Below are 55049 nucleotides of genomic sequence, written 5' to 3' on the forward strand. Positions count from 1 at the left end.
CCGATCGCCCGGCGCATCGCCTCGACCGTCGGCGCGTCCGTGACGTCGATCTCGCCGCGCGAGTAGTCGTGGTAGGCGACGGCGTGCAGATACGTGAACATCTCCTCCAGATGCGAGGAGTTGGAGCCGTCGTGGGCGGCGGACAGGCTGGATATCCGCCGGGACACGGCCTGGACGTGGGCGTCGGACATGACGGGCGCCAGGCGGGCATCCCAGGTCCAGATGAGGCCGCGCAGACAGCCGTCGGCGAGGACCGCCTGGTCGCCGAGGAAGTCGGCGAACTGCTCCGGGGTGAGGTTCGTGATCCCGTCGAGGGTGCACGGGACGGCGACGGCGAGGCCGCGCGTCGTGGGCGCCGCCTGCGCGGTCGCCCTGCGGCTCTTCTCGGTCCGCTCGCTCGCGGCGGGCGCGGCGGTGGCGGCGCCGGGGACTTGGCCGGAGAGGCCCGTCCCGCCCGGGGCGGGGGCGGGCGCCGGGGTGGTGTCCCGGGCGTTGGCGAAGCGGTCGACCTCGTCGAACGGGTTGACCGCCGGAGCCGCCGGAGCCCCGGAGGAGAAGGTGCCGGGCGCCGCGGTGGCGGGGATCCCCCGGTCGGCGGCCTGGGTCACGGCCTGGCCGGCGGTGGCGAGGAGGGTGACCGCCACGGCGGCGGAGAGGAGGGACGTGCGCACAGCTCTGTGCTGGAACACCAAGAACTCCTGTTGGGAGGGGAGGTGGGGGACGTGGTGCGGTAGTGCGGTGGTGCGTCGCGGATGGCGCGGATGGCGCGGATGGCGCGGATGAACTGCCCTGCGTCACGCAGCGTTTGACGGGGATTAATGTGCCGCGGTGTGAGCTGTAACATAGTAATGTGAAATTGCACTGACAAGCCCTGTGAGCCCACCAGTTCGCATCTTCTTGAGGGAGCCCCCGTGACCGACACCCCCTCCGGCACCCCTTCCGGCACCTCTTCCTCCGGCCCCTCCGGCCCCGCCCCCCGACTCAACACCGGCAGCCACGACCTGCCGGTGTCCCCCGAACTGTCCCGGTTCATGGCGGGGAACTGGGCCGCGTCCCCCCTGCCCGGCTCCGCGCACGTCGCCGCCCGTGCCGTCACCCCGGCCCGCCGCGCCCGGCTGTCGGCACGCTTCCCGGGCGAGCGGCTGATCGTCCGGGCCGGCGACCTCAAGGTCCGCTCCAACGACTGCGACCACCGCTTCCGCCCGCACAGCGCGTACGCCTGGCTGACCGGCCTCACCGGCGAGGACCAGGTGGGACACGTCCTGGTCATGGAACCGTCGGGTCCGCACGCCCACGAGGCCGTGCTGTACCTGCGGCCGCGCTCGCCGCGGGCCGGCGGGAACGAGGAGTTCTACCGCGACCGCCGCTACGGGGAGTTCTGGGTGGGCCGCCGGGCGGACCTCGCGGAGGCGGAGCGCCTGACCGGCATCCGCTGCGCCCACCTGGACACCCTGGGCTCACCGGGTGGCCGCGACGCGGCCTCCGACACGGAACTGGCCGTCGCGCTCTCGGAGTTGCGGTTGGTGAAGGACGCCTGGGAGGTCGAGCAGCTCCAACTGGCGGTCGACCACACGACGGCGGGCTTCGAGGACGTCGTACGGGAACTGCCGCGGGCCCTGGCGCATCCGCGCGGGGAGCGGTGGATCGAGGGGGTCTTCGGCCTGCGCGCCCGGGCGGAGGGCAACGGCACGGGCTACGACACCATCGCGGCCTCCGGCGCCCACGCCTGCGTACTGCACTGGATCCGCAACGACGGCCGGCTCGACCGGGACGAACTGCTGCTCCTGGACGCGGGCGTGGAGACGGACACCCTGTACACGGCCGACATCACCCGCACCCTCCCGCTGTCGGGCCGCTTCTCCTCCGTGCAGCGGCAGGTGTACGAGGTGGTCCTGGCCGCCCAGGAGGCGGGCATGGCGGCGCTGCGGCCGGGCGCGAGCTTCCGCGACTTCCACCGGGCCGGGATGCGGGTCATCGCGGAGGGCCTGGCGCAGTGGGGCGTCCTCAAGCACGCCGAGGGCGACCTGCACCGGCGCTACACCCTGTGCAGCAGCGGCCACATGCTCGGCCTGGACGTGCACGACTGCGCGCAGGCGCGGGCGGACACCTACCTCGACGGCGTGCTGGAGGAGGGCCAGGTCCTGACGGTGGAGCCGGGGCTGTACCTCCAGCCGGACGACGAGACCCTCCCGCCGGAGCTGCGCGGCATCGGCGTCCGCATCGAGGACGACCTCGTCGTCACGTCGGACGGGGCCCGCCTGATGTCGGGCGCGCTGCCGCGCACGGTGGCGGGCGTCGAGGAGTGGATGGGGAACCTGCTGGAGGGCTGGGCCGGGCCCAGGCTAGTAGTGCTTTGTTAGCTGGGTCTTGTCACGGTGGGTGTCTGGTAGTTCGCTGGTTGTATGAGGGCTGGGGAACTTGCTGGGTGTCGGGTCCGGTTGGAGGAGTTCACCTCCGAGGTGTTCGCGCCGTTGGCGCGGCGGGATCAGCGGGTCAAGGGCGGCCTGTATCTGCGGGGCTTGCTGCTGGACGGCCGGCGCAAGTCGATGCAGCCGATGGCCGAACGCCTCGGCGTGGACCATCAGCAGTTGCAGCAGTTCATGACGTCCTCGACCTGGCCGGTCCGGGACGTCCGGGCCCGACTCGCGTGGCGGGCCGTGCGGGCGGTCCGCCCGCAGGTGTGGGTGGTGGACGACACCGGATTTCCCAAAGACGGGAAGGCATCCGCGGGGGTAGCCCGCCAATACCGGGGACTGTGGGGAAGGTCGGAAACTGCCAGATCGGGGTCAGTGTCCATGCGGCCTCGGACGTGGCTTCGTGCCCGCTGGCCTGGCGTTTGTTCCTGCCCGCCTCCTGGGACGGACCGGACGCGGCAGCACGCAGGGAGGCCTGCCGGATCCCCGCTGAGGAACAGCATCAGCCGAAATGGCGGCTTGCGGTCACGTGGTCCGGGTGCCTGAACCCTCGGGTCCGATGGTCACCGACGTCGTGTTCTTCGACGTCACCATCGGTGGCGTCCAGGCGGGCAGGATCACCTTCGGGCTGATGGGCAAGACCGTTCCGAAGACCGTGAGGAACTTTGTGGAGCTGGCGCGGAAGCCGGTCGGGGCGGGCTACAAGGGATCGAAGTTCCACCGAGTGATCAAGGACTTCATGATCCAGGGCGGAGATTTCACCAAGGGCGACGGAACCGGCGGGCAGAGCGTCTACGGTGAACGGTTCGCGGATGATAACTTCAGGCTCAAGCACTACGGTGCGGGATGGCTGTCGATGGCCAACGCGTCTGCGGAATGAGCACGGTCCGCCGAATCGAGAACACCGCCACCGACAGCCGCGACCGGCCACCCGGGACGTCGTCATCGCCGACTCCGGGCCCGTACGCGTGGAGAGCCCCTACCGCGTGGCGGCGGCCGACGCCACTGACGAGCACTGCTGACAGGCCCCGCTCTGCCGGAGCCACGGCGAGGATGGGCCCCGCCCCCATGTCATCGCGTGCCGGTCGTCGCTTTCCCGCAAAAACCCAGACGACCGCCGCGCCTTGGTCCTGCACGCGGCCGTCAGCCTCGCCAGCCTCGCCGTGTTCGTGCCGACCCCGCCGGCCCAGTACCGGCGCGAGAACGTCTCCGCGGTCGTCGGCTTGCCGATGTGCGTAGCCGCGGCAAGCGCGGCCGTCCACGCGTGGACGGACCTCGGCAAACCGGACGGCCCCATCAAGGACGATGCCGTGCAGGTCACCGTTACCTCGGGCCGCGCGTACCGGTAGCGGCCCGGCCCTTGGGAGGCGCCTGCCGCGCCCGGTTCGTCGCCGGTCGGCTCGGCGCTCGGCCAGACACCGGCGTGCACAGGAAGGTGCGGCTGCTGCCCGGCGTCGAGATCGGGTTGAGTGCTGCGGTGGTCACTCGCCGGGCGCGGTCCCGCGACCGCCGAGTTCCACCCCGTCGGCATGTCACCGCTGGTACTGCAGAGCATTGGCCCCTGCGGCGATGACCTCGGCGAGCCGGTGGGCGAAGGCCGCGTTGCATCCTCCGAGCCGGACGAAGCCATGGCCTGCCACCGGCCCGCCATTGCTCAACGAGGGAAGGGTCATGTCTGCGAGCGCGAGCGCCGCCTGGAGGCTGGTGACGGCGTCTTCGCCAGCCTGGTAGGCGGCATCCTGTACCCGCTTGTACTGGACTCGTTCAGCGTGGGTCATCTCGTACACCATGTCGCTGACCTTTCGTGGTAGGCGTGGTAAGCGTGGGGGGTGAGGCGCCGGAGCGCGTTGTGTGTTCGGTTCGCAGACGTGTGGCAGCGGCACACGCCGCAGTTGGCGACGGTGCAGGCCCCCACTGCCGAGCACGACGTTCCCTGGGGCACGCCGCTCGTGGGTGCGCCGGGAACGGACGTCGAGGTCTTGAGCGAGGGGTGGGTCCGAGCCGCATCGCGGAGGACGGGTTCGTGCCCGCCCGGGCGGGGACAAGAGTGGGTAGACCGTCCGACTGAGTCTGCGCACGGCCCGTGACTATCGGATTCGATCTTCGTTTCAAAGGTGCAGGCGAGCACACCTTCGACGTGGGGGAGGGACAGGGTTGGTCAAGGATTTATCCGGCACGGCCGGCGTTGCCCTTCGCGGTAGCCCCCGACCCCGATCCTCGTGCGTCGTCGTCCGACAGTGTCGTCTCCGCCGTGGCCCAGCGATGGTGCCCCGCGTGCGCACCGCGCTCCCGCGATGGGTCGCTGACCCTTGCCCGGCGGGCAGGTGAAGGATCCGGAAGTGGCCCCCGAACCGTCGGTGCGACGTCGATCACTGTTGCGGCGCCGCGGCGCTTCGCCGCCCGTTGCAGAAACCAGAACCCGTTGCCCGAGTCGAGGAGCCCTGCGGGGAGCTGTGCGAGGGCACTGCCTCACCCGTACGATTTTCATGCGCACTACCCGTACGTGTGGCTGTGCGATGGAGGGTGGACACCGTCCTCACCGCGTCTGGCCGCGGCCGTGTGTCTGAGCTGAGCGGGCGCAGAGGGCGCCGGGTTTCGGTGTCGTGGAGCGGCTTGGCGAGGCGGCCGCGTGAGGGTGATCTGGCGGACCAGCTGTTGGAAGCAGGCCAGCGCCGCGACGGCAGGGAGCGCGGACGCCGCCCCGGCGGCGATTGTTCTGGGTGCCTGGGCTACGCACAGGAGCGTAGCCAGGGTGGAGAACAGCAGGACGATGGACCAGGAATGGAGCGCGCGGCGCTGGTGCAGGGCGGATCTGAGGATGGACAGGGAGGCAACCATCCAAGGCCCGTAGATCAGTAGGGGCCACCAGATGACCACTTCACGGGCCGTGTGTGGTGCGGCGCTGTGGCGCAGGGCATCGCAGATGGCCAGCCCGCTGAGGATGCTCACCACAGCTGCAATGGCGGCGACCAGCGCTGCGGTGAACAGGCTGCCCGTCTGGAGGAGGGTGGCTACCGGCGACTTCGACGGGTTGCGGCGGTGTCCGCTGGAGGGTGGAGTGGGCGCACGCTCGGGAGGAGTGTGCTTCGATCCTGCGACGAAGCCGATGGTGCCGGCCGTGTCACCAGCGTTCTCGAAGCCGCCCTGAGTGAAGGGCTGCGGCTGCCCGAGTGCAGCGCTCTCTTGAAGAAGGCTGGCGAGTTCCATCGCCGGGTCCCATGGCGGGTGTGCCTCGCCGGGCCCGCCGAGAGGTTGCCCGGGGGAGGGGTGCTGTACGTACTCCGGCCGGCCCCAGAACGTGGAGGTCTCCGGCTGAGGGTAGAGGCCGTGGCTGTCCGGGTACCCGTATGACTCATACACAGGAGCTGCTGCCCGAGCACTCGCCGACGGCTGTTGGGGAGGGTGCGGCCTTGAGCGACCGCCTGCCGAACTCGCCCTGGAGCGTGCTCATCGTACGGAGAAAGTCCTCCAGGATCGAGGAGGAGTAGCTCAGATCGATCTTCAGGCTGTCGTGTCCCAAAGTTGCGTTCCGGGTTTCGCCACAGTCGGTTGAGCGTGGAGTGAAAGTCCACTTCCCGATCTGTGTGCCCCCGGCGTGAATGTTTCCCCCCGGCCCGTCTTCCTCTGCAGCGCTGCGGAAGGAGGCGGGTGGCTTTGCTGTTGTCATATTCCATAAACGCTTCCGATCGCGCTTTAGGTGTGTGCCATTCGGGTGATGGTGGTCGATGAGCGCGTGTTAACGCTGTCTTTTCGGTTCTGTGAACCGCCCGGATTGCAGCAGTCGTGGTCTTTTGTGCAGTCGCGCTGCCTGAGCCGCTTCCGCTTGTCTTCCCTCCGATGCCTGCCCCCTGGTCGCCCGGCTGATGATCGGTCGATAGAACGAGATGCCAAGGCCGACAGCTTGCTGCGCATGGCTGCAATCGGAGGACAGGGCGCAACTCTGCATATGCCTCTGCGTTATGTCGAGCGATCGCCTGGGCTCCGGCCCCGTGCGCCCCCCTCAACGGCAACCTTCGAAAGGACCACCTGTGGGATGCATTCTCTTGTGGATCGTTCTCATTTCCGCTGCATTGGGCGCAGGTTTCGCTGCACTGACGTCATCGGGGACTGGTCGTCTCTGGGGCGTGGATGCCCTTGAGCTCAGGCGCCAGCAGCGGTTCAAGCGCGTTCTGTCCCTCCATGTGGACGCTGTCCGGCTGTCGCGTGCGTCAGTTGCGACGTCGGTACGATCATGGGAGGAATCTGTCGGCGTCCTTCCTTGTCTGGGTGCGGAGCCGCTCCGGATCGTCCATGAACCGTGTTGGCCGCCGCCCGCACCGGGGCGTTACGGCAGGGCGCCCCGTCAAAGGCCGGCGCCGCTGGCCGAACGACTGCAGCTCTGACGTCTGTCCAGACGCTGGCAGGGCTACGTTTGTGCACGCCGGCAGGGCCGCTGGAAAAGGCCGCTGATAGCGATGAAGAACGCGGGCGATTCGTACATCGTCGCGTGCGCGGAAACCCCGGCAATATGGACATTGGCTGAGGTCTGTAAAAACCCCGGCAATCCGTGCATTGTCGGTTGCCGAATTACGCATCTGAAGTGGCAGCGCTCCGTCTCCGTCCATCTACTGCTCGACGCGTCTCTGGATAAGGCGTTGAGGGAGACGTCGAGACATCTCTCTACCGAAATGATTATCATCTGCCCGCCTCCCTGGGGTGTACCCGGGGGCAGGCCCCTGTCGAGCTGGATCGTTTCGAACACTCGGGCCGGTCCATGAGAAGGGTTGCGTGAAGATGGCCTCCTGTGACGAGTTAGCCGCTCGTGGCCCATGGTCAGCGGCAACACGGCTGGCGCGAACGGTGCGGGCAGCGCTGGCACCGTTCACACGCCGCCTGGCTGAAGCGGGCACCGCTGGCGAAACGTGCCCGCCCGGTATGAAAATGAGCGCGATAGCGGCACTTCAGGATGAGTATCGGGCCGGTTTCTCCCTGCCCCTGCCCCTGCCGACGAGCACCGTGAACGACAGTGGCGAGTGTCCGTGGTGTCGATCCCTTCGAAATCCCGAAACTGGCAGCAGGCCCCCGGCCGGCTCTGCCGGGCCCGCGGAGGGCCATCGGTCATGAGCGAAGGGTCCTGCCCATCCAGCACTATGACCGCCCTGGCTTCGTCTCCGGTGAGCAGCTTGAGCCGGGTCTCGGTCGCGGCGCCCAGCAGTACGTTTCAGGCGGACGCCGATACCCCGTGTGCCGCTCTGGATCGCCGTAGTCCTGGGCTCTCTCCGGTCGGTGGATGTTGTCGGCCCGTGGTCCCGCACTGTCCAGGGTGATGTTGAAGAGGACCTTATCGCCCTGGCGCAGAGGGTGGGCCTTGCCGTGAACTGCTGAGGCTTCTGCCCGAACGTCAGGTCCGGCGCCCTCCTGGCTGATGAGACCGACACCCCGGTCAGGGTCGAACCACTTCACGACACCACAGGGCGACACGCTTCCCGCCTCCTGCCCTCCGCTCCGGTGAAATCCGGAAGCCGACACTGTCCGCCCGCTCCACACCGGTGAGGAAGGCGTGAGCAGGGGTGTGCAGCAGCGGATCCCAGCGCGACTGCATCCGGCAGGCGCCTCTCGGGAACAACGCGCCCAGGCGGCGCGCGCCCTCCGGATGAGGTTCCTCGCGAGCCGTAGGTCTTCGGCAAGGTGAAGCGCCCAGAACATCGACACTTCCGGGTGTCGAGAATGTGGCACCGGCTCCGTCCCACGGGTACCAGTAGCCCAGAACGGACTGCGCGACGAAGAAGGGGCACCCGGTGACGCTTCAGCGGATGGACAACGTAGGCATCGTCGTCGACGACCTGGAGGCTGCCATCGCCTTCTTCACCGAGCTCGGCATGGAGCTGGAAGGCGAAGCGCAGATCGAGGGGATCTGGGCAGAGCAGACGGTCGGCCTCGACGGGGTGCGCAGCGCCATCGCGATGATGCGCACCCCGGACGGCCACATCAAGCTGGAGCTGACGAAGTTCCACACCCCCGCGGCTATCACCACCGGACCGCTCGACCCGCCACCCAACACTCTGGGCCTGCACCGTGTCATGTTCGCCGTCGACGACATCGACGACACGGTCACCCGCCTGCGCCGCCATGGCGCTATCCGGCCTCCCAGCCACGTTCAACCGACTGGCGGCATCGGGCGGGGTCGTCTCCTGCACTGGTGAACAGCGCGTTCAGCATGGGCACGCCGTGAGCGAGTGCCTGGTGCGGCAGGGGGCCCGTGGCGACAAGTGAGGCGAGTCCGTGTCCGATGATCCAGCTCTGTGTTGCCAGTTCAAGCGGGTCGATCTCGTTGCGGAAGCGTCCGTTCGCCTTGGCCCGGTCGATGGCGCGGACGAGGCGGTGCAGGGTTTCGTCCGCGGCACCGGTGTCTTCGAGGTCGAAGCCCGCGTCGAACATCACGCGGTAGAGATCGGGGTTCTCCATGTCCATAACGCTGGTCAATCCTGAGGGGTTGCCGAAGCCCGAGGTCTACCGGCAGCTGTCGGTCGCCACCGGATCGAAGCTGGTGTTCCTGGCGGGGCAGGTCGCCCGCGATGTCGACGGTCTGCCCGTGGGCGAGGGAGACTTCGCCGCTCAGGTCGAGCAGTGCTATCTCAATATCGGCACCGCTCTGGCCGGGATCGGCGGCTCATTCGATGACGTGGCGAAGCTGACCATCTATGTCGTCGACTGGAGTTCCGAGAAGATGCCGCTGCTGGGTGAGGGCGTGGCCCGGGCGGCAGCGAAGCTGGGCATTGACCCCGTCAAGCCGATCACCCTTCTGGGCGTTGCGGCGCTGGGGGAACCGGACCTCCTGGTCGAAGTCGAAGCCACCGCGGTCATCGAATAGCCGTCGCTACGAGCAGGGAGACCGTGGGGCTAGCCATGTTGAGTCGGGGGGACTTGACGGACGGCGAGTGGGTGGTGCTGGAGCCGTTGCTGCCGGTGAGTAACAACCGGTGCGGCCGGTGGCGCGATCACCGGCAGGTGATCAACGGGATCATCCACCGGATGGGCACCGGGGTGCAGTGGCGGGAGCTGCCCGACCGCTTCGGCCCGTGGAAGAGGCCCTCGGCCGGTCCCGCGGCGGACTGACCACCAAGATTCACGTTGCCGCGGAGGGCCGCTGCCGTCCGCTGTCTTTGCTGATCACGCCAGGACAACGGGCGGACTGCACGCAGTTCGAGCCGGTCATGGACAAGATCCATGTCCCACGCGCGGGACGCGGCCGTCCCCGCCGCACGCCGGACAGCGTGAGCGCCGACAAGGCGTACAGCAATCGCAAGATCCGCGCCTACCTTCGCGGACGCGGTATCAGGCACGTGATTCCGGAGAAGAAGGACCACAAGGCCGCCCGCCTGCACCGGGGTTCGCGCGGCGGAAGGCCCCCGGGATTCGACAAAGGCCGGTACAAAGATCGCAACACAGTGGAGCGGGCCATCGGCAAGCTCAAGCCATTCAGAGCTGTGGCCACTCGATATGACAAGCGCGGATACGTCTACCTCGGCACCGTCACCGCCGCCGCACTACTCATCTGGCTCCGATCATGATCGGAGAGACAGGCCCTAGGCGCTGACCGGGGCTGTGAGGCGGGTGGTGAGTTCCTCGACGAAGGCGTCCAGGTGGGGCGGGCGCGGGCCGGTGCGGGTGGCGCAGAACCAGGTGCGGGTCAGCGGCCGCGCGCCGATGCGGACCAGGGCGAGGCCGTGCGAGGCCGCGTACGGGGCGGCCACCCAGTTGGGCAGCACGGTCACGCCCTGGCCGCCCGCCACCATCTCGATCACCAGGTCGGTCACCACCGGCATGGTGGTGATCCTGGCGGGCCGGGCGCCGGCGGGGATCGGCAGCGGCATCGACGGGATGCGCTTCTGGTCGTAGAAGTCGTAGAGGACCAGCCGGGCGCCGTCGAAGTCGCGGGCGGTCAGGTGCGCGCGGGCGGCCCACGGGTGACCGGCGGGCGCCACGGCCACCATCTCGTCCTCGAACAGCCTGGTCAGCGAGACCCGTTCCATCTGCAGGTCCGGCTTGGTGACCAGCGCGACGTCGACCAGGTCGGCGAGGAGCGCAGGAATCGGCGCGTCGTCGGCGACGGTCTCGATGCGCACGTCGATGTCCGGCTCGCGCTCGCGGAAGGCGCGGAGCACGGGCGGCAGCCACGGGAAGGTGGTGCTGCACTGGGCGGTGAAGCGGACCCGCCGGTCGCGGCCGTCGCGGAGCTCGCCCAAGTCGCGCGTGGCCGAATTCAGTTCGCCGAGGACGTAGCGGGCCGCGACCAGCAGCCGGCTGCCCGCCGCGTTGGGCACCAGGCGGCGGCCCCTGCGGTCGAAGAGGGGCATGCCGAGGCGGGCCTCCAGCCGGGTCAGCCGCTGGCTGAGGGCCGGCTGGCTGACGTACAGCCGCTCGGCGGCGGCGGTCAGCGAGCCGGCCTCGGCGGTGGCTTCCAGAAGCTCCAGGTCCCGCAGATCCACATCCATAACTTGGGATTATCACATGCTTCAATTTTGGTCGTGGTGTTATGAGTGGGGAGTTCGTACGTTTCTGGTGTCACCGGACGAACCCACCGCCGCGAAAGGCATCAGCACCATGAGCGACACCGCCACCCGCACGACCGCCCTGATCACCGGCTCCTCCAGCGGCATCGGGCTGGATATCGCCCGCGCCTTCCTGGCCAGCGGCGCCAACGTCGTCCTGAACGGCCGGGACCCGGAGCGCCTCGCGAAGGCCGCCGCCGGCCTCGGCCGCCCCGAGCGCACCGCCTGGGTCGCCGGCAGCATCGCCGAGGCTCGGACCGGCGAAGACCTCGTCCACACCGCCCTCGACCGCTTCGACAGCCTCGACGTCCTGGTCAACAACGCCGGCACCTTCTCCTCCAGCCCCTTCACCGAGGTCACCGAGGCCGAGCTCGACGGCTTCCTGACCGGCAATCTGAAGGGCACCTACCTCACCACCCAGGCCTTCGTACGGGCGCTGCGCGCACAGGGCCGGGGCGGCAGCGTCGTCAACATCGGCACCGTCCTGGTGGACCACGCGGTGGCGGGTTTCCCGGCCTCCGCGCCCGTGGTCAGCAAGGCCGGTGTGCACGCGCTGACGACGGCCCTGTCCGCCGAGCTCGCGGCCGACGGCATCCGCGTCAACCTGGTGGCGCCCGGCATCGTCCGCACCCCGCTGCACTCGGGCTCCGACGTGGACTCCTTCGGCGGGATCGCCCTGCTCGGCCGGGTCGCGGAGGTGTCGGAGATCTCCGAGGCGGTGCTCTACCTCGCGGGCGCCGAGTTCGTCACCGGCCACGCCCTGCGCGTGGACGGCGGCTACGTCACCGGCCGTTCCTGACCACACTGCCCGCCACCGCCCGCTCCCCGACACCCCGGAAGGACCTGCCGCCATGCCGTACGTCAATGTCAAGATCACCCGTGAGGGCGCCACGGCCGCACAGAAGGCCGAGATCATCGCCGGTGTCACCGAGCTGCTGGTCCGGGTCCTCGACAAGGACCCGGCCACCACGTTCGTCCTCATCGACGAGGTCGCCCTGGAAGACTGGGGCGTCGGCGGCCTCCCGACCGAGGAGTACCGCCGACGCGCCCGCGGCTAGGCCGTCTCTTTCGGATCTTGGCGGGCCCGGCCGATCGGCAAGACGCCCTCTACGGAAGGACCGCGACCCCGTCGAGTTCGACCAGCGCCTCTTCGTCCCAGAGGCGGACCACGCCGACGAGGGCCATCGCCGGATAGTCGCGGCCCGCCAACCGGCGCCAGACCCGGCCCAGTTCGGCCGCGTGGGTGCGGTACGCCGCCACGTCCGTCGCGTACACCGTCACCCGGGCCAGGTCCGCCGGGGCGCCGCCGGCCGCGGCGAGGGCGGCGAGGAGGTTGGCCAGGGCGCACTCGAACTGCTCCGGCAGGCTCTCGCCCACGACCTTGCCGGAGGTGTCGAGCGCGGTCTGGCCGGCCAGGAACACCAGCCGGGAGCCGGTCGCCGCCACCGCGTGCGAGAAGCCCGTCGGCGGCGACAGCTCGGCCGGGTTGATCCGCTCCAGGCTCATCGTGCGACCGCCGCCCCGAACGGGCCGCCCGACGGGTCCCGCGCCGGGTCCTCGGACGGGCTGCCGGACGGGGCGGCGGGCTCGGCGCCCCGCGGCGCCGCCGGGAGGTTCCGGTACAGCTCCTTCGCGATGATCGTGCGCTGCACCTCGCTGGCCCCCTCGTAGATCCGCGGCGCCCGCACCTCCCGGTAGAGGTGTTCCAGCAGGTGGCCCCGGCGCAGGGCGACCGCCCCGTGCAGCTGCACGGCGTGGTCGACCACGTACTGGGCCGTCTCGGTGGCCAGCAGTTTCGCCATCGCGGCCCGGCGCGGCACGTCCGGGGAGCCCCGGTCGTGGGCGGCGGCCGCCGCGTACACCAGCAGCCGGGCCGCCTCCGTGCGGGTGGCCATCTCCGCCACCCGGTGCGCCACCGCCTGGAGGTCGCCCAGCACCCCGCCGAAGGCGGTCCGGGCCGCCGTGTGCGCGAGCGTCGCGTCGAGGGCGGCCCGGGCCATGCCCACCGCGAACGCCCCGACGCTCGGCCGGAACAGGTTGAGGGTGTCCATCGCGACCCGGAACCCCTGCCCCGGCAGGCCGAGCAGATCCTCGGGTCCGACCGGGACACCGTCGAAGGCGAGGGAACCGATGGGGTGCGGGGACAGCATGTCCAGGGCTTCGCCGCCGAGGCCGGGGCGGTCCGCCGGGACCAGGAACGCCGACACCCCCTTCGCGCCCGGCGCCTCACCCGTCCGGGCGAACACGGTGTAGAAATCCGCCTCCGGGGCGTTCGAGATCCAGCACTTCTCGCCGCGCAGCCGCCAGCCCACCCCGTCGGGCACCGCCGCCAGCGCCAGCGCCGCCGCGTCCGAGCCGGCCCCGGGCTCGCTCAGCGCGAAGGCGGCCACCGCCCGGCCGGCCCGCACCTCCGGCAGCCAGCGGTCCCGCTGCGCGTCGCTGCCGGCCCGCAGTACCGGGTGAGCGCCGAGCCCCTGCAGGGCCAGCGCCGTCTCGGCCTCCGTGCAGCCGTAGGCGAGGGATTCGCGCAGCAGGCACAGGTCCAGCGCGCCCGAGGTGAACACCCGCTCCAGCAGGCCCAGCTCCCCCAGCGCCGCCAGCAGCGGGCGGTTGACCCGTCCCGGCTCCCCCTTCCCGGCGAGCGGCCCGAGCCGCTCGGCCGCCAGGGTGCGCAACCGCGCGCACCACTCCTCCTGCTCCACCCCGAGCGCGAATCCGGTCATTCGAACATCCCCGCATCTATCGCGTCCTGTTGACTGTCGTCACCATCACGATACGCTCCTGGAGCACCTTCCAGCAGTGGCCGGGAGGGCGATCGCACGGCCGGCTCCACCTCACCCCGGACCGTCGCAAGGGGGCGAACCCGCCTTGGACCTCAACCCATCCGCGCACGCCGACACCTTCGCCCGTGACCACCTGCCACCCGCGGGCAGCTGGCCGCACCTCGTCTTCGAGCTGCCCGAACTGGCCTATCCGGACCGCCTGAACTGCGCGGCCGAGCTGCTGGACACCACCATCGCCCGGTTCGGCCCCGACCGCCCGGCCTTCCGCAGCGGCTCCGGGGAGGTGTGGACGTACGGCGGGCTGCGTGAGCGCGTGGACCGGCTCGCCCACGTGCTCACGGCCGACCTCGGGGTCGTCCCCGGCAACCGGGTGCTCCTGCGCGGCCCCACCGGCCCCTGGCTCGCCGCCTGCTGGCTCGCGGTGGTCAAGGCGGGCGCGGTGGCGGTCACCGTGCTGCCCCAGCAGCGGGCGCAGGAGCTGGCCACGGTCTGCGCGCTGGCCCGGGTGGGGCACGCCCTGTGCCACGCCGACGTCACGGAGGACCTGGCCAGGGCCGAGGTGCCGGGGCTGCGCATCACCCCGTACGGGGGCGGGGCCCCGGACGACCTGCTGCGCCTCGCCGAGCGGTACGGGGGGACGCCCTTCGCCGCCGTGGAGACCTCCGCCGACGACGTGGCCCTGATCGCGTTCACCTCCGGCACCACCGGGCGCCCCAAGGGCTGCATGCACTTCCACCGCGACGTGCTGTCGGTGGCCGACACCTTCTCCCGCAGCGTGCTGCGACCCCGGCCGGACGACGTGTTCGCGGGCAGTCCGCCGCTCGGGTTCACCTTCGGCCTCGGCGGGCTGGTCGTCTTCCCGCTGCGCGCGGGGGCGTGCGCGCTGCTGCTGGAGGAGGCGGGTCCGCGGCACCTTCTGCCCGCGCTCGCCGAGCACCGGGTGACGGTCCTGTTCACCGCGCCGACCGCGTACCGGGCGATGCTGGACGCGCTGGGCCCGTACGACGTGGGCGCGTACGACCTGTCGGCGCTGCGCCGCTGCGTGTCGGCCGGGGAGAACCTGCCCGCGGCGACCTGGCAAGCGTGGCTGGAGCGGACCGGGCTGCGGATCATCAACGGCATCGGGGCGACCGAGCTGCTGCACATCTTCATCTCGGCCGCCGACGAGGACATCCGCCCCGGTACGACCGGCCGGGTGGTACCGGGCTGGCAGGCCCGGGTGGTGGACCGCTCCGGGCGGCCGGTCGCCGACAACGAGCCCGGGCTGCTGGCCGTACGGGGCCCGGTGGGCTGCCGCTACCTCGCCGATCCGCGGCAGGCGGACTACGTGCAGGGGGGCTGGAACCTGACCGGTGACACCTACGTGCGCGACCCGGAGGGCTACTTCCGGTACGTCGCCCGCGCCGACGACATGATCATCTCGTCGGGTTACAACATCGCCGGACCGGAGGTCGAGGAGGCCCTGCTGCGTCACCCGGACGTGGTGGAGGCGGCGGTGGTCGGCCGCCCCGACGAGCGGCGCGGCCAGATCGTGGTGGCGTACGCCGTCGCCCGCCCGGGCGCGGCGCTGTCCGAGGAGGCGCTGCGGACCTTCATGCGGGCCGAGCTGGCCCCGCACAAGTGCCCGCGGGTCTTCGTCTTCATGCCCGCGCTGCCCCGGACGGCGACGGGCAAGCTGCAACGCTTCCGGCTGCGCGATCTAGAGTGAACCCGTGGTCGAGCTGCACACCCCGCGATCCCTGATCGTCACGTTCTACGGTGCCTACGGGCGGGCCTTCGAGGGCCCGGTCCCGGTGTCCGCGCTGATCCGCCTGCTGGGCGCGGCCGGCGTGGACGCCCCGTCGGTCCGCTCGTCGGTGTCCCGGCTGAAGCGGCGGGGCCTCCTGCTGCCCGCGCGCGCGGCGGACGGCTCGGCGGCGTACGAGCTGTCCGCGGAGGCGCGGCAGCTCCTGGACGACGGCGACCGGCGGATCTACGGCAGCCCGCCGCCCTGCGACGAGTGGCTGGTGGCGGTCTTCTCCGTGCCGGAACAGGAGCGGCACAAGCGGCACCTGCTCCGCTCGCGGCTGGCCCGGCTCGGCTTCGGGACGGTGGCGCCGGGGGTGTGGATCGCCCCCGCCGGGCTCGCGGTGGAGACGGGTCACACCCTGGACCGGCTGGGCCTGACCCCGTACGTGGAGCTGTTCCGCGGCGCGCACCTCGGCTTCGCGCCGACCGCCGAGGCGGTGGCCCGCTGGTGGGACCTGGCGGGCCTGGCCAAACAGCACGAGGAGTTCCTCGACCTGCACGAGCCGGCCCTCCGGGCCCTCCAGTCGGGCCCGGAGCCGACCCCGGAGGAGGCCTACCGCGGCTACCTCCTGGCCCTGGACACCTGGCGCCACCTTCCGTACGCCGACCCCGGGCTCCCCCGCGCGCTGCTCCCGGCGGACTGGCCGGGCGACCGGGCGGCGGCCGTTTTCGCGGAGCTGCACGCGCGGCTGCGGGACTCCGGCGGGCGGTTCGCCGGACCGTGAGGGGCGGGCCCGGCGGCGAAGACAGCGGGAACGGCGGGGACAGCGGGGACAGCGGCGGAAAACTCCGGTGCGCTCACCGTGCCGATCGGGTGACGATGGTTCATGACCTGGACCTTCACCTCTGACCTGACGGCCTATCTGACCGCGGCGGGCCCCGCCCTGACCGCGCGTCCCGTGCCGAACTCCCTGCTGCTGACGACCGCCGACGCGCTGGAGCGGCGCGGGCCGCACGCCTACGGCCGCGCCGACCCGCTCTTCGGCTGGTGGACCGGCGCCGACGGAACGGTCGCCGCGGGCCTGCTGTGCACCCCGCCGTACCCGCTGCTGCTCGGGGCGCTGCCGGCCGAGGCGGTGCGGGCGCTGGCGGAGGCCCTCGCCACCGAGCCGCTGCTCGCGGGGATCAGCGGGTTCAACGCCCGCCGGCCCGACGCGGACGCGCTCGCCGACGCCTGGGGGCGGGCCGCCCGCGTCGCCGAGGAGAACCGCCTGTACCGGCTGGCCGGGCTGGTCGCCCCCGATCCCGCCCCGACCGGACGGGCCCGGACCGCCGAGGAGGCCGATCTGCAGCTGCTGCTGGAGTGGACCGCCGCGTTCGACCGGGAGGTGGGGTCCCCAGGCACCACGTCCGAGGCCGGCCTGCGCGACCGGATCGCGTACGGCGGCATCCTGCTCTGGGAGCGCGCGGGAGCCCCGGTCGCGCTGGCCTCGTTCTCCCGCCCGATCGGCGGGAGCTCGCGGGTCGGGCCGGTCTACACGCTGCCGGAGGCCCGCGGCCGGGGCTACGCGGCCGGGGTCACCCACGCGGCGAGCGAGGCGGCGTACGCGGCCGGCGCCTCGGAGGTCCTGCTCTTCACCGACCTGGCCAACCCCACCAGCAACGGCGTGTACCTGCGGCTGGGCTACGCCCCGGTCGAGGACCGCGCGGTGGTCGTGGCGGTGTGACGGGCCCGCCCGTCCCACCGCGGCCCGCGCCGCCCGCACCGGGTCAGCCGCGCCCCGTGGGCGGGGGCCGGCTGCCCGCGCGGTAGGGGGCGGCCCAGGGGGCGGCCGGGCCGTCGTAGCCCTGCTCGGCGGCGGCGTGCAGGGTCCAGTGCGGGTCGTACAGGTGGGGGCGGCCCAGCGCGCAGAGGTCGGCCCGGCCGGCCAGCAGCAGGGAGTTCACGTCGTCCCAGGAGGAGATGGCGCCGACGGCGATGACGGGGACGCCGAGCGCGTTGCGGATCCGGTCGGCGTACGGGGTCTGGTACGAGCGCCCGTACTCGGGGCTCTCGTCCGCGACCACCTGGCCGGTGGACACGTCGACGGCGTCCGCGCCGTGCGCCGCGAAGGCGGCCGCGATCCGCACCGCGTCCTCGTCGGTGGTGCCGCCCGGGGCCCAGTCGGTGGCCGAGAGGCGGACCGTCATCGGGCGGTCCGCGGGCCAGACGGCGCGGACCGCGTCGAAGACCTCCAAGGGGAAGCGCAGCCGGTTCTCCAGGGGGCCGCCGTAGGCGTCCGTGCGGTGGTTGGTCAGCGGCGAGAGGAACCCGGAGAGCAGGTAGCCGTGGGCGCAGTGCAGTTCCAGCAGGTCGAAGCCGCAGTCCGCGGCGCGGACGGCCGCGGCCTCGAACTCGTCGCGGATCGTGCCGAGTTCGGTGGCGCTCAGGGCGCGGGGTACGGCCGATACCCCCGGCCGGTAGGGCAGTGCGGAGGCGGCGGCGAGGGGCCAGTTGCCCTCCGGGAGGGGGTCGTCCATGCCCTCCCACATCACCCGGGTCGAGCCTTTGCGCCCGGAGTGGCCGAGCTGGACGCCGAGCGCGGTGCCGGGAGCGGAGGCGTGGACGAAGCCGGCGATCCGCTGCCAGGCGTCGGCCTGTTCGCGCGTGTACAGCCCGGCGCAGCCGGGGGTGATCCGCCCTTCGGCGCTGACGCAGACCATCTCGGTCATCACCAGTCCGGCGCCGCCGAGCGCCCGCGCGCCCAGGTGGACGAGGTGGAAGTCGCCGGGCACGCCGTCCGTGGAGGCGTACACGTCCATCGGGGAGACGACGACCCGGTTGCGCAGGGTCAGACCGCGCAGGGCGAACGGGGTGAACATCGGCGGTGTCCGGCGGTGCCCGGCCTCTTCGTCGGGGCAGCCGAAGTCGCGTTCCACGGAGCGGGTGAAGCGCTCGTCGCGCAGCCGCAGGTTGTCGTGGGTGACCCGGCGGCTGCGGGTGAGGAGGTTGAAGGCGAACTGGCGGGCGGGCTGGCCGGTGTACCCGGCGACTTCCTCGAACCAGCGCGAGCTGGCGGCCGCGGCGCGCTGGGTGCTGGCCACCGCCGGCCGCCGGGCCGCCTCGTACGCCGCGAGCGCGGCGGGTACGTCCACCACGGCGCCGTCGTCGTCCCCGGCGGCGGCGACCGCTTCGGCGACGGCTCCGGCGAGGGCGACGGCGTCCTCCACCGCGAGCTTGGTGCCGGAGCCGATGGAGAAGTGCGCGGTGTGCGCCGCGTCGCCGAGCAGGGCCGTGTTGCCGTACGACCAGCGGGCGTTGACGACCGTACGGAACCGGGTCCAGGCCGACCGGTTGCCGTACAGCGGCCGTCCCCGCAGGGCCTCGCTGAAGATCTTGGCGCAGCGGGCGACCGACTCGTCCTCGTCGCACAGGTCGAAGCCCGCCGCGCGCCACACCTCCTCGCGCATCTCGACGATCACGGTGGAGGCGCCGAGCGGGCCCTGCGGCCCGGCGGGCCGGGCCGGGGCACCGTCGTCGTCGGCCGACGGGCGGGCGTACGGGTAGGCGTGCAGCTGCATGACGCCGTGTTCGGTCTCCGCGATCTCGAAGCGGAAGGCGTCGAGGGCGAAGTCGGCGGCGAGCCAGATGTACCGGCAGCGCCCGGCGGTCACGGTCGGCCCGAAGTGCGCGGCCCCGTGCTCGCGGATCGCGCTGTGCACCCCGTCCGCCGCGACCACCAGGTCGTACGCGGCGGACAGCGCCGTCGGGTCCGGGGCCCGCGTGCGGAAGCGGAGCCGGACGCCGAGACTGGCGCAGCGCTCGTGCAGGATCTCCAGGAGCCTGCGGCGTCCGAGGGCGGCGAAGCCGTGGCCGCCGGAGGTCAGGATCCGCCCCCGGTGCACGACGTCCACGTCGTCCCAGCGCACGAACTCGGCGCTCAGGGCCGCGTAGACCACCGTGTCGGCCTGCTCGATGCCGCCGAGGGTCTCGTCGGAGAGCACCACGCCGAAGCCGAAGGCGTCCTCGGGCGCTCCCCGTTCCCAGACCTCCACGGTGTGGCCCTGCCGGGCCAGCAGCGCGGCGGCGTAGAGCCCTCCCGGTCCCCCGCCGACGACGGCCACCCGCAGGGCGTGCGCGGACATCCGGCTACCTGCCCTTCCAGTGCGGCGGCCGCTTCCCGGTGAAGGCCGCATGGAACTCCGCGTAGTCCTGTCCGTGCATGAGCAGGGCCTGGGTGTTGGCGTCCAGTTCCACGGACGCGGCGAGCGGCATGTCGAGTTCGGCGGTGAGCAGCGCCTTGGTCTGCGCGTAGGCGAGGGCGGGTCCGGCGGCCAGGTGGGCGGCCAGTTCGGCGGCCCGTACGTGGGCCTTCCCCTCCTCGGTGAGCTCGCTCAGCAGGCCGATCCGCTCGGCCTCGGCAGCGCGTACGGGCTCTCCGAGCATCAGCAGCCGGGTGGCGTGGCCAAGGCCGACGACGCGGGGGAGCAGGTAGGCGGCGCCCATGTCGCCGCCGGAGAGGCCGACGCGGGTGAAGAGGAACGCGAAGCGGGCGGTGGGGTCGGCGACGCGGAAGTCGGCGGCGAGCGCGAGGACGGCTCCGGCCCCGGCGGCGACGCCGTGGACGGCGGCGATCACCGGGAAGGGGCATTCGCGGATGGCGCGGACCACCTGGCCGGTCATCCGGTTGAAGTCGAGGAGCTGGGCGGTGTCCATGGCGAGGGTGGCGCCGATGATCTCGTCCACGTCCCCGCCGGAGCAGAATCCGCGGCCCTCGCCGCCGAGCACCAGCGCGCGGACGGAGCGCTCGCGGGAGAGTTCGGCGAGCAGGTCGCGGAGGTCGGCGTAGGCGCCGAAGGTGAGGGCGTTGAGCTTTTCGGGGCGGTCGAAGGTGACGGTGGCCACGCCGTCCTGCCGGGTCACCCGGAGGTGGCGCCACCGTTCGGTCGCTGTCGTGGAACCGGTGAAGGGGCTCACACGGCCGACGGTATCACTGGATCGTGACCGCCGTCACGGAAGCGCGATATGGGGGGCGGCGCGGGAGCGGGCGCCCGCCGCGCGCCGCACGCCGCGCGCCGCCGGAAGTCCCGTCCGGCGTGACCGTGGTCCCCGGCTGTTCGGACGGGGTGCCCTACGCTCCGTCGTTTCGACTTCGTATGGTTGAAAGCGGGCCCATCTCTTCGCGGGGAGCGGGCCCCCTCCCCCACCTGCCCCGCCCCCACCTGCCCCCACCTGCCCCCCAACGGAACGGACGGACCCCCGTGCCCGACCCCTCCGCCTGGCGGATCGCCCTGCCGCACACGGCGGCCGCCGTCCCCCTGGCCCGCGCCCTCGTCCGCACCGCGCTGGCGGACATCGAGGCGCCCTCCGCCGACAGCGAGACGGCGGAGCTGCTGACCGCGGAGCTGGTCGCCAACGCAGTCGAGCACACCGCGGCCGGGGCCCCGATCGAGCTGGTCGTGGAGCTGCTGGCGAGCGGCTGCCAGGTCGAGGTCCACGACGGCGATCCGCGGTCGCCCGGCGACCTGGCGGCCCGTGCGGACGACGTCCACCCCGACCCCTGGCAGGAGCATGGCCGCGGCCTGCTGCTGATCCGGACCCTGAGCTCGGCCTGCGGCCACCGCCGCACCGAGCACGGCAAGGCCGTGTGGTTCACCCTGGCGGCCCGCCCCGCCCCGGTATGACCCGGAGGTGGCGGGCCGGGCGCGGACGCGGCCCCGCCGGCCCCGCCGGCGCGGGGCCGGCCACGACCGGTCCGGGTATGACTATGCGGGCCCTGCGGAGGGTGCGGCGGAGGGCCCTGCCGAAGCCGTGACGGGCTTGGCGAGCGTGGCGACGAGCACGGCCTTGATCGTGTGCAGCCGGTTCTCCGCCTCGTCGAAGACGACGGAGTGCACCGACTCGAACACCTCGTCCGTGACCTCCAGGGAGTCGCGCCCGTGCCGCTCCAGGACGCCCCGGCCGACCTCGGTGCCCAGGTCGTGGAAGGCGGGCAGGCAGTGCAGGAACCTCACGTCCGGGTTCCCGGTGGCGCGCAGCACGTCCATGGTGACGGCGTACGGGGAGAGGTCGGCGATCCGCTCGTCCCAGACCTCCTTGGGCTCCCCCATGGAGACCCACACGTCGGTGGCGACGAAGTCGGCCTGGGCGACCCCCTCGGCGACGTCCTCGGTCAGGGCGATCCGCGCCCCGCTGGCGGCGGCGAGCTCCCGCGCGCGGGCGACCACGGACGCGGCGGGCCAGTAGGCCTCGGGGGCGACGATGCGGACGTCCATGCCGAGCAGGGCGCCGGTGACGAGGTAGGAGTTGCCCATGTTGAAGCGGGCGTCGCCGAGGTAGGCGAAGGCGATGCGCTCCAGCGGCTTGCCGCTGTGCTCGGTCATGGTCAGGACGTCGGCCAGCATCTGGGTGGGGTGCCAGTCGTCGGTGAGGCCGTTGAACACGGGCACGCCGGAGTGGGCGGCCAGCTCCTCGACGGCCTGCTGGCTGTCGCCCCGGTACTCGATCCCGTCGAACATCCGGCCCAGCACGCGGGCCGTGTCCTTGACCGACTCCTTGTGTCCCATCTGGGAGCCGGAGGGATCCAGGTAGGTGGTGTGGGCACCCTGGTCGGCCGCGGCGACCTCGAAGGCGCAGCGGGTGCGCGTGGAGGTCTTCTCGAAGATCAGGGCGATGTTCCTGCCCTGGAGCAGGCGCTCCTCACGGCCGGCCCTCTTCGCCGCCTTCAGTGCGGCGGCGAGCTCGATCAGGCCGCGGAACTCGGCGGCGGTGAAGTCGAGCTCCTTGAGGAAACTGCGGCCGACGAGGTCGGTGGCCATGGGGTCGCTCCAGCGTCACGGTGACAGGAATGTTGGAAGTCTATACGATCCTCCGTATTGATATACAGCCCTGGGGTGACTCAGACCGCGTCCCGCTCGACCGGACAGCTCATGCAGCGCGGACCGCCCCGGCCCCGCCCCAGCTCGCTGCCCGGGATCTCGATCACCTCGATGCCCTGCTTGCGCAGATGGGTGTTGGTGGTCACGTTCCGCTCGTACGCGACCACCACCCCCGGCTCCACGGCCAGCACGTTGCACCCGTCGTCCCACTGCTCCCGCTGCGCGGAGTGCACGTCCTGCGTGGCGGTCAGCACCCGGATGGAGTCCAGGCCGAGCGCCGCCGCGATGGCCCGGTGCATGTGCTCCGGCGGGTGGTCGGTCACCTTCAGCTCGTGCGCCTCCGCGCCCGGCTCGATCGTGTAGGAGCGCAGCATGCCCAGCCCGCCGTACTGAGTGAACGTATCTCCGTCGACCATGGTCATCACCGTGTCCAGGTGCATGAAGGCCCGCCGCTTGGGCATGTCGAGGGCCACGATGGTGGTCGCCGAGCCCGCGGCGAACAGGCCGCGCGCCAGCATCTCCACGGCCTGCGGGGTGGTCCGCTCGCTCATCCCGATCAGCACCGCGCCGTTGCCGATGACGAGCACGTCCCCGCCCTCGATGGTCGAGGGGTAGTCGGTCTGCCCCTGCGACCAGTAGTGGAAGGCCCCGGAGGAGGTGAAGAGGGGGTGGTGCCGGTAGATCGCCTCGAAGTGCACCGTCTCGCGCTGCCGGGCCGGCCAGCGCATCGCGTTGATCGACACCCCGTCGTAGATCCAGGCCGAGGTGTCACGGGTGAAGAGGTGGTTGGGCAACGGCCCCAGCAGGAAGTCGTCCGGCTCCATGGCGTGGAAGCGCACCGACACCGGCTCGGCGTGCCGCTCCAGGAACTCCCGCTTGGTCATCCCGCCGACGAGTGCCTCCGTCAGCTCGGTCGAGCCCAGCCCGTCGAAGGCGGCGCGCAGGTGGCCGGTGGCGAGCGGCCCGTACTCCTTCTCGTCGAAGACCCGGTCGAGGACGAGGTGCCTCGCCTCCGGGATCTCCAGCGCCTCCGCCAGCAGGTCGCCGAAGAGGTGCACCTCGACGCCCCGGTCGCGCAGCACGTCGGCGAACCCGTCGTGCTCCTGGCGGGCCCGGCGCACCCACAGCACGTCGTCGAAGAGGAGCGCGTCCTTGTTGCCCGGCGTGAGCCGCTTCAGCTCCAGGTCCGGCCGGTGGAGGATGACGCGGCGCAGCCGCCCGGTCTCGGAGTCGACATGGAATCCCATGCGGTACACGTTCCCAGACCGGGCGGCGTTCTCACGTGGCGTCGGCCACGGCGTCTCAGCGCAGGCCGAGAAGCGCGGCCGGTGCGCCGGTCAACTCCGGCGAGACGATGCCCAGTTCGGGGGTCGTCAGGTTCGGCAGCCCGAAGTTGGACCCGTCCGGCATCGTCAGCGGGGAGCCGACGACCGCGCCCGGGGTACGGGCGCGCAGGGTGGTGGCCGCCGCGCCGACGGATCCCTCGCCGTCCGTCTCCGGCTTGCCCAGCAGGTTCGGCAGCGGCGAGGCGACGAGGGTGTCGCCCAGCTCGGCGCCGATCGGGACGGTCGGGAGCAGTGGGGTCGGGAGCATGTCCCCCGTGTGGTGGCGGGGGACGTCGGGCGCTCCGACGACCGGGACCGGAACCCCGGTCGCCACGCGCGGGGCGTCCACGCCGAGGGACGTCTCGACTGCTTCCAACGGGACACCGACCGGGACCGAGTCGGCCACGGCCGGGGTGGCCGCGCCGGCCGCGGCCAGACAGGTCATGAGCGCCGCAATGCTTCCGCGCGCGGTCATTTTCATAAGTGACGTTCCGTCCTTCCAGGTTCGCGGACATTCCGCTGCCCTGGATGAACGATCCCGCCGGTGGCATTCCCGGAGTTCTCCGCGAAAGTTCCCCCATACGACCTAATTCGCGGCCGTACGGGGGTCCTTGCTTTACGGCACGTGCCTCACGGCGCGGCGCCCCCTCGGCGGTGGTCCCGGGCGGAGCCGTCAGAGCCGGGGGTCGACCGGCTCCGACTCCAGCGCGAGCACCGCGAAGACCGCCTCGTGGACCCGCCACAGCGGCTCCTGCGCGGCCAGCCGATCCAGCGCCTCCAGCCCCAGCGCGTACTCCCGCAGGGCGAGCGAGCGCTTGTGGCCGAGGGACCGGTCGCGCAGCCGCTCCAGGTGGTCGGGGCGGGTGTACTCCGGGCCGTAGATGATCCGCAGGTACTCGCGGCCGCGCACCTTGACGCCGGGCTGCACCAGCCGGCCCCGGCCGTCCCGGGCGTACGCCTGGAGCGGCTTGACCACCATGCCCTCGCCGCCGGCGGCCGTCAGCTCCAGCCACCAGTCGGTGCCGGCCCGTACCGAGTCCTCGTCGCCGGTGTCCACCAGGATGCGGGCGGTGCGGCGCAGCAGCCCGGTGCCGGCCGCCTCGTCCGCGGCGACGAGCCGGTCCAGCCAGAACAGCTGCTCGTCGTGGGGCACGGCCGCCAGCGACCGCCCGGCGGCCGCCAGCAGCTGGAACGGCGCGAACCGTACGCCGTCCAGCCCGTCGGTGGGCCAGCAGTAGCGGCGGTAGGCCTCGGTGAAGGCGGCCGCGTCGGCCGCCCGGTCCCGCTGGCGCTCCAGCAGCGCCCCGGTGTCGACGCCCCGGGCGGCCGCGGCCTCCAGTGCGCCGATCGCTCCCGGGAAGACCGAGCGCGAGGCCGCGCCCACGGCGGCGTACTGGTGGCGCAGCAGGCCGGCGGACTTCAGGGACCAGGGCAGGAGCTCCCCGTCGAGGAGCAGCCAGTCGGTGGCCAGTTCCTCCCAGAGGCCCGCGTCGGTGACCGCCGAGCGGAGCCGGCCGAGGACCTCCTCGGTGACCTCGGGGTCGTTGAAGAAGGCCCGCCCGGTACGGGTGTAGACGGATCCGGTCGGCCCGTCCACGCCGAAGCGCTGGCGGGCCGCGGCGGCGTCCCGGCAGAGGAGGACGGTGGCCCGGGAGCCCATGTGCTTCTCCTCGCACACCACCTGGACGATGCCGTCCTTGCGGTACTGCGCGAAGGCCTCGGCGGGGTGCTCCAGGTGGCCGTCCTCGCGGGAGGTCGCCGTCGGCGCCATGGTCGGCGGCAGGTACGGCACCAGCCGGGGGTCCACCGCGAAGCGGCTCATGACCTCCAGCGCGGCGGCCGCGTTCTCCTCGCGGACGTTGACGTTGCCCAGGTGCCGGGTCTCCACGATCCGGCGCCCGTGGACGTCGGCCAGGTCCAGCGGCCGCCCGTCGTGCCCGCCCGGAGTCTCGGCGGCCAGAGGCCTGACCGGCGCGTACCAGACCTTCTCGGCCGGTACGTCGACCAGTTCGCGCTCGGGCCAGCGCAGGGCGGTCATCCGCCCGCCGAACACGGCGCCGGTGTCGAGGCAGATGGTGTTGTTGATCCAGGTGGTGTCCGGGACCGGGGTGTGGCCGTAGACGACGGCGGCCTTGCCGCGGTAGTCCTCGGCCCACGGGTAGCGCACGGGCAGGCCGAACTCGTCGGTCTCCCCGGTGGTCTCCCCGTACAGGGCGTGCGAGCGGACCCGGCCGGAGGTGCGGCCGTGGTACTTCTCGGGCAGGCCGGCGTGGCAGACGACCAGCCTGCCGCCGTCGAGCACGTAGTGGCTGACGAGGCCGCGGATGAACTCCCGCACCTGCGCGACGAACTCCTCGGACTCGCCTTCCAGCTGCTCGATCGTCTCGGCCAGTCCGTGGGTCCGCTGGACCTTGGACCCCTTGAGGTATCGGCCGAGCTTGTTCTCGTGGTTCCCCGGCACGCACAGGGCGTTGCCGGACGCGACCATGCCCATGACGCGGCGCAGGACGCCCGGGCTGTCGGGTCCGCGGTCGACGAGGTCGCCGACGAAGACGGCCGTGCGGCCCCCGGGGTGGACTCCGTCTTCGTAGCCGAGCTTGGCGAGCAGGGTCTCCAGCTCGGAGGAGCAGCCGTGGATGTCGCCGACGATGTCAAAGGGGCCGCTGAGGTGGGTGAGGTCGTTGAACCGCTTCTCCAGGACGACCTCGGCGCTCTCGGCCTCCTCGACGGTGCGCAGCACGTGCACCTTGCGGAAGCCCTCGCGCTCCAGGCCGCGCAGCGAGCGGCGCAGGTCGCGGCGGTGGCGCTGGATGACGGCGCGGGGCAGGCCGGCCCGGTCGGGGCGGGCCGCGTTGCGCTCGGCGCAGACCTGCTCGGGCAGGTCGAGGACGATGGCGATGGGCAGCACGTCGTGCTCGCGAGCGAGCTGGACCAGCTGTCGGCGGGCATCGGCCTGGACACTGGTGGCGTCCACGACGGTGAGGCGGCCGGCGGCGAGGCGCTTGCCGGCGATGTAGTGCAGGACCTCGAAGGCGTCCTTGCTGGCGCTCTGGTCGTTCTCGTCGTCCGCGACGAGGCCCCGGCAATAGTCGGAGGAGATGACCTCGGTGGCCTTGAAGTGCTCGCGGGCGAAGGTGGACTTGCCCGATCCGGTTGCCCCGATCAGGACGACGAGGGACAGGTCGGTGACGGGGAGCACGCGGCGGCGGCCGGTGTCCGCGGCGGCCGGGGTGGGGGTGGGGGTGGTCATGCTGCCTCGCCCTCCTTCGGGGTGTCGGCGCGGGTGGCGGTGGTGTCGGCACCGGCAGTGGTCTTCTCGGTGGCGGCGGTGTCGGTGGCGGCGGTGTCGGTGTCGGCCCGGGTGAAGACGCCCATCTGGGTCGGCGGCCCCACCTCGGGGTCGTCGTCCCCCACGGGGACGAACTCGACCCCGTACCCGTGCCGGGCCGCGACGTCGTGCGCCCAGGCCCGGAACTCCTCCCGGGTCCACTCGAAGCGGTGGTCGCCGTGCCGGACGTGCCCGGCGGGCAGGGTCTCCCAGCGGACGTTGTACTCGACGTTCGGGGTGGTCACCAGGACCGTGCGCGGGCGGGCCGAGCCGAAGACGGCGTACTCCAGGGCGGGCAGCCGGGGCAGGTCCAGGTGCTCGATGACCTCGCTGAGCACGGCCGCGTCGTAGCCGGCCAGCCGCTTGTCGGTGTACGCGAGCGAGCCCTGGACCAGCCGGACCCGGGAGCTCTGCCGCTCCCCCATCCGCTCCAGCCGCAGCCGCTTGGCGGCGAGGTGCAGCGCCCGCATGGACACGTCGACGCCGACGATCTCGGTGTACGCCGGTTCCTTGAGCAGGGCCTGGACCAGCTGCCCCTGCCCGCAGCCGAGGTCCAGCACCCGCCGGGCGCCGGCACCGCGCAGCGCGGCGAGGATCGCCTCGCGCCGCAGCACGGCAAGCGGTACGGGCCGCTCCTCGGTGTCCCGGTCCTCGTCGACGGCATTGTCGAGCTCCTCGACCTCGCTGCCGTCGGACTCGGCGAGCCGGACCAGCTCCAGGCGGTCGAGGGCGTCACGGGTCAGGCCCTTGTGGCGGGCCAGGTAGCGCGAACTGATCAGGCCGTTCTCGGGGTGGGCCGCGAGCCAGCCCTCCCCGGCGCGCAGCAGCTTGTCGACCTCGTCCGGGGAGATCCAGTAGTGCTTGGAGTCGTCCAGTACGGGCAGCAGGACGTAGAGCTGCCGCAGGGCGTCCGCGAGCTTCATCTCTCCCTCCAGCACGAGCCGTACGTACCGGGAGTCCCCCCACTCGGGGAACCGCTCGTCGAGCGCAAGGGGCTCCGCCCGTACGAGGTCCCAGCCGAGCGGCCCGAACAGCCGGTGCACGAGCTCCGTTCCGCCGCGCGCGGGCAGCACCGGGATCTCGACGCGCAGCGGCCGCGCCTGCTCCGGCAGCTCCGGGCGGGCGGTGCACTGGCCGGCCAGCGCGCTGCGGAACACCCCGCTGAGCGCGACGGCGAGCAGCGAGGACGCGGCGTACGGGCGGTCGTTGACGTACTGCGCCAGGGCGGCGTCGGGCGCCCCGCCCCGGCCCTTGCCCTGGCCCTGGCCGCGCCGCACGAGTGCGACGGGGTCCACCTCCAGCAGCAGGGCCGCCGTGCACCGATCGGCCGTGGCCTCGGGGTAGAACACGTGGGCGGTGCCGTGGGAGGTGGAGAACGACTGCGCCTTACCGGGATGCTTGTGCAGCAGGTAGCCCAGGTCAGTGGCGGGGCGTTCGGGGGAGCCGGTGGTGGAGATCGTCAGGAACACACGACCGAGTATCGACCGCCCCCCCGCCCGCTGACCAGGGATTTATCCGTCCTGCGCAACTCCCCACCGCCTCCGGCGACCCTCCGGTATCCCGTCAGGCGCCGCGCGGGCCGCGGGTCAGCTCCGTGATCCCGGCCGGGCCGACGCGGCAGCAGCCGCCGACGAGGCGGGCCCCCGCGCGGTACCAGGCGGCGGTGGGCCAGGGGGTGTGGGCGGCCGGCGGGTGCCAGGTGCCGGTGGCCGCGTCCCAGACGGAGCCGTCGTTGGGGTAGGCCAGCAGCGGCTTGGCGGTGGCGGCCGACGCCGTTTCGAGCGCGGGCAGGACGTCCGCCGGGTCGCAGCAGTTGACGCCGAGCGCGATGACCTGCGGCGCCGACACGGCGAGCGCGAAGGCCTCGGACAGGGGTGCGCCGGAGCGGGTGCGGCCGCCGGCGACCGTGTAGCTCAGCCAGGCCGGCGCCCGGGTCTCGGCGAGGACCGTGAGCAGGGCCTCGGCCTCGTCGGGGTCGGGCACGGTCTCCAGGGCCAGGACGTCGGGGCCCGCGGCGAGCAGGGCCTCGACGCGGGGCCGGTGGAAGGCGGCGAGCTGCCGCACGGTCAGGCCGTACCGCCCGCGGTACTCGGAGCCGTCCGCGAGCACCGCCCCGTACGGCCCGACCGAGGCGGCCACCCACACCTCGTGGCCGGCGGCTTCGGCGGCGCGGGCGGCGAGGGCGACGCTGCGGTGCAGCAGCGCGGTGGTCGCCCGCCGGTCGTGGCCGCGGGCGGCGAAGGCCTCGTAGCCGACCTGGTAGCTCGCGGTGGTCAGCACCTGCGCGCCGGCCCGCGCGTACGCGGTGTGGGCGGCCGCGACCTGCTCCGGCCGCTCGGTGAGGACCCGGGCCGTCCACAGGCCGCCGGACAGGTCGCAGCCCTGGTCGGCGAGCTGGTTGCTCAGTCCGCCGTCCAGGACCACCGTCCCGCGGGCCAGTGCTCCGGCGAGCGAACCGGACGCGCGCGTCATCGGTGCGGACCCCCGGGGCGGCCTACGGGTGAACCCGGCTTCGTCTTCGAAGCAGATGTAGCCCCCGCAGGCCGCCCTCGCCCTTTCACCTCCGTCCAGGTCGCCTCCCGCCACATGCTCAGGGCCTGCTCGTCATGTTCGGCGACCCGCCGGGCGGGGACCTGGGGGCTGAAGCCGAACCGGTGCATCAACCGGGTGGCACCCGAGACGCTGTAGGAGACGTGGAACTTCCTGCCGATCGGCGTGGCCACCCTCGAGGCGGTCCACACCTGGTCCTCCACCCAGCCATGCGCCGCCGGACCCTGCTCCAGATACGCGGCCAGCTTCTCCAGACACCGCGGGGACAGACGGCACCGTGACCCGCTCGGACCGCGGAAGGCCAGAGCCTGAACACCACCGTCCCGCCACAACTGACGCCACTGATATGCCCACTTCAAACTCACCCGAAGCCGCCGCGCGACTTCCGACGGCTTGACCATCTGCTCGAACAGCTCAGCCGCCTGCATTCGAACCGTCTCCCGGCGCCGACGTCCCGCAGGAGTCAGGCCGCCCCCATCCGCATATTTCACACACCACGGATACAGCCACCCACCCACACCCATCAGGGACTTCGCAAAGATTCACCCCAAAGAGCTGAAGTCAGTAACGCGTCTAGAGAAAAATGAAAGTGGGGGTCAGATTTGACCAGCGGGACCGCTTCCCGGCGGCTTCACGCCGGTGCGTCCACCGCCCCCTTCCGCCGCCAGGGCCGAGGAGGCCGCCATGTCCCACGAGGCCGTGCCGGAGAACCCCCGACACACAGGACAGGCCGGACAGGCCGGACCGGCCGCGCACGACCAGGCGGGAGGCCAGGAGTACGCGGCACCCGCCCAGGGCGGGGCACCGAAGGGCCTGCTCCAGCAGATGGAAGAGCTGATGGCGGCGCTGAACGCCGATCTCACACGGCTCGACGCCGACCTCCAGTCCTCCGCGGACCGCGTCCCGGAAAGCCAGAGCACCTCCCACCGGTCGTACTGACCATGCGGGTCCCGTCGCACGCGACGGGACCCGGCCCGTGACACCGCCACTGACACCGCCACTGACACCGCCACCGCCACCGGCACCGGCACCGGCACCGGCACCGGCACAGCCTGCGACAACGCCGCCAGCGCCTCCGGCAACGCCACCGTTCCGGCCGCCGGCGGCCTCAGACCACTCCGGAGGCGGAGCCCCGCTCCCGGACCGTCATCCGGCGCAGGATCGCCCGGACCCGGTCGCTCGACTCGTCGGCCGCGTCGATCGACTCGATGCACTGCCAGTACAGGGTTTCGTCGTCCGTCCCGCAGGCCACCCCGACCAGGGCTATGCCCACTTCACCCAGCAGCGCCTGGAGCCCCAGCAGCGCCTGCCGGACATCCGCCACCCCGGCCAGCTGCGCCGCCCGCGGCGGAGGCTCCGGAGCGCTGCCCTCACCGCGCAGGGCGGCCCGGTCGAGCACCCCGCAGCCTCTGCTTCCCGCCTCACCCAGTCCCCGTGCCTCCGCTCTCATCTCCGGCGGTCCGGTGACCGCCAGATAGCCTCCTATGCCCTGCGCGAGCGCCTGTGCCTGCCAGGCCTCGCCCACGATGTCCCACGCAGCCCCGCTCTGTGCCAGCGCGTGCCGGCCGGCCGCGATGAGCCGTACCGCATCCATATGCCGTCCCCCGTCCGCACGACATCCCGCCGTTCTCATCACTACCCAGAGTGAGGGCAATGGGCCAGTAAAGCTAGGGGTATTCGGAAAATGTGGACACAACCGTGATTGTGAACGAGGCCATCACTCCGAAGAGTGACTATTTGGGGCCTGCGGACCCGTCACCGGGAAGCGGAGCTCGTTCCTCTCGATCTTCGCGGCGAGCGCATCGAGCACATCCACCCCGAGGACCTCACAGAACTGCAGCAGGTACGCGAGGACGTCGGCCACCTCATCGGCCACCCGGTGCGCGCTCTCCGGCTTCTCCATGACCTTCTCCGACTGTTCCGGCGTCAGCCACTGGAAGATCTCGACGAGTTCGGCCGCCTCCACGCTCAGCGCCACGGCCAGGTTCTTGGGCGTGTGGTAGGGAGTCCAGTCCCGGGCGTCCGCGAACGCGGCGAGCCGCCGCTGGAGCCGGTACAGCCGTTCGTCCCCGCGCGGCTCGGGCGCGTCCGTGTCGTTCATGCGGTCAGGTCTACCACCACGACGTCCGCGAGCCCACGGGCGGCGGCCGCGGTCCTCTCCCCCACCACTGCGGTCAGCCGGATGTGGCCACGGCCGCAGGACAGCAGGGCCAGGCGCAGCAGTTCGTCGCCCTGGCGCCGGTCCAAGCCGCGGTCGAGGCCGTCGGCCAGCACCGTCAGGACCTGCCGCGCGGCCGGCAGTTCGGCGGCGGGGTCCACCGCCAGCACTCCCGGTCCGGTCAGCAGGACGAGCGCCAGGGCCAGGAACCGGAGCTCGCCCGAGCCGAGCCGGGAGAGCTCGGTCGCGGGCCGGCCCGGACCTCGGTCGAGTACGGCGGCGAGCAGGCCGTCCGCCCGGTCCCGTACGTCAAGGCCGGTGACGGGTCCCGCGCAGCCGGTGCGGGCCGCCGCCGTCAGCAGCGCGTGGCGGGTGCCGCACTCGTGGCGGGTCCGGCGCAGTACGTCGGCCAGGTTGGCGCAGTCCTCCGACAGCCGCCCCTCCCCCGGCGCGACGGGGGCGCGCATCCGGTCCGGCCGGGGGTCGCACCGGAACACCGAGCGCAGGGCCACCACCACCTGTTCGGCGGCGGCGAGCACCTGCCGCTGGCCGGCCGTGGCACCGGCGACGCGGAGGGGGAGCAGGGCGGTGCCGAGCCGGTCGTCGGGGAGCGGGGCCCGGGTGACGCCGATGGCGCCGCCGGTGAACCAGGCCGCCTGCACGGAGCGGCGGCCGGGGTCGCGCAGGGCGGTGCCGAGCAGGATCTGCCCGTTCTGCGAGAGCCGTTCACCGACGATCCGCAGCGCCGGCTCGGCCTGGACGGCGAGGTCGAGCCGGACCGGTCCGGCGGGGCCGTCCACCGTGCAGCCGATGCGGAACCCGCGGCGGCGCCCGGCGTCGGGGACGGCCCGGTCGGGGACGCGGGCGGCCGGGTCCGGGAAGGCCTCCTCCAGGGTGGCGCCGGAGCCCAGGGCAGCCAGGGCCGTGTAGGCCGCCAGGACCTGGGACTTGCCGCTGCCGCTCGGCCCGGCGAAGAGGGTGACCGGCCCGAGCGGGAAGGCGGCCGCCCGGTGCGAGCCGAAGGCGGAGAGCCGCAACTCGGTGAGCACGGGCCGGTGCCGGACGCCCGCGGCCCGCCCGGCGCCCCCCGCCCCGGCCTGGGCGGGTACGACCGGATCGGCGCCGGGGTCCCGCCCCGCGCGGGCTCGCCCGGCGGGCACGGCGGCCGGGGGCGGCGCAACGGGCCCGAGCGCCGGGGCAGATGCGGCAGGCGGGGCAGCCAGGGCGGACGGGGCAGGCGGGGCAGGCGCGTCGAGCACGGAAGCGGCGGAGGAAGAAGCAGCGGCAGCAGCGGAGGCGGCAGCGGCAGCGGCGGGCACGGAAGGCCCGGCGGCTGCCACGACAGCGGCACCCGCGGGCACGGCGGGCGCGTCGGCTAACGCGACGGCGAGCGCGGCGGCGACTGCGGCGGGGGCGAGGCCCGGTTCCCCGTACGGGGTGGCGGTGGCGGTGTCGGTGGCGTCCATGCGCCGGACGGTACGGGCCGCCGGACCCCCCGAGGGCCCGGCGAACCGTTCCGTCGCGGCGGTCTTCCTACGATCGGGGGACGGCGGCGGCCGCGATCCCCTCGACCTCGGTCCCGACCGGAGCCAGCAGGAAGACGTTCCGGTCGACCCGGTGCATCCCGCTGCCCAGTCCGAAGACCACGCCACTGCTGAAGTCCAGGATCCGCTTGGCCACTTCGCTGTCGGCGCCGGTGAGGTCGAGCAGCACCGGGATCTGCGCGATCAGGTACTCGGCCACCTCGCGCGCGTCCGCGAAGATCTGGACCCGGATCACCACGAAGCGGCGCTGCTCGGCCGCGGAGGCCCCGGGCGCCGTGGGGATCGTGCGGTGGTCCACCCGCGAGGGCCATTCGTTGCGACTGCGCAGGGGGACCACCTGCGCGAGCCCCTCCCACTGTTCGTCGGTGACGTCGTACCTGCTCACCGGACCGCCTCGGCCCTGCGCTTCATGTGCATCCCCCCATCCTCTCGCGTTTCACTCGTTCAGCCCAACAGCGACACGAACCGGGCGGGTACCCCACCCTCGCGCAGCGTAGGTTAGGTTAGGCATACCTAACCCGTTCGGGACGATGGAGAAGATCCGCATGCGCATGTCCGGTGCCCCTGCCAACCCGGCCGCCCAGCCCGCGCCCGCCGCCCGGCCCACCGACGCCGAGCGGGTCCGGTCGATCCTGGCCGCCGCCCACTCCATGACCGTGGTCGCCGACGGCCTCCAGACCGAGGTCCGCCACCTCGACGGCACGGACGTCCTGGGCCGGCTGCACCTGCACCCCGCGGCGCCCGCGGCGGGCAACCCGCCTGCCGTCCCGCACGACGAGCGGCCCTCGATCCGGCTGGAGTTCACCGACATCGCGCCCACCCCCGTACGCGACCGGGTGCGCGCCCGGGTCACCGTCCTCGGCCGGCTGCTCACCCCGTACGCGCAGGCGAGCACCGGGGACAGCACCTGCATGGAGTACGGCCAGGCCATCCTGGAGACCGCTGACGGCTTCTCCTACATCAACCTCGAAGAACTCGACGAGGCCTGCCCCGACCCCCTCGCCCCGTACGAGGCCGGCATGCTCACGCACCTCCTCGACGACCACCCCGACCTCGTCACCCTGCTCCTGCGCCTGGTCGAGCCGCTGCCCACCGCCGCCGTCCTGCGCGCGCTGCCGGTGGCCATGGACCGGTACGGGATCACGCTGCGGCTGGAGGAGCGGCGCCGCCACCACGACGTACGGCTGGCCTTCCCCTCCCCGCTGGACCACGTCGAGCAGTCGGGCGCGCAGATCCAGGCCCTCTTCAGCGCGGCCCGGCGACGCTCGCACCGCAACACCCTGCCCGCCTGAACCGCCGCGGGGCCTGAGCCCCGGCGGGGAATATCCCCCCGGCGGCGCCCTGTTGTCGGTGATCATGAAGGCCATCGCGTACAGCTCATACGGAACTCCCGCTGAACTGGAGCTCGTTGAGGTAACCGAGCCCAAGGTCGGACCGGGCGAGGTCCTCGTCCGCGTCAAAGCCGCCGGGGTCAACCCGGTCGACTGGAAGCTCGCCGCCGGATACCTCGACCCCATCCTCGAAGTCCGCCACCCCGTCATACCGGGCTGGGACGTCGCCGGGACCGTAGAGGCCGTCGGCGCCGACACCTTCGACTACGCGGTGGGCGACGAGGTCTACGGCTACGTCCGCAAGGAGTGGGTCGAACTCGGCACCTACGCCGAACTGGTCTCCGCCCCCGTCCGCACGCTCGCCCACAAGCCCCGCGAACTGAGCTTCGAGCAGGCCGCCGGCATCCCGCTGGCCGGGCTCACCGCCTACCAGTCACTGACCCGCGCGGGCCTCAAGGCCGGCGAGACCGTACTCATCCACTCCGCGGCCGGCGGCACCGGCTCCTTCGGCGTACAGATCGCCGTCGCCCTCGGCCTGCGCGTCATCGGCACGGCCGGCGCGCACAACCACGACTACCTGCGCTCGCTCGGCGCCGAGCCCGTCCTGTACGGGGAGGGCCTGGCCGATCGCGTCCGCGCGCTGGCCCCCGAGGGCGTCGACGCGGGCCTCGACTTCTACGGGGACGGCGTGATCGAGGTGCTCCAGTCGCTGGTCAAGGAGCGCCACCGGGTGGTGTCCATCGCCGACTACGAGGCCGCGGCCAAGGGCGCGCACCAGCTGTGGGTACGCCCGGACCACGCCGACCTCACCTTCCTCGCCGGGCTCGCCGACGCGGGCCGGCTCACGGTCAACGTCGAGCACGCCCTGCCGCTCGCGGAGGCGGCGCGGGCCTGGGAGCTGAGCGCCGCGGGCCGCACCCGCGGCAAGATCGTCCTCACGGTCTGACCGGCCACCGTGGCGGGGCGGGACCGCACCCGCCCCGCCACGGCTCAGCGGGCCCGGTCCGTCAAGCGCCCGCCCGCGCGTGGCGGTTGGCCGGGCGCGGCAGACCGTAGTTCTCGCGCAGGGTGCGGCCGGTGTACTCGGCGCGGAAGAGCCCGCGGCGCTGGAGGATCGGCACGACCTGGTCGACGAAGTCGGTGAGACCGGTGGGCAGCACGGGGGCCATGATGTTGAAGCCGTCGGCGGCTCCCTGGGTGAACCACTGCTCCAGCTGGTCGGCGATCTGCTCGGGGGTACCGGCGAAGACGCGGTGGCCGCGGCCCGCGCCGAGGCGGGCGATCAGCTCGCGCAGGGTGAGGCCGTCGCGGCGGGCCAGTTCGGCGACCAGGGTGAAACGGCTCTTGTTGCCGTTGATGTCCCGCTCCTCGGGCAGCTCGGGCAGCGGGCCGTCGAGGGGGTGGCCCGACAGGTCGGTGCCGAGCATGCCGGAGAGCTGGGCGAGGCCGTACTCGGGCACCTGGAGCTCGGTGAGCTGCTGCTCGAGGGTCTTCGCCTCGGCCTCGGTGGACCCGATGACGGGGGCGATGCCGGGCAGGACGAGCAGGTCGCCCTCGGCACGGCCGCCGTACCGGGCGAGGCGAGGCGAGGCGAGCTGTCGAGCGTGCTGCACGGCGGCTATCTCGACGAGATCCGCGAGGCGGCCGCTGCCCTCGCCCGCGCCCCCGGCGACCCCGGGCGGATCGTCCCGCCGCACGCCGGACCCGCCGTACTGCCGGGGGCGGCGGCGACCGTCCTGCTCGGTCCGCTCTTCCGTGACCCCTCCCACCTCACATGAGAGGGGGAGATCACATCGGGTGGTCCTGGTTGTTCCCTGGGCGCCCCCCTAGCATTCGAGCCATGACGGTCCTGCCTGATGACGGGCTCTCCTTGGCCGCCGAATTCCCTGACGCGACGCATGAGCAGTGGCAGCGCCTGGTAGAAGGCGTGCTGCGCAAGTCGGGCAAGGAAGTTTCCGGCGAGGCAGCGGAAGACGCGTTGTCCACCACGCTCCAGGACGGGCTCACCACCCGCCCGCTGTACACCGCGCCCGAAACGGCTCCCGACACCGGCTTCCCCGGCTTCGCCCCCTTCGTACGGGGAGGCAGGGCCGAGGGGAATGCCGCGAACGGCTGGGACGTGCGCCAGCGGCACCAGGGCGCCGACCCCGTACGGGTGAACGAGGCGGTCCTCGCCGACCTGGAGAACGGGGTCACCTCCCTCTGGCTGACCCTCGGCGACGGCGGCCTCCCCGCCGAGGCGCTCCCCCGCGCCCTGGAGGGGGTCTACCTCGACCTCGCGCCCGTCTCCCTCGACGCCGGCGCCGACTACGCCCGGGCCGCCCGCGCGCTGCTGGACCTGTACGCCGAGCGCGGGGTGGCCCCGGAGGCCGCCCGTGCGAGCCTGGGCGCCGACCCGCTGGGCCACGAGGCCCGTACGGGTGAGGCCTTGGACCTCGCCGGCGCCGTCGAGCTGGCCCGGGAGGCCGCCGCCCACCCCGACGTGCGCGCCCTGACCGTGGACGCGCTGCCGTACCACGAGGCCGGCGGCTCGGCCGCCGAGGAGCTGGGCCTGTCCCTGGCCACCGGGGTCGCGTACCTGCGCGCCCTCAGCGACGGCGGACTGGACACCGAAGCGGCCCTCGGCCAGCTCGAGTTCCGCTACGCGGCGACCGCGGACCAGTTCCTCACCATCGCGAAGCTGCGTGCCGCCCGCCGTCTGTGGGCCCGGGTCGCCGAGGCCTGCGGGGCTCCGGGGGCCGGCGCCCAGCGCCAGCACGCCGTGACCTCGCCGGTGATGATGACCCGCCGCGACCCCTGGGTGAACATGCTGCGCACCACCGTCGCCTGCATGGCGGCGGGTGTCGGCGGCGCGGACTCCGTCACCGTGCTCCCCTTCGACCACGAGCTGGGCCTGCCGGACGCCTTCGCGCGCCGCATCGCCCGCAACACCTCCACGATCCTGCTGGAGGAGTCGCACCTGGCCCGCGTGATCGACCCGGCCGGCGGCTCCTACTACGTGGAGCGCCTCACCGACGAACTGGCCCACGCCGCCTGGGAGTTCTTCCAGACCGTGGAGAAGGCGGGCGGCCAGGCCGCCGCCCTGCGCTCCGGCCTGGTCGCCGACCGGATCGCCGCCACCTGGGCCGAGCGGTCCGAGAAGCTGGCCAAGCGCCGCGAGCCGATCACCGGCGTCAGCGAGTTCCCGCTGCTGTCGGAGAAGCCGGTCGTACGCGAGCCCGCACCCCCGGGACCCGCCGGCGGCCTGCCCCGGGTCCGCCGCGACGAGGCGTACGAGGTGCTGCGCGCCCGCAGCGACGCCCACCTGGCCGCGACCGGCGCCCGGCCGCGGATCTTCCTCGCCGCGCTCGGCCCGGCCGCCGCGCACACCGCGCGGGCCACCTTCGCCTCGAACCTGTTCCAGGCGGGCGGCATCGAGCCGGTGCACGACCCCGTGTCGGTGACGCCCGCAACGGCCGCCGCGGCGTACGCGGCGAGCGGCGCGGACGGCACCGCCGTGATCTGCTCCAGCGACGTACTCTACGAAGAGCAGGCCGAGGCGGTGGCCGCCGCCCTGCGCGCGGCGGGCGCCACGACCGTGTTCCTCGCCGGGAAGCCCGGCACCGCCGCGGAAGCGGTGGACGCGTACGTCTTCGCCGGTTGCGACGCGGTCTCCGTACTGTCCTCCGTACTCGACCGGATGGGAGTCACGTCGTGAGCGGCATCCCCGATTTCTCCGAGCTGGCGCTGGACGGCGCCGGCCCCTCCGCCGGCTCCGAGGACCAGTGGCGCGCCTCCGTGAAGGAGTCCACCGGGACCGCCCCCGGCGACCTGCTGTGGGAGACGCCCGAGGGCATCGGCGTACAGCCGCTGTACACCGGGCGCGACCTGGAGGGCCTGGACTTCCTGCGGACCTACCCGGGCGTGGCCCCGTACCTGCGCGGCCCGTACCCGACGATGTACGTGAACCAGCCCTGGACGATCCGGCAGTACGCCGGCTTCTCCACGGCCGAGGAGTCGAACGCCTTCTACCGGCGCAACCTGGCCTCCGGCCAGAAGGGCCTGTCGGTCGCGTTCGACCTGCCGACGCACCGCGGCTACGACAGCGACCACCCGCGCGTGACCGGCGACGTCGGCATGGCGGGCGTGGCGATCGACTCGATCTACGACATGCGGCAGCTGTTCGACGGGATCCCGCTGGACAAGATGTCGGTGTCGATGACGATGAACGGCGCGGTGCTGCCCGTCCTCGCGCTGTACATCGTGGCGGCGGAGGAGCAGGGCGTCTCCCCCGACAAGCTCGCCGGGACCATCCAGAACGACATCCTCAAGGAGTTCATGGTCCGCAACACCTACATCTACCCGCCCAAGCCCTCGATGCGGATCATCTCCGACATCTTCGCGTTCACCTCGCAGAAGATGCCCCGGTACAACTCGATCTCCATCTCCGGCTACCACATCCAGGAGGCCGGGGCCACGGCCGACCTGGAGCTGGCGTACACCCTCGCCGACGGCGTGGAGTACCTGCGGGCCGGGCAGGCGGTCGGGCTGGACGTGGACGCGTTCGCGCCGCGCCTGTCGTTCTTCTGGGCGATCGGCATGAACTTCTTCATGGAGGTCGCGAAGCTGCGCGCCGCCCGCCTGCTGTGGGCGCGCCTGGTCAAGCAGTTCGACCCGAAGAACGCCAAATCCCTCTCCCTGCGCACCCATTCGCAGACCTCGGGCTGGTCCCTCACTGCGCAGGACGTCTTCAACAACGTGACGCGCACCTGTATCGAGGCGATGGCCGCGACGCAGGGGCACACCCAGTCGCTGCACACCAACGCCCTCGACGAGGCGCTCGCGCTGCCGACGGACTTCTCGGCGCGCATCGCCCGCAACACGCAGCTGCTGCTCCAGCAGGAGTCGGGGACCTGCCGGTCCATCGACCCCTGGGGCGGCAGCGCGTACGTCGAGAAGCTGACGTACGACCTGGCGCGGCGGGCCTGGCAGCACATCCAGGAGGTCGAGGCCGCCGGCGGCATGGCGCAGGCCATCGACGCCGGCATCCCGAAGCTGCGCGTGGAGGAGGCCGCGGCCCGCACGCAGGCCCGGATCGACTCCGGCCGGCAGCCGGTGATCGGCGTCAACAAGTACCGGGTGGAGACCGACGAGCAGATCGATGTCCTCAAGGTCGACAACTCCTCCGTGCGCTCCCAGCAGATCGCCAAGCTGCGGCGGCTGCGCGAGGAGCGCGACGAGGCGGTCACCCAGGACACCCTGCGGGCGCTGACGAACGCGGCGGGCAGCGGCGAGGGCAACCTGCTGGCGCTCGCGGTGGACGCGGCGCGCGCCAAGGCGACCGTGGGCGAGATCTCGGACGCCTTGGAGAAGGTGTACGGGCGCCACGCCGGCCAGATCCGTACGATCTCGGGTGTGTACCGCATGGAAGCAGGCGAGTCCCCGGCCGTGGAGCGCACGCGCGCCCTCGTCGGCCGGTTCGAGGAGGCGGAGGGAAGGCGTCCGCGCATCCTGGTCGCCAAGATGGGCCAGGACGGCCACGACCGCGGCCAGAAGGTGATCGCCACGGCCTTCGCCGACCTGGGCTTCGACGTGGACGTCGGCCCGCTGTTCCAGACCCCGGGGGAGGTGGCCCGCCAGGCCGTCGAGGCGGACGTCCACGTGGTGGGCGTCTCGTCGCTGGCGGCCGGCCACCTGACCCTCGTACCGGCGCTGCGCGAGCAGCTGGCGGAGGAGGGCCGCGAGGACATCATGATCGTCGTCGGCGGGGTCATCCCGCCCGCGGACGTGCCCACCCTCCTGGAGATGGGCGCGACGGCGGTCTTCCCGCCCGGCACGGTCATCCCGGACGCGGCCCACGACCTGGTGACGCGGCTCGCCGCGGACCTCGGGCACGAGCTGTAGGCGGGCGTCGATGCCGAAGATCGACATCGAGGCCTACGCGAAGGGGGTCCTCGACGGGAAGCGTGCGTACGTGGCGCGCGCGATCACGCTCGTCGAGTCCACCCTGCCCGCCCACCGGGCGCCGGCGCAGAAGCTCCTGACGGAGCTGCTGCCGCACTCGGGGCGCGCCCGCCGGATCGGCATCAGCGGGGTGCCGGGGGTGGGCAAGTCCACGTTCATCGACGCGTTCGGCACGATGCTCACGGCGCTGGGCCACCGGGTGGCGGTCCTGGCCGTGGACCCCTCCTCCACCCGTACGGGCGGCTCCATCCTCGGCGACAAGACCCGGATGGAACGGCTCGCCGTGGACCCGGCCGCCTTCGTGCGGCCCTCCCCGTCCGCGGGGACGCTGGGCGGGGTCGCCAAGGCCACCCGTGAGTCGATGATCGTGATGGAGGCGGCGGGCTACGACGTGGTCCTCGTCGAGACGGTCGGCGTGGGCCAGTCGGAGACCACGGTCGCGGGCATGGTGGACTCCTTCCTCCTCCTCACCCTGGCCCGTACGGGGGACCAGCTCCAGGGCATCAAGAAGGGCGTCCTGGAACTCGCCGACGTCCTGGCCGTCAACAAGGCGGACGGCCCGCACGAACGCGAGGCCAAGACGGCGGCACGCGAACTGGCGGGCGCCCTGCGCCTGATGCACCCGTCCGACGCCGCGTGGACACCGCCGGTCCTGACGTGCAGCGCCCGGGAGTCGGCGGGCCTGGACGAGGTGTGGAACCGCCTCGAACAGCACCGCACGCTGCTGGAGGCGGGGGGCCGGCTGGCGGCGAAGCGGGCGGCCCAGCAGGTGGAGTGGACCTGGTCGATGGTCCGCGACGAACTGCTGGCGCGGCTGCGCGCGGACCCGTCCGTCCGGGAACTGGCGCCGGCCCTGGAAGCGGCGGTCCGCGAGGGCACGGTAACGGCCACCTCGGCGGCGGACCGCATCCTCGCGGCCTTCACGGGCACCTGACCCGCCCCGGCGGCGCCAAGCAGGGCGATCCGGCCGCACGGGGCACTTTCAGCCTCGCCGGCGTTTGAGGCGCGGGGTCCGGGGCCGCGGCATCACGCAAGGGGGCCACACCCAGCCCCGCCGGCGATTGAGGCGCGGGGCCCGGGGCGGAGCCCCGAAGGCCCGGCCCCGGCCCCGGCAAGGGCAAGGGCAAGGGCAAGGGCTACGCCCCGACCAGCACCGACCCGGCGGAGCCCAGCGCCTGCCGCAGCAGCCCGGTCCGCTCCACGGGATCCTCACTGCCCAGCAGCGCGGCCAGCACCGCGATCCGCGCCTGCCCGGCCCGCAGCGTCCCGGTCGGTACGGCGCCCGCGGCGACCAGGTCCACGGCCCCGCCGTGCGTGTAGATCTCGGTGACCGGCCCGGCGGCGACCCGCGTGGTCAGCGCGACCAGCACCCCGCGCCCGATGGCGGCCTTCACCGCGTCCACGATCTCCGGCGTCGCGTTGCCCGCGCCGGTCCCGATCAGGACGATGCCCTGCGCCCCGGCGTCGACGGCCGCGTTCAGCAGCACCGGGTCGCCGTCGGCGTGGTGCATGACCATGTCGACCCGCGGCGGCACCTCCGGCATCGCGGGCAGCCGCAGCGGGGCGGACCGCTGCGGCGGGCGCAGCGTGGTGACCTTGCCGAAGCCGACCTTCCCGAACAGCTCGGCCGAGGGGTCGGCGAACGCGTCCAGGGCCACGGCCTGCGTCTTCACCGTGCCGCGGGCCGCGTGCAGCCGGCCCGCGAAGGCGATCAGGACGCCGAGCCCGCGCGTGGTCGCGGCGGTCAGGAGCGCGTCGTACAGGTTCCCGGGGCCGTCCCCGTCGGCCGTGCCCATGGGACGCTGCGAGCCGGTGAACACCACGGACCGCTCGTCGTGGTGGTGGAGGTCGACGAGGAACGCCGACTCCTCCAGGGTGTCGGTGCCGTGCGTGACGACGATCCCGTCGACCCCGGGGTCGGCGAGCACCTCGTGGACGGTGCGCAGCAGGGTGAGCTGGTGGGCGGTGGTGAGCCGGGGACTGTTCACGCTGAACAGGTCCACGAGCTCGACGGTGACGCCCTCGGGGAGCGGCGCGGTGGCGACGACCTCGCTCCCGTCGGCGTCCGCGGCGAAACCGGAGCCCTGCCACCGGCTGGCTATCGTCCCGCCGGTGCTGATGACGACGATCCGTCCCATGGCCGTGGCCGTCCTTCCCTCACGCGTGCATGGCTCGTACAGGTGTACTGCAACCAGCAATGATAGAGAGATCTACGCGCAAGGCGATTGCTTCTTTGACCCCTCCCGTCACACTCGATACGGGATAATTGCGCAATGGACGCCATTGACCGAGATATCTTGCGCGAGCTCCAGGCCGACGGCCGCCTCAGCAACCAGGAACTCGCCCAACGGGTGGGCCTGACCCCCTCCCCCTGCATGCGCCGCGTACGCCAGCTCGAACAGGACGGCGTGATCCAGGGCTACCGCGCGGTGATCTCCCCCGAGGCGGTCGGGCGCGGCTTCGAGGTGCTCGTCTCGGTGGAGGTGCGCCGCGACCGCGAGGCGGTCGAGGCCTTCGAGGCCGCCCTCCAGCACATCCCGGACGTGATCGAGGCGTACCGCCTGTTCGGCAGCCCCGGCTGCCTGCTGCGGATCGCGGTGGCGGACCTGCGCGCGTACGAACGCCTGTGGATCGAGCAGCTGACGGCCCTCTCGGGGGTCACCGAGGTCAACTCCCAGATCATCATGAAGCGCATCAAGGACCACACGGGCCTACCGGTGAACCTCTGACGCCGCCCCGCGCCCCGCGCCCTCGCCGGCAGCCTGGCCTGGGTGCCGACCGGCACGCCGCCGCAGGACGGGCCCCACACCGGGGGCAGCACACCGGCCGTCGGCACCGAACCGCCGAGCGCCGGCACCAGGGCGACCGTTGCCGCCATGACCGCACTGATCACGGGCAGGGTGGCCCGCGGGGAGCGGCCGGCCCCGGCGCCCGAGCCGGAGTTGCCGCTGACTCCTGCGGCCAAGAGCACAGGCATCGGTCGTGGCCGCAGGTCCGTATCGTCGTCACGCGAGGTCGGACAGCAGCACGTCGAGGACCGTCTCCTCCTCGACCCGGACGGCGAGCTGCAAGAGGGCCTGCCGTAGATCCGGGTCCCACGGAGCCTCGGCCGGATGCCCTGCGAGCGCCGGGCCGTCAGGCCTTGCGAGCGCCGCGGCGCGGTAGTCGGCTGCCGTGTAGCGCCAGGGCCGCCAGGGGACGCAACGCAGCAGTACGGAAGCGATGCGGAGCCCGCCCCAGTCGAAGTCTCCGTGGTAAAGCAGTGTTGCCCCACCCTCGTGCAGGTGCCGCAGGGGACGAGGGTGTTGGTGTCGCCTCCGGAGAAGGCGAGCAGAGCGGCGGAGATTAGGCCCAGCCAGACCACCCCGTGGCGGTGCACCTGGCGGTCCGCCTTGAGGGCGAAGACGTGCGGCAGGTAGTTGTCTCGGGCGAGCAGGCTCATGAGCACCGGGAGCCCGCCGAAGGAGGTGTTCGCGGCCAGCGCCAGCAGCACCATGGTCGCGAACTGGACCACGTAGAAGGCGGCGTTGTGCCCGAACGAGGCGTCCGCCAGCTGGGCGAGAACGGTCACGCCCTCGACCGGCTGGAGGTGGAAGCGGCCGATCAGCACCGACAGCCCGATCAGCATCACGCCGAGCAGGGCGCCGAGGGCGACCTCGGTGCGCTGGGCGCGCCGGGCGGCCGGGGCCCGGAAGGACGGCACCGTGTTGGCGACCGCCTCGACGCCCGTCAGGGCGGAGCAGCCGGCCGCGAAGGCCTTCAGCAGCAGGAGCGCGCCGACCGCGGTGGCCCCCTCCCCCAGGGCGGAGGCGTGCCCCGCGGCCGAGGCGGTGCTCACCGGACCGTCGCGGAAGAGGCCGACCGCGACCATGGTCAGGATCGCCCCGACGAACACGGCGGTCGGTACGAGGAAGGCCTTGGCGGAGTCGACGACCCCGCGCAGGTTCACCGCCGTGACCAGGACCAGGACCCCGAGGCAGAGCCACACCCGCTCCCCGTAGAGCTCGGGGAACGCCGAGGTCAGCGCGGCGACGCCGGCGGTGACGGAGACGGCCACGTTCAGCACGTAGTCGAGGATCAGCGAGGCCGCGGCCACCAGACTCGTACGCCGGCCCAGGTGCTTCTTGGCGACGGCGTACGAGCCGCCGCCGTCCGGGAACGCTGCGATCACCTGCCGGTACGAGGCCACCAGCACGGCGAGCAGGGCGGCGATCGCGAGGGTGACGGGGAGGGTGAACCCGAGGCCGTAGGCCCCGGCTGCCGCCAGGACCAGCACGATCGACTCGGGGCCGTAGACGACATACGCCCGCCGCCCCACTCTTCACGCGCTCCTGACGCCGGGGCCGGAATGTCGTATGAGGTGCGTCAAGAGCCCGCCAGGGCGCGTGGCTGCCCCCGCGTCCGAGGGCACGCTGGATGTGGGCGACGCAGCCCGAGCGCACACATCGAAGGAGAAGCAGCGGATGGACGCGGAAAACGTGGTCGGGCTCATCGTCGCCCTTGCCCTGCTCGGCTACCTCGTGGCCGCTTTGATCAGGCCCGAGAAGTTCTGATCCGAGGCGCCGCCGCCCTCCGGACAGCAGGCATTCCCTGTCCGGCTACCGACTCCACGACCCTGCCGCCCTGCTCGCGGGGCGCGGGGCCCCGTTCCTCGTGGCGCTCGCGCTAGCTCTCGCGCTCGTGCCGCGCCGTGCCGTGCCGCGCCGTGCCGTGCCGCGCCGTGCCGCGCCGTGCCGTGCCGTGCCGCGCCGTGCCGTGCCGTGCCGTGCCGTACGGAGTCTCCGTGGCCACTTCTACGGCAGCTTCCTCCTCGACCCGCTCCCCGGACACCCCTGCCGCCCGGAGGGGCCCGCATCGTGGCTGTCGCCCTGTCCGCGCGGCCGGGCCCGGCCCTGGACACGACAGGCCCCTCCCACCCGGGCTGAGCGGCGGTGCACGGCCTCGCGCGTAAGGACGCCATCAAGAGTTCCCCCGTGTCCGTATGGAGCCCGTCAAGGTGGCTTAACGCCGGGGTGAAGACACGGTTATGTCGTCATCAGCCAACTGGCTGATTCATTTCTTCCCACTTCACTCAGGAGCTCGCGATGGCCGATCTGGCCTTCGTCGTCACCACGGTCGCGGTGTTCGCGCTGGTGGCTGTCATCGCCCGGGGGGTGACCAAGCTGTGACTGTCGAGAACGTCGTCGGCCTCGTCGTAGCCGTCTCCCTCCTCGGTTACCTCATCCTCGCCCTCGTGTACCCGGAGAGGTTCTGAGAACTGATATGAGCCCCGTAACCGCTGGTGTGCTCCAGCTGCTCGCGCTGATAGCCGCGCTCGCGCTCGCCTACCGCCCGCTGGGCGACTACATGGCCCGCGTCTACTCCTCCAAAAAGCACTACAAGCCAGAGAAGTGGATATACAAGGCCATCGGCGCCAACCCGGACGCCGAAATGCGCTGGCCCGCCTACCTGCGCGGCATTCTCGCCTTCTCCGCCGTGAGCGTCCTCTTCCTCTACGGACTCCAGCGCGCGCAGGGTGTGCTGCCCGGCTCGCTCGGCTTCGTCGCGATCGACCCGGACCAGGCCTTCAACACCGCCGCGTCGTTCGTGGCGAACACCAACTGGCAGTCGTACTACGGCGAACAGGCCATGGGCCACGTCGTACAGACCGGCGGCCTGGCGGTGCAGAACTTCCTCTCCGCCGCCGTCGGCATGGCCGTCGCGGTCGCCCTCGTACGGGGCTTCGCCCGCTCCCGCACCGGTGAGCTCGGCAACTTCTGGTCCGACCTGGTCCGCGGCACCGTCCGCATCCTGCTCCCGATCTCGGTGATCGGCGCGGTGGTCCTCGTCGCGTGCGGCGTCATCCAGAACTTCTCCGGCATCCACGAGGTCGGCCAGTTCACGGGCGGCTCGCAGCAGTGGAACGGCGGCGCCGTCGCCTCGCAGGAAGTCATCAAGGAACTCGGCACGAACGGCGGCGGCTACTTCAACGCCAACTCCGCCCACCCCTTCGAGAACCCGACGCCCTTCTCGAACCTCTTCGAGATCTTCCTGATCCTCCTCATCCCCTTCACCATGACCCGCACCTTCGGCCGCATGGTCGGCAACCTGCGCCAGGGCTACGCGATCCTCGCCACCATGGGCATCATCTGGATCGCCTTCACAGGCCTGATGATGTGGACCGAGTTTGCCCACCACGGACCGGCACTCGACGCCGCCGGCGGCGCCATGGAGGGCAAGGAGACCCGCTTCGGCATCGCCGGATCGTCGGTCTTCGCCGTGGCCACCACCCTCACGTCCACGGGCGCGGTCAACTCCTTCCACTCCTCCTACACCGGCTTCGGCGGCGGCATCACCATGCTGGGCATGCAGCTCGGCGAGATCGCCCCCGGCGGTGTCGGCTCCGGCCTCTACGGCATGCTGATCATGGCCATCATCGCCGTGTTCATCGCCGGCCTGATGGTCGGCCGGACCCCCGAGTACCTCGGCAAGAAGATCGGCACCCGCGAGATCAAACTCGCCGCCTGCTACATCCTCATCACTCCCGCCCTCGTCCTGTGCTTCACCGCCGCCGCGATGGCCCTGCCCACCCCGGGCAACTCGATGACCAACAGCGGCGCGCACGGCTTCTCCGAGATCCTCTACGCCTACACCTCGGGCGCCAACAACAACGGCTCCGCGTTCGCGGGTCTCAACGCCGACACCCAGTGGTTCAACAGCACCATCGGCATCGCCATGCTGCTGGGCCGCTTCCTGCCCATGGTGTTCGTCCTCGCGCTGGCCGGCTCGCTCGCCGAGCAGAAGCCCGTCCCCGAGACAGCGGGCACGCTCCGTACCGACAAGCCGCTCTACGCGGGCCTGCTCGTCGGCACGATCCTCATCATCACCGGCCTCACCTACTTCCCGGCCCTCGCGCTGGGTCCGCTCGCCGAAGGGCTCGCATCATGAGCACCGCCACGCCCACCCGGGCTCCGCACCAGGACGTGCCCACCGGCCACAAGCCGGACGGCGGACGCGTGGGCGGCGGCCTCTTCGACCCCAAGCAGCTGGTGAAGTCGTTCCCGGACGCGGTCCGCAAGCTCGACCCCCGGATCATGATCAAGTCGCCGGTCATGTTCGTCGTCCTGATCGGCTCGGTCGTCACGACCGTCCTCGCGGTCAAGGACCCGACCGACTGGTTCGGCTGGGCCATCACCGCCTGGCTGTGGCTGACCACGATCTTCGCCAACCTCGCCGAGGCCGTCGCCGAGGGCCGCGGCAAGGCCCAGGCCGAAACCCTGCGCAAGGCCAAGACCGACTCCGTCGCGCGCCGTCTGAGCCAGGACGGCCGGGGCGAGGAGCAGGTCCCGGGTGCGGAGCTGCGTATCGGTGACCTGGTGGTCTGCGAGGCCGGTGACGTCATCCCGGGTGACGGTGACGTCGTCGAGGGCGTCGCCTCGGTGGACGAATCCGCGATCACCGGCGAGTCGGCCCCGGTCATCCGCGAGTCGGGTGGTGACCGCAGTGCGGTCACCGGCGGCACGAAGGTGCTCTCCGACCGGATCGTCATCAAGATCACGACGAAGCCCGGCGAGACCTTCATCGACCGCATGATCGCCCTCGTCGAAGGCGCGGCACGCCAGAAGACCCCCAACGAGATCGCGCTGAACATCCTCCTCGCGTCCCTCACCATCGTCTTCCTGCTCGCCGTCGTCACGCTGCAGCCGTTCGCCATCTACGCGGGCGCCGAGCAGTCCATGATCGTGCTGACCGCCCTGCTGGTCTGCCTGATCCCCACCACCATCGGCGCGCTGCTCTCCGCGATCGGCATCGCGGGTATGGACCGGCTGGTCCAGCGCAACGTCCTCGCGATGAGCGGTCGTGCGGTGGAAGCCGCCGGTGACGTCTCCACGCTGCTGCTCGACAAGACGGGCACCATCACCCTCGGCAACCGCCAGGCCTCCGAGTTCGTGCCCGTCAAGGGCACCGCCGAGGCCGAACTGGCCGACGCCGCCCAGCTGTCCTCCCTCGCGGACGAAACCCCCGAGGGCCGCTCGATCGTGGTCCTGGCGAAGGAGAAGTACGGGCTGCGCGAACGCCACCAGGGCGAGCTGTCGCAGGCCGAGTGGATCCCCTTCACCGCGCAGACCCGCATGTCGGGTGTCGACGTGGACGGCAAGCAGACCCGCAAGGGCGCCGCCGGTTCGGTCATCACCTGGGTCAAGGAGCAGGGCGGCCAGGTCTCCGACGACGCCGACACCCTCGCCAACAAGATCTCGGAAGCCGGCGGCACCCCGCTCCTCGTCGCCGTCAAGGACGACAAGGGCGCCCGTGTCCTCGGTGTCATCCACCTGAAGGACGTCGTCAAGGAAGGCATGCGCGAGCGGTTCGACGAACTGCGCCGCATGGGCATCAAGACGATCATGATCACGGGTGACAACCCGCTGACCGCGAAGGCCATCGCCCAAGAAGCCGGCGTCGACGACTTCCTCGCGGAGGCCACTCCCGAGGACAAGATGGCCCTCATCAAGCGGGAGCAGGCCGGCGGCAAGCTGGTCGCGATGACGGGCGACGGTACGAACGACGCCCCGGCACTCGCCCAGGCCGACGTGGGCGTGGCCATGAACACCGGAACCTCGGCCGCCAAGGAGGCCGGGAACATGGTGGACCTGGATTCCAACCCCACCAAGCTCATCGAGATCGTGGAGATCGGCAAGCAGCTGCTGATCACGCGGGGCGCGCTGACCACGTTCTCCATCGCCAACGACGTAGCCAAGTATTTCGCGATCATCCCGGCCATGTTCGCCGTGGTCTACCCCGGCCTGGACAAGCTCAACATCATGAGCCTGACCTCCCCCGAGTCGGCGATCCTCTCCGCCGTCATCTTCAACGCGCTGATCATCATCGCGCTGGTTCCGCTCGCCCTCAAGGGCGTCCGGTACCGGCCCACCAGCGCCGACAAGATGCTCCGCCGCAACCTCGGCCTCTACGGCATAGGCGGCCTGATCGCCCCGTTCATCGGCATCAAGATCATCGACATGTCCATCTCCCTCATCCCCGGAATCGGCTGACCCCATGAACAACTCTGTAGGCAACACAGCACGGTTGATCGGGGCGGGTCTGCGCGCCCTGCTGGTTCTCACGGTCGTCTGCGGGATCCTCTACCCCCTCGCCGTCACCGGCATCGCCCAGGCCCTCTTCAACGACAAGGCCAACGGCTCCGAGATCAAGGACACGAACGGCCAGGTCGTCGGCTCCTCCCTCATCGGGCAGACCTACCACCTGCCCAAGCAGAACCCCGACGACCCTGAAGAGGCCGCCAAGCCGGACCTCAAATGGTTCCAGCCCCGTCCCTCCAACGGCCTCGGCTCCAACAGCGTCAACACCCAGTACGCGCTGATCCTCTCCGGCGCCACCAACCGGTCGGCCGACAACGGCGCCGTCAACGGGCTCTGCTTCAAGGACGCCGAGGAGGGCACCCTCTGCGCCCAGGTCATCAACGCCAGGGAAACCGTCATCGCGGACAACTCCACGGCCTCCCACACGGTCTGGCCCGAGGACGTCCCCGCCGACGCCGTCACCTCCTCCGGCTCCGGCCTCGACCCGAACATCTCCCCCGAGTACGCGAAACTCCAGGTCCACCGGGTCGCCGAGCGGAACAAGCTCGACATCGAGCAGGTCGAAAAGCTCGTCGCCGACCACAGCACCGGCCGCACCCTCGGCTTCATGGGCGAACCGCGCGTCAACGTCCTCGAGCTCAACATCGCTCTGAAGGCGCTCTCCAAGAGCTGATGTTTCACAACGCACGGCCCGGGAGCCGGCGGAGCGCGCCGCTCCCCAGCCACGGCGGGGGGAGCCAGTAGCGCCCCGCCGGCTCCCCCCGTGCCCGTACCGAAGGAAAGGCTGCACACCGATGACCCGGGTGCTGGTGGTGGAGGATGACCCTCAGCTCGTCCGCGCGCTGAGGATCAATCTCCAGGCGCGCAAGTTCGAGGTCGAGGAGGCGGGCGACGGCGGCGCGGCCCTGCGGCTCGCGGCCGCGCGCAAGCCGGACGTCATAGTGCTGGACCTCGGCCTGCCCGACATGGACGGCATCGAAGTCATCAAGGGCGTCCGCGGTTGGAGCAGGGTTCCCATCCTGGTCCTCTCCGCACGCCACACCTCCGAGGACAAGATCCGTGCGCTGGACGCCGGCGCCGACGACTACGTGACGAAACCGTTCAGCATGGACGAGCTCCTGGCCCGCCTGCGGGCAGCCACCCGCAGACAGGAAGCCCCGGCGGCCTCGCAGGCCACCGAGGTCTCCGTCGTCACGACCGACGAGTGCACCATCGACCTGGCCGCGAAGAAGGTACGGAGGGGCGAGCGCACCGTACGGCTCACCCCGACCGAATGGCACCTGCTGGAGATCCTCATCACCCACCCCGGCCGGCTGATCACCCAGAGCAGGCTCCTGCTGGAGGTGTGGGGGCCGACGTACGGCGAGAACACCAACTACCTGCGCGTCTACATGGCCCAGCTCCGGCGCAAACTGGAAGCGGACCCCTCCCACCCCCGTTATCTGATCACCGAACCGGGCATGGGATACCGCTTCGAACCCTGATCCCCACCCCACTCCCCAGCACAGACGAAGAGACGGAACATGGGACGCGGCAAGCTCCGCATTTACCTCGGCGCGGCGCCGGGCGTCGGCAAGACGTACGCCATGCTCTCCGAGGCACACCGCCGGGTCGAGCGGGGCACCGACTGCGTCGTCGGCTTCGTCGAGCACCACTCCAGGCCCCGCACCGAGGTGATGCTGCACGGCCTGGAAATGGCCGAACGGCGCGAGATCGAGTACCGGGGCTCCACTTTCACCGAGATGGACGTGGGCGCGATCCTGTCTCGGAGCCCCGCCGTGGCCCTGGTGGACGAGCTGGCGCACACCAACGTCCCCGGCTCCCGCAACGCCAAGCGGTGGCAGGACGTCGAGGAACTCCTCCAGGCCGGCATCGACGTCGTCTCCACCGTCAACATCCAGCACCTGGAGTCGCCGGGCGACGTGGTCGAGACGATCACCGGTGTCCGTCAGCGCGAGACCGTCCCGGACGAGGTGGCCCGGCGGGCCGACCAGATCGAGCTGGTCGACATGTCTCCGCAGGCCCTGCGTCGCCGCATGGCCCACGGCAACGTCTACAAGCCGGACAAGGTCGACGCGGCGCTCTCGAACTACTTCCGGCCCGGGAACCTGACCGCCCTGCGCGAGCTGGCGCTGCTGTGGGTCGCGGACCGGGTGGACGAGTACCTCCAGGAGTACCGGGGCGAGCACAACATCCGCTCGACCTGGCAGGCCCGCGAGCGCATCGTCGTCGGGCTGACCGGCGGACCTGAGGGCCGTACGCTCATCCGCCGTGCGGCCCGCCTCGCGGAGAAGGGCGCGGGCGGCGAGGTGCTCGCCGTCTACATCGCCGCCCGCGACGGCCTCACCTCCGCCTCCCCCAAGGAACTGGCCGTCCAGCGGACGCTGGTCGAGGACCTCGGCGGCACCTTCCACCACGTCATAGGCAACAGCGTCCCCGACGCGCTGCTGGAGTTCGCCCGCGGCTGCAACGCCACCCAGATCGTGCTCGGCGTCAGCCGCCGACGGTCGTGGCAGTCCGTCTTCAGCCCCGGTGTCAGCGCCACGGTCGCCCGTGAATCCGGCCCGGACCTCGACGTCCACATCGTCACCCACGACGAGGCCGCCAAGGGCCGCCGCAGCCTGCCCGTCGCACGGAGCGCGCGCCTCGGCCGGTCCCGCATCATCTGGGGCTGGCTCACCGGCATCGCCGGACCGGCGCTGCTCGCCGTACTGCTCAACCTGGCCGTGCCGGACCTGGGCCTCGCCAACGACATGCTGCTCTTCCTGACCTTCACGGTGGCGGCGGCCCTGCTCGGCGGGCTGCTCCCCGCACTGGCCTCGGCCGCGTTCGGCTCCCTGTTGCTGAACTACTTCTTCACCCCACCGCTGCACGAGTTCACCATCTCCGACCCCAAGAACATCGTCGCCATCGCGATCTTCGTCGGAGTCGCCGTGTCCGTCGCCTCGGTGGTCGACCTGGCCGCCCGGCGCACCCACCAGGCAGCACGGCTGCGCGCCGAGTCCGAGATCCTCTCCTTCCTCGCGGGCAGCGTCCTGCGCGGCGAGAACTCCCTCGACGCCCTCCTGGAGCGCCTGCGCGAGACCTTCGCCATGCAGTCCGTCGCCCTCCTGGAGCGCACCAGCGACGTCGACCCCTGGACCACGGCGGCATCCGTCGGCACCAGCCCGGTCGCACGGCCCGAGGACGCGGACGTGGACCTGCCCATAGGCGACGACATGGCCAGCAACCGAGCGAGCTGCGGTTCGTCATCGACCACCAGCACCCGGGTCATCGGCGTGCCGCCTTCCTGTCGTGCGTCAACAGTGGTCCGCGCCATGACGACCGGCCACCCCGTACGGTGCGCCCGACCCCGCGCGCCGCTCACCCGACGGCGGCTGACGCACCCTCCGCGCGCCCTGCGGGCTGCCCTTGCGAGGTGGAAGGGGTGCGTTATGGGCGCGGCGTGCGGAGTCGTGAGTGGTTGGATCACTCCGGGACCGATTGATCCGGGGGTGAGGGGCGCGGGGCCAGGCGGCGCAGCAGGGCATGGACCGTCGCGTCGTCCAGGACGGACGCCGCGCCGGGGACCAACTGGGCCAGCAGCGACGCGAAGCGGCTGTCCGGCTGCCGGAGCAAGGGCTCACCGCCCTCCCACAGCGCCGTTCAAAGCCTTTCCGCCGTGAGCTGCCCGTCTCCCGCCGTTGCGACGACGAGGTACCGGGCGAGGCTCCGGTCCAGATGGGTCGGCGTCCAACGGCCCGCGGTCAAGTCATCGTCCAGGTCCCGGGCCAGTCCACCGACTGAGGCTGCGGGCTCGGTGTAGGTGTTGCGGTCGGTGGGGGTGGTCATGTGGCGGTGCCGTGGCCTTCCGTGAGCGCCGGGCCGCGACGCAGCACGGCTGGGTGGGGAGGGGCGGGAGTCCCCGCGCGGAACGCGAAGTAGGCACGTGCTCCGCCATCGCCGGCCGGAACACGCGCCCACGGCCCCGCCCTCAGCGTGGGGGCGCCACTGGGACCGCACTCCGGTGGGTCGGGAGGGGCCAGCTCGTCGGCGTGGTCCGAGGAGGGCATGACGTGAGGAGGTGCGCCCGCCGTTATCTGCTGCGTTCCGGTTCCGGAGCGGTTGGGCCGGGGAGTCGCGAGACGGTGGTACGGGGTGGAGCCGGGGGTTTCTCCCCGGGCTTCGGTCGGGGTGGGCGCGGCTGGCCGAGTACGACCGCCAGGAGGATGACGGCCATGCCGACGATCTGGAGGGCGGACAGCGTCTGGTCCTTGAGGAGGTAGCCCAGGAGGGTCGCGACGACCGGGCTGCCCAGTGCGAGGAAGGAGACCGCCACGGCCGGGAGGCGTTCGATGCCCCGGAACCAGATGATGTAGCTGAGGACCGCGCCCAGGGTGATGAGGTAGGCGAACCCGATGACGTTGGATCCGGTGAGACCGTCGGGAAGGTCTTCCAGCAGCAGCCAGAACGGCAGCAGGACCAGTCCGCCCGCCGCGAGTTGCCATCCGGTGAAGGTGAGCAGGCCCACGCCCTCCGGCCGGCCCCACCGCTTCGTCAGCGTGATGCCCGAGGCCATGCACAGCGCGCCGCCGACCGCGGCGAGGACTCCGACGCTGTCGAGCGACGCCGTCCCTCTGAAGACGAGCAGCACCACGCCCCCGGTGCCCAGGGCACAGGCCAGGGCGTGGACGGGTCTGATCTTCTCGCTGAGGAGGAGCGCGGCCAGGATGACGACGAACATGGGCTGCGCCGACATGATCATGGCGGCGATGCCGCCCGGCAGCCGGTAGGCGGCGACGAAGAGCAGGAAGTTGAAGGCGCCGATGTTCAGAACGCCCAGGACCAGCGCGCGCCACCACCAGATGCCGACGGGAAGCGTCCGGCCGAGGGCCAGCAGGACCAGGCCGCCGGGCAGGGCCCGCATGGTGGTCGCCAGGAGCGGCCGGTCCGGGGGCAGCAGCTCGGTCGTCACGAGGTAGGTGCTGCCCCAGATCGCCGGAGCCAGGCCGGTCAGGGCCGCTGTGAGTACATTCTGTCTGTTCTTCATCTCGCCTCAGATCCCCCGGGCATCACCGTGGCTCCCGACGTCCGGACGGCTCAGTCGAAGATCGGGTCGCGGTCGCGGCCGCGCTTCAGCTCGAAGAAGCCGTCCGTGCCGACGACGGCCAGCACGCCGTCCCAGAGCGTTCCGGCCGCCTCGGCGCGGGGGGCGGGGGTGAGTACGGGGCCGAAGAAGGCCAGCGGCTTCCCGTCCGGGCCGGGCACGTGGATCACGGGGGTGCCGACCTCGGAACCGACCGGGTCCATCCCCTCGTGGTGCTCGGTCCGCAGCGGCTCGTCCCAGGACGTGTCGTCCGCGGCCTCGATGAGGTCGGCGGGCAGACCCGCCTCCTCCAGGGCGGCGCGGATCATGTCGTGGCCGAGCCCGGCCTTCTCGTGGTGGATCAGGCGGCCCATGGCGTTGTAGAGGGGGCGGAGCGCGTCGTTGCCGTGCCGC

The 55049-nt window shown here is 72.0% G+C and carries 51 protein-coding genes and 6 pseudogenes (2 of these 57 cut by a window edge); 29 read left to right on the forward strand and 28 right to left on the reverse strand.

What is annotated here, in order from left to right:
- Positions 1 to 689: the beginning of a collagenase gene (locus tag OTB16_RS30110; protein WP_267724248.1), read on the reverse strand. It extends 1699 nt beyond the left edge of the window; only the first 689 of its 2388 coding nucleotides appear in the window; its start codon is at positions 687 to 689; its stop codon lies off the left edge, out of view.
- A gap of 222 nt (positions 690 to 911) precedes the next feature.
- Between OTB16_RS30110 and OTB16_RS30115 the strand changes: the two genes are divergently transcribed.
- The 4 genes and pseudogenes from OTB16_RS30115 (at position 912) to OTB16_RS30130 (ending at position 3763) form a co-directional block, all read left to right on the forward strand.
- Positions 912 to 2360, forward strand: a complete 1449-nt coding sequence (locus OTB16_RS30115; protein WP_420717827.1) for an aminopeptidase P family protein — start codon at positions 912 to 914, stop codon at positions 2358 to 2360.
- Between the two features lie 42 nt (positions 2361 to 2402).
- Positions 2403 to 2941 (forward strand): annotated as a pseudogene (locus tag OTB16_RS30120) (IS701 family transposase); the annotation flags it as partial.
- 32 nt (positions 2942 to 2973) lie between these two features.
- Positions 2974 to 3282, forward strand: a pseudogene (locus OTB16_RS30125) (peptidylprolyl isomerase); the annotation flags it as partial.
- A gap of 256 nt (positions 3283 to 3538) precedes the next feature.
- On the forward strand, positions 3539 to 3763 hold the full coding sequence (locus tag OTB16_RS30130; protein ID WP_267724249.1) for a hypothetical protein: 225 nt from the start codon (positions 3539 to 3541) through the stop codon (positions 3761 to 3763).
- A gap of 183 nt (positions 3764 to 3946) precedes the next feature.
- On the opposite strand, the gene OTB16_RS30135 is transcribed toward OTB16_RS30130, so the two are convergent.
- Both OTB16_RS30135 and OTB16_RS30140 read right to left on the reverse strand, forming a co-directional pair.
- On the reverse strand, positions 3947 to 4204 hold the full coding sequence (locus OTB16_RS30135; protein WP_267724251.1) for a M35 family metalloendopeptidase: 258 nt from the start codon (positions 4202 to 4204) through the stop codon (positions 3947 to 3949).
- A 703-nt stretch (positions 4205 to 4907) separates the two neighbouring features.
- Entirely contained in the window at positions 4908 to 5621 is a 714-nt protein-coding gene (locus OTB16_RS30140; RefSeq protein ID WP_267724253.1) for a hypothetical protein, read from the reverse strand.
- A gap of 140 nt (positions 5622 to 5761) precedes the next feature.
- On the opposite strand from OTB16_RS30140, the gene OTB16_RS30145 reads away from it, so the two are divergent.
- Positions 5762 to 5902: a hypothetical protein gene (locus OTB16_RS30145; RefSeq protein ID WP_267724255.1), complete on the forward strand. Its 141-nt coding sequence runs from the start codon at positions 5762 to 5764 to the stop codon at positions 5900 to 5902.
- Between the two features lie 1639 nt (positions 5903 to 7541).
- Here the strand turns inward: OTB16_RS30145 and OTB16_RS39705 are convergent.
- Positions 7542 to 8099 carry a cold-shock protein gene (locus tag OTB16_RS39705; protein WP_420717829.1) on the reverse strand — a complete coding sequence of 186 codons (558 nt, stop codon included), beginning with the start codon at positions 8097 to 8099 and terminating at the stop codon, positions 7542 to 7544.
- A gap of 107 nt (positions 8100 to 8206) precedes the next feature.
- Here OTB16_RS39705 and OTB16_RS30150 point away from each other — a divergent pair, with 107 nt between their 5' ends.
- A complete protein-coding gene (locus OTB16_RS30150; protein WP_267724257.1) occupies positions 8207 to 8596 on the forward strand; it encodes a VOC family protein in 390 nt (129 codons plus the stop codon).
- Here the strand turns inward: OTB16_RS30150 and OTB16_RS30155 are convergent.
- Entirely contained in the window at positions 8529 to 8864 is a 336-nt protein-coding gene (locus tag OTB16_RS30155; RefSeq protein WP_267724259.1) for a TetR-like C-terminal domain-containing protein, read from the reverse strand. The genes OTB16_RS30150 and OTB16_RS30155 overlap by 68 nt on opposite strands.
- Between OTB16_RS30155 and OTB16_RS30160 the strand changes: the two genes are divergently transcribed.
- Together OTB16_RS30160 and OTB16_RS30165 are read left to right on the forward strand one after the other, a co-directional pair.
- The gene (locus OTB16_RS30160) at positions 8857 to 9264 is read left to right on the forward strand and encodes a RidA family protein (RefSeq protein ID WP_267724261.1); all 408 of its coding nucleotides are present in this window, start codon (positions 8857 to 8859) and stop codon (positions 9262 to 9264) included. The genes OTB16_RS30155 and OTB16_RS30160 overlap by 8 nt on opposite strands.
- 35 nt (positions 9265 to 9299) lie before the next feature.
- A pseudogene (locus OTB16_RS30165) lies at positions 9300 to 9964 on the forward strand (IS5 family transposase).
- Positions 9965 to 9979: 15 nt separating this feature from the next.
- On the opposite strand, the gene OTB16_RS30170 reads toward OTB16_RS30165, so the two are convergent.
- Complete coding sequence (locus tag OTB16_RS30170; protein ID WP_267724263.1) at positions 9980 to 10888, reverse strand: LysR family transcriptional regulator; 909 nt, start codon at positions 10886 to 10888, stop codon at positions 9980 to 9982.
- Between the two features lie 109 nt (positions 10889 to 10997).
- Between OTB16_RS30170 and OTB16_RS30175 the strand changes: the two genes are divergently transcribed.
- On the forward strand, positions 10998 to 11744 hold the full coding sequence (locus OTB16_RS30175; RefSeq protein WP_267724265.1) for an SDR family NAD(P)-dependent oxidoreductase: 747 nt from the start codon (positions 10998 to 11000) through the stop codon (positions 11742 to 11744).
- Positions 11745 to 11796: 52 nt separating this feature from the next.
- Complete coding sequence (locus tag OTB16_RS30180) at positions 11797 to 12003, forward strand: tautomerase family protein (RefSeq protein WP_267724266.1); 207 nt, start codon at positions 11797 to 11799, stop codon at positions 12001 to 12003.
- A gap of 49 nt (positions 12004 to 12052) precedes the next feature.
- On the opposite strand, the gene OTB16_RS30185 is transcribed toward OTB16_RS30180, so the two are convergent.
- Together OTB16_RS30185 and OTB16_RS30190 are read right to left on the reverse strand one after the other, a co-directional pair.
- Positions 12053 to 12451 carry a RidA family protein gene (locus OTB16_RS30185; RefSeq protein ID WP_267724268.1) on the reverse strand — a complete coding sequence of 133 codons (399 nt, stop codon included), beginning with the start codon at positions 12449 to 12451 and terminating at the stop codon, positions 12053 to 12055.
- Positions 12448 to 13668 carry an acyl-CoA dehydrogenase family protein gene (locus OTB16_RS30190; protein WP_267724270.1) on the reverse strand — a complete coding sequence of 407 codons (1221 nt, stop codon included), beginning with the start codon at positions 13666 to 13668 and terminating at the stop codon, positions 12448 to 12450. Before OTB16_RS30190 ends, OTB16_RS30185 begins: the two co-directional genes overlap by 4 nt.
- 145 nt (positions 13669 to 13813) lie before the next feature.
- On the opposite strand from OTB16_RS30190, the gene OTB16_RS30195 reads away from it, so the two are divergent.
- From OTB16_RS30195 to OTB16_RS30205, 3 genes are all read left to right on the forward strand, one after another.
- A complete protein-coding gene (locus tag OTB16_RS30195; protein ID WP_267724272.1) occupies positions 13814 to 15436 on the forward strand; it encodes an AMP-binding protein in 1623 nt (540 codons plus the stop codon).
- 4 nt (positions 15437 to 15440) lie between these two features.
- Entirely contained in the window at positions 15441 to 16241 is an 801-nt protein-coding gene (locus OTB16_RS30200) for a PaaX family transcriptional regulator (protein WP_267724273.1), read from the forward strand.
- Between the two features lie 102 nt (positions 16242 to 16343).
- Complete coding sequence (locus OTB16_RS30205; protein ID WP_267724275.1) at positions 16344 to 17183, forward strand: GNAT family N-acetyltransferase; 840 nt, start codon at positions 16344 to 16346, stop codon at positions 17181 to 17183.
- Between the two features lie 43 nt (positions 17184 to 17226).
- Here OTB16_RS30205 and OTB16_RS30210 read toward each other — a convergent pair whose 3' ends face one another.
- Positions 17227 to 19581 (reverse strand): bifunctional salicylyl-CoA 5-hydroxylase/oxidoreductase, encoded by a 2355-nt coding sequence (locus OTB16_RS30210; RefSeq protein WP_267724277.1) that lies wholly within the window; start codon positions 19579 to 19581, stop codon positions 17227 to 17229.
- A 4-nt stretch (positions 19582 to 19585) separates the two neighbouring features.
- Positions 19586 to 20413: an enoyl-CoA hydratase family protein gene (locus OTB16_RS30215; RefSeq protein ID WP_267724279.1), complete on the reverse strand. Its 828-nt coding sequence runs from the start codon at positions 20411 to 20413 to the stop codon at positions 19586 to 19588.
- Positions 20414 to 20658: 245 nt separating this feature from the next.
- Between OTB16_RS30215 and OTB16_RS30220 the strand changes: the two genes are divergently transcribed.
- Positions 20659 to 21120, forward strand: coding sequence for an ATP-binding protein (locus OTB16_RS30220; RefSeq protein ID WP_267842820.1), 462 nt, complete (start codon positions 20659 to 20661; stop codon positions 21118 to 21120).
- An 81-nt stretch (positions 21121 to 21201) separates the two neighbouring features.
- Here the strand turns inward: OTB16_RS30220 and argF are convergent, their stop codons facing one another.
- The 7 genes and pseudogenes from argF to OTB16_RS30255 all read right to left on the reverse strand — a co-directional run.
- Positions 21202 to 22254, reverse strand: coding sequence for an ornithine carbamoyltransferase (gene argF, locus OTB16_RS30225; RefSeq protein ID WP_267724283.1), 1053 nt, complete (start codon positions 22252 to 22254; stop codon positions 21202 to 21204).
- 80 nt (positions 22255 to 22334) lie between these two features.
- Positions 22335 to 23561, reverse strand: a complete 1227-nt coding sequence (locus OTB16_RS30230) for an arginine deiminase (protein ID WP_267724284.1) — start codon at positions 23559 to 23561, stop codon at positions 22335 to 22337.
- A 55-nt stretch (positions 23562 to 23616) separates the two neighbouring features.
- The gene (locus OTB16_RS30235; protein ID WP_267724286.1) at positions 23617 to 24114 is read right to left on the reverse strand and encodes a hypothetical protein; all 498 of its coding nucleotides are present in this window, start codon (positions 24112 to 24114) and stop codon (positions 23617 to 23619) included.
- Between the two features lie 198 nt (positions 24115 to 24312).
- Positions 24313 to 26889, reverse strand: coding sequence for a polynucleotide kinase-phosphatase (locus OTB16_RS30240; RefSeq protein ID WP_267724288.1), 2577 nt, complete (start codon positions 26887 to 26889; stop codon positions 24313 to 24315).
- Positions 26886 to 28436 (reverse strand): 3' terminal RNA ribose 2'-O-methyltransferase Hen1, encoded by a 1551-nt coding sequence (locus OTB16_RS30245; RefSeq protein ID WP_267724290.1) that lies wholly within the window; start codon positions 28434 to 28436, stop codon positions 26886 to 26888. The genes OTB16_RS30240 and OTB16_RS30245 overlap by 4 nt, the downstream gene beginning before the upstream one ends.
- Positions 28437 to 28530: 94 nt before the next feature.
- A complete protein-coding gene (gene mmuM / locus OTB16_RS30250; protein WP_267724292.1) occupies positions 28531 to 29439 on the reverse strand; it encodes a homocysteine S-methyltransferase in 909 nt (302 codons plus the stop codon).
- A gap of 5 nt (positions 29440 to 29444) precedes the next feature.
- Positions 29445 to 30008, reverse strand: a pseudogene (locus tag OTB16_RS30255) (helix-turn-helix domain-containing protein); the annotation flags it as partial.
- Positions 30009 to 30201: 193 nt separating this feature from the next.
- Here OTB16_RS30255 and OTB16_RS30260 point away from each other — a divergent pair.
- Positions 30202 to 30456: a nucleotide exchange factor GrpE gene (locus OTB16_RS30260; protein WP_267724366.1), complete on the forward strand. Its 255-nt coding sequence runs from the start codon at positions 30202 to 30204 to the stop codon at positions 30454 to 30456.
- A 169-nt stretch (positions 30457 to 30625) separates the two neighbouring features.
- Here the strand turns inward: OTB16_RS30260 and OTB16_RS30265 are convergent, their stop codons facing one another.
- The 4 genes from OTB16_RS30265 to OTB16_RS30280 all read right to left on the reverse strand — a co-directional run bounded on the left by OTB16_RS30265 (position 30626) and on the right by OTB16_RS30280 (position 33604).
- Positions 30626 to 31111, reverse strand: a complete 486-nt coding sequence (locus OTB16_RS30265; protein ID WP_267724295.1) for a DUF6099 family protein — start codon at positions 31109 to 31111, stop codon at positions 30626 to 30628.
- A gap of 123 nt (positions 31112 to 31234) precedes the next feature.
- The gene (locus OTB16_RS30270) at positions 31235 to 31618 is read right to left on the reverse strand and encodes a nucleotide pyrophosphohydrolase (RefSeq protein ID WP_267724297.1); all 384 of its coding nucleotides are present in this window, start codon (positions 31616 to 31618) and stop codon (positions 31235 to 31237) included.
- Positions 31615 to 32898: an AAA family ATPase gene (locus tag OTB16_RS30275; RefSeq protein ID WP_420717830.1), complete on the reverse strand. Its 1284-nt coding sequence runs from the start codon at positions 32896 to 32898 to the stop codon at positions 31615 to 31617. The genes OTB16_RS30270 and OTB16_RS30275 overlap by 4 nt, the downstream gene beginning before the upstream one ends.
- 310 nt (positions 32899 to 33208) lie before the next feature.
- Entirely contained in the window at positions 33209 to 33604 is a 396-nt protein-coding gene (locus OTB16_RS30280; RefSeq protein ID WP_030012729.1) for a cell division protein SepF, read from the reverse strand.
- A gap of 160 nt (positions 33605 to 33764) precedes the next feature.
- On the opposite strand from OTB16_RS30280, the gene OTB16_RS30285 reads away from it, so the two are divergent.
- Both OTB16_RS30285 and OTB16_RS30290 read left to right on the forward strand, forming a co-directional pair.
- Positions 33765 to 34511 (forward strand): DUF2470 domain-containing protein, encoded by a 747-nt coding sequence (locus OTB16_RS30285; protein ID WP_267724303.1) that lies wholly within the window; start codon positions 33765 to 33767, stop codon positions 34509 to 34511.
- 64 nt (positions 34512 to 34575) lie between these two features.
- Positions 34576 to 35496, forward strand: a complete 921-nt coding sequence (locus OTB16_RS30290) for an NADP-dependent oxidoreductase (protein WP_267724305.1) — start codon at positions 34576 to 34578, stop codon at positions 35494 to 35496.
- A 61-nt stretch (positions 35497 to 35557) separates the two neighbouring features.
- Here OTB16_RS30290 and OTB16_RS30295 read toward each other — a convergent pair.
- Positions 35558 to 36133 (reverse strand): annotated as a pseudogene (locus OTB16_RS30295) (LLM class oxidoreductase); the annotation flags it as partial.
- Between the two features lie 21 nt (positions 36134 to 36154).
- On the opposite strand from OTB16_RS30295, the gene OTB16_RS30300 reads away from it, so the two are divergent.
- The 4 genes from OTB16_RS30300 (at position 36155) to meaB (ending at position 41427) form a co-directional block, all read left to right on the forward strand.
- The gene (locus OTB16_RS30300) at positions 36155 to 36328 is read left to right on the forward strand and encodes a hypothetical protein (RefSeq protein ID WP_267724307.1); all 174 of its coding nucleotides are present in this window, start codon (positions 36155 to 36157) and stop codon (positions 36326 to 36328) included.
- 62 nt (positions 36329 to 36390) lie between these two features.
- Positions 36391 to 38247 carry a methylmalonyl-CoA mutase family protein gene (locus OTB16_RS30305; RefSeq protein ID WP_267724309.1) on the forward strand — a complete coding sequence of 619 codons (1857 nt, stop codon included), beginning with the start codon at positions 36391 to 36393 and terminating at the stop codon, positions 38245 to 38247.
- Complete coding sequence (gene scpA / locus OTB16_RS30310) at positions 38244 to 40433, forward strand: methylmalonyl-CoA mutase (protein WP_267724311.1); 2190 nt, start codon at positions 38244 to 38246, stop codon at positions 40431 to 40433. The genes OTB16_RS30305 and scpA overlap by 4 nt, the downstream gene beginning before the upstream one ends.
- A gap of 10 nt (positions 40434 to 40443) precedes the next feature.
- Positions 40444 to 41427, forward strand: coding sequence for a methylmalonyl Co-A mutase-associated GTPase MeaB (gene meaB, locus OTB16_RS30315; RefSeq protein ID WP_267724313.1), 984 nt, complete (start codon positions 40444 to 40446; stop codon positions 41425 to 41427).
- A 202-nt stretch (positions 41428 to 41629) separates the two neighbouring features.
- On the opposite strand, the gene OTB16_RS30320 is transcribed toward meaB, so the two are convergent.
- Entirely contained in the window at positions 41630 to 42631 is a 1002-nt protein-coding gene (locus tag OTB16_RS30320) for an asparaginase (RefSeq protein ID WP_267724315.1), read from the reverse strand.
- Positions 42632 to 42766: 135 nt separating this feature from the next.
- On the opposite strand from OTB16_RS30320, the gene OTB16_RS30325 reads away from it, so the two are divergent.
- Entirely contained in the window at positions 42767 to 43222 is a 456-nt protein-coding gene (locus OTB16_RS30325) for an Lrp/AsnC family transcriptional regulator (RefSeq protein ID WP_267724317.1), read from the forward strand.
- Positions 43223 to 43498: 276 nt separating this feature from the next.
- Here OTB16_RS30325 and OTB16_RS30330 read toward each other — a convergent pair whose 3' ends face one another.
- Positions 43499 to 43852: a DUF2399 domain-containing protein gene (locus OTB16_RS30330; protein WP_267724364.1), complete on the reverse strand. Its 354-nt coding sequence runs from the start codon at positions 43850 to 43852 to the stop codon at positions 43499 to 43501.
- A pseudogene (locus OTB16_RS30335) lies at positions 43786 to 44811 on the reverse strand (APC family permease); the annotation flags it as partial. The pseudogene OTB16_RS30335 and the gene OTB16_RS30330, both read right to left, overlap by 67 nt.
- Positions 44812 to 44956: 145 nt before the next feature.
- Between OTB16_RS30335 and kdpF (OTB16_RS30340) the strand changes: the two are divergent.
- On the forward strand, positions 44957 to 45046 hold the full coding sequence (kdpF, locus tag OTB16_RS30340) for a K(+)-transporting ATPase subunit F (RefSeq protein WP_267724319.1): 90 nt from the start codon (positions 44957 to 44959) through the stop codon (positions 45044 to 45046).
- Positions 45047 to 45158: 112 nt separating this feature from the next.
- Here the strand turns inward: kdpF (OTB16_RS30340) and OTB16_RS30345 are convergent, their stop codons facing one another.
- Positions 45159 to 45284, reverse strand: coding sequence for a hypothetical protein (locus tag OTB16_RS30345; protein WP_267724321.1), 126 nt, complete (start codon positions 45282 to 45284; stop codon positions 45159 to 45161).
- 373 nt (positions 45285 to 45657) lie between these two features.
- Here OTB16_RS30345 and kdpF (OTB16_RS30350) point away from each other — a divergent pair, with 373 nt between their 5' ends.
- The 6 genes from kdpF (OTB16_RS30350) to OTB16_RS30375 all read left to right on the forward strand — a co-directional run bounded on the left by kdpF (OTB16_RS30350) (position 45658) and on the right by OTB16_RS30375 (position 53235).
- The gene (gene kdpF, locus OTB16_RS30350) at positions 45658 to 45747 is read left to right on the forward strand and encodes a K(+)-transporting ATPase subunit F (protein WP_267724323.1); all 90 of its coding nucleotides are present in this window, start codon (positions 45658 to 45660) and stop codon (positions 45745 to 45747) included.
- Positions 45748 to 45755: 8 nt separating this feature from the next.
- Positions 45756 to 47420, forward strand: a complete 1665-nt coding sequence (kdpA, locus tag OTB16_RS30355) for a potassium-transporting ATPase subunit KdpA (RefSeq protein WP_267724324.1) — start codon at positions 45756 to 45758, stop codon at positions 47418 to 47420.
- Positions 47417 to 49522 (forward strand): potassium-transporting ATPase subunit KdpB, encoded by a 2106-nt coding sequence (gene kdpB, locus OTB16_RS30360; protein WP_267724325.1) that lies wholly within the window; start codon positions 47417 to 47419, stop codon positions 49520 to 49522. Before kdpA ends, kdpB begins: the two co-directional genes overlap by 4 nt.
- A 4-nt stretch (positions 49523 to 49526) precedes the next feature.
- Positions 49527 to 50243 carry a potassium-transporting ATPase subunit C gene (locus tag OTB16_RS30365; protein ID WP_267724326.1) on the forward strand — a complete coding sequence of 239 codons (717 nt, stop codon included), beginning with the start codon at positions 49527 to 49529 and terminating at the stop codon, positions 50241 to 50243.
- 121 nt (positions 50244 to 50364) lie between these two features.
- Positions 50365 to 51054: a response regulator gene (locus tag OTB16_RS30370; protein WP_267724327.1), complete on the forward strand. Its 690-nt coding sequence runs from the start codon at positions 50365 to 50367 to the stop codon at positions 51052 to 51054.
- A gap of 39 nt (positions 51055 to 51093) precedes the next feature.
- Entirely contained in the window at positions 51094 to 53235 is a 2142-nt protein-coding gene (locus OTB16_RS30375) for a DUF4118 domain-containing protein (protein ID WP_267724329.1), read from the forward strand.
- Positions 53236 to 53645: 410 nt separating this feature from the next.
- On the opposite strand, the gene OTB16_RS30380 is transcribed toward OTB16_RS30375, so the two are convergent.
- Together OTB16_RS30380 and OTB16_RS30385 are read right to left on the reverse strand one after the other, a co-directional pair.
- Positions 53646 to 54599 (reverse strand): EamA family transporter, encoded by a 954-nt coding sequence (locus tag OTB16_RS30380; RefSeq protein WP_267724331.1) that lies wholly within the window; start codon positions 54597 to 54599, stop codon positions 53646 to 53648.
- Between the two features lie 50 nt (positions 54600 to 54649).
- Positions 54650 to 55049 carry the 3' portion of a mycothiol-dependent nitroreductase Rv2466c family protein gene (locus tag OTB16_RS30385; RefSeq protein WP_267724333.1) on the reverse strand. Its footprint extends 242 nt past the window's final position, so the window shows 400 of its 642 coding nt (coding positions 243–642); its start codon lies off the right edge, out of view — the gene reads right to left on this strand; its stop codon occupies positions 54650 to 54652.

The sequence above is a fragment of the Streptomyces antarcticus genome, assembly GCF_026627255.1.
GTDB lineage: Bacteria > Actinomycetota > Actinomycetes > Streptomycetales > Streptomycetaceae > Streptomyces > Streptomyces antarcticus.

Coding starts and splice junctions, on each gene's coding strand:
- OTB16_RS30380 (WP_267724331.1), bottom strand. CDS start 54,599: ATGAAGAACAGACAGAATGTACTCACAGCGGCCCTGACCGGCCTGGCT.
- OTB16_RS39705 (WP_420717829.1), bottom strand. CDS start 8,099: ATGTTCTGGGCGCTTCACCTTGCCGAAGACCTACGGCTCGCGAGGAAC.
- OTB16_RS30175 (WP_267724265.1), top strand. CDS start 10,998: ATGAGCGACACCGCCACCCGCACGACCGCCCTGATCACCGGCTCCTCC.
- OTB16_RS30260 (WP_267724366.1), top strand. CDS start 30,202: ATGTCCCACGAGGCCGTGCCGGAGAACCCCCGACACACAGGACAGGCC.
- OTB16_RS30210 (WP_267724277.1), bottom strand. CDS start 19,581: ATGTCCGCGCACGCCCTGCGGGTGGCCGTCGTCGGCGGGGGACCGGGA.
- OTB16_RS30370 (WP_267724327.1), top strand. CDS start 50,365: ATGACCCGGGTGCTGGTGGTGGAGGATGACCCTCAGCTCGTCCGCGCG.
- OTB16_RS30170 (WP_267724263.1), bottom strand. CDS start 10,888: ATGGATGTGGATCTGCGGGACCTGGAGCTTCTGGAAGCCACCGCCGAG.
- OTB16_RS30230 (WP_267724284.1), bottom strand. CDS start 23,561: ATGGGATTCCATGTCGACTCCGAGACCGGGCGGCTGCGCCGCGTCATC.
- OTB16_RS30235 (WP_267724286.1), bottom strand. CDS start 24,114: ATGACCGCGCGCGGAAGCATTGCGGCGCTCATGACCTGTCTGGCCGCG.
- OTB16_RS30150 (WP_267724257.1), top strand. CDS start 8,207: ATGGACAACGTAGGCATCGTCGTCGACGACCTGGAGGCTGCCATCGCC.
- OTB16_RS30365 (WP_267724326.1), top strand. CDS start 49,527: ATGAACAACTCTGTAGGCAACACAGCACGGTTGATCGGGGCGGGTCTG.
- argF (WP_267724283.1), bottom strand. CDS start 22,254: ATGGCCACCGACCTCGTCGGCCGCAGTTTCCTCAAGGAGCTCGACTTC.
- meaB (WP_267724313.1), top strand. CDS start 40,444: ATGCCGAAGATCGACATCGAGGCCTACGCGAAGGGGGTCCTCGACGGG.
- OTB16_RS30190 (WP_267724270.1), bottom strand. CDS start 13,668: ATGACCGGATTCGCGCTCGGGGTGGAGCAGGAGGAGTGGTGCGCGCGG.
- OTB16_RS30270 (WP_267724297.1), bottom strand. CDS start 31,618: ATGAACGACACGGACGCGCCCGAGCCGCGCGGGGACGAACGGCTGTAC.
- OTB16_RS30375 (WP_267724329.1), top strand. CDS start 51,094: ATGGGACGCGGCAAGCTCCGCATTTACCTCGGCGCGGCGCCGGGCGTC.
- OTB16_RS30325 (WP_267724317.1), top strand. CDS start 42,767: ATGGACGCCATTGACCGAGATATCTTGCGCGAGCTCCAGGCCGACGGC.
- kdpF (WP_267724319.1), top strand. CDS start 44,957: ATGGACGCGGAAAACGTGGTCGGGCTCATCGTCGCCCTTGCCCTGCTC.
- OTB16_RS30160 (WP_267724261.1), top strand. CDS start 8,857: ATGTCCATAACGCTGGTCAATCCTGAGGGGTTGCCGAAGCCCGAGGTC.
- OTB16_RS30140 (WP_267724253.1), bottom strand. CDS start 5,621: ATGGAACTCGCCAGCCTTCTTCAAGAGAGCGCTGCACTCGGGCAGCCG.
- OTB16_RS30155 (WP_267724259.1), bottom strand. CDS start 8,864: ATGGACATGGAGAACCCCGATCTCTACCGCGTGATGTTCGACGCGGGC.
- OTB16_RS30290 (WP_267724305.1), top strand. CDS start 34,576: ATGAAGGCCATCGCGTACAGCTCATACGGAACTCCCGCTGAACTGGAG.
- OTB16_RS30205 (WP_267724275.1), top strand. CDS start 16,344: ATGACCTGGACCTTCACCTCTGACCTGACGGCCTATCTGACCGCGGCG.
- OTB16_RS30135 (WP_267724251.1), bottom strand. CDS start 4,204: ATGGTGTACGAGATGACCCACGCTGAACGAGTCCAGTACAAGCGGGTA.
- OTB16_RS30240 (WP_267724288.1), bottom strand. CDS start 26,889: ATGACCACCCCCACCCCCACCCCGGCCGCCGCGGACACCGGCCGCCGC.
- kdpA (WP_267724324.1), top strand. CDS start 45,756: ATGAGCCCCGTAACCGCTGGTGTGCTCCAGCTGCTCGCGCTGATAGCC.
- OTB16_RS30145 (WP_267724255.1), top strand. CDS start 5,762: ATGACTCATACACAGGAGCTGCTGCCCGAGCACTCGCCGACGGCTGTT.
- OTB16_RS30265 (WP_267724295.1), bottom strand. CDS start 31,111: ATGGATGCGGTACGGCTCATCGCGGCCGGCCGGCACGCGCTGGCACAG.
- kdpB (WP_267724325.1), top strand. CDS start 47,417: ATGAGCACCGCCACGCCCACCCGGGCTCCGCACCAGGACGTGCCCACC.
- OTB16_RS30320 (WP_267724315.1), bottom strand. CDS start 42,631: ATGGGACGGATCGTCGTCATCAGCACCGGCGGGACGATAGCCAGCCGG.
- OTB16_RS30305 (WP_267724309.1), top strand. CDS start 36,391: ATGACGGTCCTGCCTGATGACGGGCTCTCCTTGGCCGCCGAATTCCCT.
- OTB16_RS30285 (WP_267724303.1), top strand. CDS start 33,765: ATGCGCATGTCCGGTGCCCCTGCCAACCCGGCCGCCCAGCCCGCGCCC.
- mmuM (WP_267724292.1), bottom strand. CDS start 29,439: ATGACGCGCGCGTCCGGTTCGCTCGCCGGAGCACTGGCCCGCGGGACG.
- OTB16_RS30185 (WP_267724268.1), bottom strand. CDS start 12,451: ATGAGCCTGGAGCGGATCAACCCGGCCGAGCTGTCGCCGCCGACGGGC.
- OTB16_RS30180 (WP_267724266.1), top strand. CDS start 11,797: ATGCCGTACGTCAATGTCAAGATCACCCGTGAGGGCGCCACGGCCGCA.